General features: G+C 65.7%; 47 protein-coding genes and 1 pseudogene (1 of these 48 running past the window's edge). 30 read left to right on the top strand and 18 right to left on the bottom strand.

Annotated elements, in window-relative coordinates:
• Both RMQ73_RS07405 and RMQ73_RS07400 read left to right on the top strand, forming a co-directional pair.
• Positions 1-1181: the 3' portion of a VacB/RNase II family 3'-5' exoribonuclease gene (locus RMQ73_RS07405; RefSeq protein ID WP_310497451.1), read on the top strand. It extends 1051 nt beyond the left edge of the window; 1181 of the gene's 2232 nt are visible here — the last part of the coding sequence; its start codon lies beyond the left edge, outside the window; it ends in the stop codon at positions 1179-1181.
• Between the two features lie 62 nt (positions 1182-1243).
• A complete protein-coding gene (locus RMQ73_RS07400) occupies positions 1244-2764 on the top strand; it encodes a peptidase S10 (protein ID WP_310497450.1) in 1521 nt (506 codons plus the stop codon).
• A gap of 15 nt (positions 2765-2779) precedes the next feature.
• Here the strand turns inward: RMQ73_RS07400 and RMQ73_RS07395 are convergent, their stop codons facing one another.
• The 5 genes from RMQ73_RS07395 to RMQ73_RS07375 form a co-directional block, all read right to left on the bottom strand.
• Complete coding sequence (locus RMQ73_RS07395; RefSeq protein WP_310497463.1) at positions 2780-3283, bottom strand: L,D-transpeptidase family protein; 504 nt, start codon at positions 3281-3283, stop codon at positions 2780-2782.
• Positions 3283-4359, bottom strand: a complete 1077-nt coding sequence (ribA, locus tag RMQ73_RS07390) for a GTP cyclohydrolase II (RefSeq protein WP_310497449.1) — start codon at positions 4357-4359, stop codon at positions 3283-3285. Before ribA ends, RMQ73_RS07395 begins: the two co-directional genes overlap by 1 nt.
• Positions 4356-5144: an exodeoxyribonuclease III gene (locus RMQ73_RS07385; protein ID WP_310497448.1), complete on the bottom strand. Its 789-nt coding sequence runs from the start codon at positions 5142-5144 to the stop codon at positions 4356-4358. The genes ribA and RMQ73_RS07385 overlap by 4 nt, the downstream gene beginning before the upstream one ends.
• 382 nt (positions 5145-5526) lie before the next feature.
• A complete protein-coding gene (locus RMQ73_RS07380; RefSeq protein ID WP_310497447.1) occupies positions 5527-6123 on the bottom strand; it encodes an outer membrane lipoprotein carrier protein LolA in 597 nt (198 codons plus the stop codon).
• Positions 6124-6169: 46 nt separating this feature from the next.
• Positions 6170-6940: a helix-turn-helix transcriptional regulator gene (locus tag RMQ73_RS07375; protein ID WP_310497446.1), complete on the bottom strand. Its 771-nt coding sequence runs from the start codon at positions 6938-6940 to the stop codon at positions 6170-6172.
• A 357-nt stretch (positions 6941-7297) separates the two neighbouring features.
• Between RMQ73_RS07375 and RMQ73_RS07370 the strand changes: the two genes are divergently transcribed.
• From RMQ73_RS07370 to RMQ73_RS07345, 6 genes are all read left to right on the top strand, one after another.
• Entirely contained in the window at positions 7298-8641 is a 1344-nt protein-coding gene (locus RMQ73_RS07370; RefSeq protein ID WP_310497445.1) for a multiheme c-type cytochrome, read from the top strand.
• Entirely contained in the window at positions 8638-10578 is a 1941-nt protein-coding gene (locus RMQ73_RS07365; RefSeq protein WP_310497444.1) for a heme-binding protein, read from the top strand. Before RMQ73_RS07370 ends, RMQ73_RS07365 begins: the two co-directional genes overlap by 4 nt.
• Entirely contained in the window at positions 10559-12412 is a 1854-nt protein-coding gene (locus RMQ73_RS07360; RefSeq protein ID WP_310497443.1) for a hypothetical protein, read from the top strand. Before RMQ73_RS07365 ends, RMQ73_RS07360 begins: the two co-directional genes overlap by 20 nt.
• Positions 12412-16521: a multiheme c-type cytochrome gene (locus RMQ73_RS07355; RefSeq protein ID WP_310497442.1), complete on the top strand. Its 4110-nt coding sequence runs from the start codon at positions 12412-12414 to the stop codon at positions 16519-16521. The genes RMQ73_RS07360 and RMQ73_RS07355 overlap by 1 nt, the downstream gene beginning before the upstream one ends.
• A 61-nt stretch (positions 16522-16582) precedes the next feature.
• A complete protein-coding gene (locus RMQ73_RS07350) occupies positions 16583-18106 on the top strand; it encodes a cryptochrome/photolyase family protein (protein WP_310497441.1) in 1524 nt (507 codons plus the stop codon).
• Positions 18107-18116: 10 nt separating this feature from the next.
• A complete protein-coding gene (locus RMQ73_RS07345; protein ID WP_310497440.1) occupies positions 18117-18305 on the top strand; it encodes a hypothetical protein in 189 nt (62 codons plus the stop codon).
• 94 nt (positions 18306-18399) lie between these two features.
• Here RMQ73_RS07345 and RMQ73_RS07340 read toward each other — a convergent pair whose 3' ends face one another.
• Together RMQ73_RS07340 and RMQ73_RS07335 are read right to left on the bottom strand one after the other, a co-directional pair.
• A complete protein-coding gene (locus tag RMQ73_RS07340) occupies positions 18400-21306 on the bottom strand; it encodes a TonB-dependent receptor domain-containing protein (RefSeq protein ID WP_310497439.1) in 2907 nt (968 codons plus the stop codon).
• 316 nt (positions 21307-21622) lie between these two features.
• Entirely contained in the window at positions 21623-23758 is a 2136-nt protein-coding gene (locus RMQ73_RS07335) for a sodium-translocating pyrophosphatase (RefSeq protein ID WP_310497437.1), read from the bottom strand.
• A 61-nt stretch (positions 23759-23819) separates the two neighbouring features.
• On the opposite strand from RMQ73_RS07335, the gene RMQ73_RS07330 reads away from it, so the two are divergent.
• Positions 23820-25169: an aminotransferase class V-fold PLP-dependent enzyme gene (locus RMQ73_RS07330; protein ID WP_310497435.1), complete on the top strand. Its 1350-nt coding sequence runs from the start codon at positions 23820-23822 to the stop codon at positions 25167-25169.
• Here the strand turns inward: RMQ73_RS07330 and thiL are convergent.
• On the bottom strand, positions 25166-26125 hold the full coding sequence (thiL, locus tag RMQ73_RS07325) for a thiamine-phosphate kinase (RefSeq protein ID WP_310497434.1): 960 nt from the start codon (positions 26123-26125) through the stop codon (positions 25166-25168). The genes RMQ73_RS07330 and thiL overlap by 4 nt on opposite strands.
• Positions 26126-26587, bottom strand: coding sequence for a transcription antitermination factor NusB (gene nusB, locus RMQ73_RS07320; protein ID WP_310497433.1), 462 nt, complete (start codon positions 26585-26587; stop codon positions 26126-26128).
• Positions 26588-26742: 155 nt separating this feature from the next.
• Here nusB and RMQ73_RS07315 point away from each other — a divergent pair.
• From RMQ73_RS07315 to RMQ73_RS07280, 8 genes and pseudogenes are all read left to right on the top strand, one after another.
• Positions 26743-28238: pseudogene (locus RMQ73_RS07315) on the top strand (replicative DNA helicase).
• An 83-nt stretch (positions 28239-28321) separates the two neighbouring features.
• A complete protein-coding gene (locus RMQ73_RS07310; protein ID WP_310497432.1) occupies positions 28322-28765 on the top strand; it encodes an ABA4-like family protein in 444 nt (147 codons plus the stop codon).
• Positions 28762-28962 carry a DUF1289 domain-containing protein gene (locus tag RMQ73_RS07305; protein WP_310497431.1) on the top strand — a complete coding sequence of 67 codons (201 nt, stop codon included), beginning with the start codon at positions 28762-28764 and terminating at the stop codon, positions 28960-28962. The genes RMQ73_RS07310 and RMQ73_RS07305 overlap by 4 nt, the downstream gene beginning before the upstream one ends.
• The gene (locus RMQ73_RS07300; protein WP_310497430.1) at positions 28956-29975 is read left to right on the top strand and encodes an LLM class flavin-dependent oxidoreductase; all 1020 of its coding nucleotides are present in this window, start codon (positions 28956-28958) and stop codon (positions 29973-29975) included. The genes RMQ73_RS07305 and RMQ73_RS07300 overlap by 7 nt, the downstream gene beginning before the upstream one ends.
• A gap of 51 nt (positions 29976-30026) precedes the next feature.
• Positions 30027-30473 carry a UDP-N-acetylglucosamine--LPS N-acetylglucosamine transferase gene (locus RMQ73_RS07295; protein ID WP_310497429.1) on the top strand — a complete coding sequence of 149 codons (447 nt, stop codon included), beginning with the start codon at positions 30027-30029 and terminating at the stop codon, positions 30471-30473.
• Positions 30470-30961, top strand: a complete 492-nt coding sequence (locus tag RMQ73_RS07290) for a glycosyltransferase (protein WP_310497428.1) — start codon at positions 30470-30472, stop codon at positions 30959-30961. The genes RMQ73_RS07295 and RMQ73_RS07290 overlap by 4 nt, the downstream gene beginning before the upstream one ends.
• Positions 30958-31755, top strand: a complete 798-nt coding sequence (locus RMQ73_RS07285; RefSeq protein ID WP_310497427.1) for an acyl-CoA thioesterase domain-containing protein — start codon at positions 30958-30960, stop codon at positions 31753-31755. Before RMQ73_RS07290 ends, RMQ73_RS07285 begins: the two co-directional genes overlap by 4 nt.
• 49 nt (positions 31756-31804) lie before the next feature.
• Positions 31805-33766, top strand: a complete 1962-nt coding sequence (locus RMQ73_RS07280; RefSeq protein ID WP_310497426.1) for an alkyl sulfatase dimerization domain-containing protein — start codon at positions 31805-31807, stop codon at positions 33764-33766.
• A gap of 31 nt (positions 33767-33797) precedes the next feature.
• Here the strand turns inward: RMQ73_RS07280 and RMQ73_RS07275 are convergent, their stop codons facing one another.
• Positions 33798-34937: an acyl-CoA dehydrogenase gene (locus RMQ73_RS07275; RefSeq protein ID WP_310497425.1), complete on the bottom strand. Its 1140-nt coding sequence runs from the start codon at positions 34935-34937 to the stop codon at positions 33798-33800.
• Positions 34938-34985: 48 nt separating this feature from the next.
• On the bottom strand, positions 34986-36194 hold the full coding sequence (locus tag RMQ73_RS07270) for an acyl-CoA dehydrogenase family protein (RefSeq protein WP_310497424.1): 1209 nt from the start codon (positions 36192-36194) through the stop codon (positions 34986-34988).
• A 113-nt stretch (positions 36195-36307) separates the two neighbouring features.
• On the opposite strand from RMQ73_RS07270, the gene RMQ73_RS07265 reads away from it, so the two are divergent.
• Entirely contained in the window at positions 36308-36529 is a 222-nt protein-coding gene (locus RMQ73_RS07265) for a hypothetical protein (protein WP_310497423.1), read from the top strand.
• Between the two features lie 50 nt (positions 36530-36579).
• Positions 36580-37569: an adenosine kinase gene (locus RMQ73_RS07260; RefSeq protein WP_310497422.1), complete on the top strand. Its 990-nt coding sequence runs from the start codon at positions 36580-36582 to the stop codon at positions 37567-37569.
• A gap of 78 nt (positions 37570-37647) precedes the next feature.
• Here RMQ73_RS07260 and RMQ73_RS07255 read toward each other — a convergent pair whose 3' ends face one another.
• Positions 37648-39123 (bottom strand): amino acid permease, encoded by a 1476-nt coding sequence (locus tag RMQ73_RS07255; protein ID WP_409049849.1) that lies wholly within the window; start codon positions 39121-39123, stop codon positions 37648-37650.
• A 299-nt stretch (positions 39124-39422) separates the two neighbouring features.
• Between RMQ73_RS07255 and RMQ73_RS07250 the strand changes: the two genes are divergently transcribed.
• From RMQ73_RS07250 to RMQ73_RS07230, 5 genes are all read left to right on the top strand, one after another.
• A complete protein-coding gene (locus RMQ73_RS07250) occupies positions 39423-40577 on the top strand; it encodes a hydrolase (protein ID WP_409049848.1) in 1155 nt (384 codons plus the stop codon).
• Positions 40574-41590, top strand: a complete 1017-nt coding sequence (locus RMQ73_RS07245; protein WP_310497418.1) for an arginine N-succinyltransferase — start codon at positions 40574-40576, stop codon at positions 41588-41590. Before RMQ73_RS07250 ends, RMQ73_RS07245 begins: the two co-directional genes overlap by 4 nt.
• Positions 41577-42989, top strand: coding sequence for a succinylglutamate-semialdehyde dehydrogenase (gene astD, locus RMQ73_RS07240; RefSeq protein ID WP_310497417.1), 1413 nt, complete (start codon positions 41577-41579; stop codon positions 42987-42989). The genes RMQ73_RS07245 and astD overlap by 14 nt, the downstream gene beginning before the upstream one ends.
• Positions 42986-44248, top strand: coding sequence for an N-succinylarginine dihydrolase (locus RMQ73_RS07235; RefSeq protein WP_310497416.1), 1263 nt, complete (start codon positions 42986-42988; stop codon positions 44246-44248). The genes astD and RMQ73_RS07235 overlap by 4 nt, the downstream gene beginning before the upstream one ends.
• A 62-nt stretch (positions 44249-44310) precedes the next feature.
• Positions 44311-45657 carry a M24 family metallopeptidase gene (locus tag RMQ73_RS07230; RefSeq protein ID WP_310497415.1) on the top strand — a complete coding sequence of 449 codons (1347 nt, stop codon included), beginning with the start codon at positions 44311-44313 and terminating at the stop codon, positions 45655-45657.
• 102 nt (positions 45658-45759) lie between these two features.
• On the opposite strand, the gene RMQ73_RS07225 is transcribed toward RMQ73_RS07230, so the two are convergent.
• Positions 45760-47202 carry an AMP nucleosidase gene (locus RMQ73_RS07225; RefSeq protein ID WP_310497414.1) on the bottom strand — a complete coding sequence of 481 codons (1443 nt, stop codon included), beginning with the start codon at positions 47200-47202 and terminating at the stop codon, positions 45760-45762.
• 90 nt (positions 47203-47292) lie between these two features.
• Between RMQ73_RS07225 and RMQ73_RS07220 the strand changes: the two genes are divergently transcribed.
• Positions 47293-48453 carry an acyl-CoA dehydrogenase family protein gene (locus tag RMQ73_RS07220; protein WP_310497413.1) on the top strand — a complete coding sequence of 387 codons (1161 nt, stop codon included), beginning with the start codon at positions 47293-47295 and terminating at the stop codon, positions 48451-48453.
• A complete protein-coding gene (locus RMQ73_RS07215; protein ID WP_310497412.1) occupies positions 48453-48833 on the top strand; it encodes a DUF423 domain-containing protein in 381 nt (126 codons plus the stop codon). Before RMQ73_RS07220 ends, RMQ73_RS07215 begins: the two co-directional genes overlap by 1 nt.
• Before the next feature lie 43 nt (positions 48834-48876).
• Here RMQ73_RS07215 and RMQ73_RS07210 read toward each other — a convergent pair whose 3' ends face one another.
• Together RMQ73_RS07210 and RMQ73_RS07205 are read right to left on the bottom strand one after the other, a co-directional pair.
• Positions 48877-49656 carry a class II aldolase/adducin family protein gene (locus RMQ73_RS07210; RefSeq protein ID WP_310497411.1) on the bottom strand — a complete coding sequence of 260 codons (780 nt, stop codon included), beginning with the start codon at positions 49654-49656 and terminating at the stop codon, positions 48877-48879.
• 26 nt (positions 49657-49682) lie between these two features.
• Entirely contained in the window at positions 49683-49853 is a 171-nt protein-coding gene (locus RMQ73_RS07205) for a DUF2256 domain-containing protein (RefSeq protein WP_310497410.1), read from the bottom strand.
• Positions 49854-49922: 69 nt separating this feature from the next.
• On the opposite strand from RMQ73_RS07205, the gene RMQ73_RS07200 reads away from it, so the two are divergent.
• Together RMQ73_RS07200 and RMQ73_RS07195 are read left to right on the top strand one after the other, a co-directional pair.
• Positions 49923-51533: an alkaline phosphatase D family protein gene (locus RMQ73_RS07200; protein WP_310497409.1), complete on the top strand. Its 1611-nt coding sequence runs from the start codon at positions 49923-49925 to the stop codon at positions 51531-51533.
• A gap of 84 nt (positions 51534-51617) precedes the next feature.
• On the top strand, positions 51618-52538 hold the full coding sequence (locus RMQ73_RS07195; RefSeq protein ID WP_310497408.1) for a dienelactone hydrolase: 921 nt from the start codon (positions 51618-51620) through the stop codon (positions 52536-52538).
• A gap of 23 nt (positions 52539-52561) precedes the next feature.
• On the opposite strand, the gene aroB is transcribed toward RMQ73_RS07195, so the two are convergent.
• Together aroB and RMQ73_RS07185 are read right to left on the bottom strand one after the other, a co-directional pair.
• Positions 52562-53662, bottom strand: a complete 1101-nt coding sequence (gene aroB / locus RMQ73_RS07190) for a 3-dehydroquinate synthase (protein WP_310497462.1) — start codon at positions 53660-53662, stop codon at positions 52562-52564.
• Positions 53656-54231: a shikimate kinase gene (locus RMQ73_RS07185; protein WP_310497461.1), complete on the bottom strand. Its 576-nt coding sequence runs from the start codon at positions 54229-54231 to the stop codon at positions 53656-53658. The genes aroB and RMQ73_RS07185 overlap by 7 nt, the downstream gene beginning before the upstream one ends.
• Positions 54232-54294: 63 nt before the next feature.
• Here RMQ73_RS07185 and RMQ73_RS07180 point away from each other — a divergent pair, with 63 nt between their 5' ends.
• Together RMQ73_RS07180 and RMQ73_RS07175 are read left to right on the top strand one after the other, a co-directional pair.
• On the top strand, positions 54295-56133 hold the full coding sequence (locus RMQ73_RS07180) for a hypothetical protein (protein ID WP_310497407.1): 1839 nt from the start codon (positions 54295-54297) through the stop codon (positions 56131-56133).
• Entirely contained in the window at positions 56130-57038 is a 909-nt protein-coding gene (locus RMQ73_RS07175) for a tyrosine recombinase (RefSeq protein WP_310497406.1), read from the top strand. Before RMQ73_RS07180 ends, RMQ73_RS07175 begins: the two co-directional genes overlap by 4 nt.
• 36 nt (positions 57039-57074) lie before the next feature.
• On the opposite strand, the gene folE is transcribed toward RMQ73_RS07175, so the two are convergent.
• A complete protein-coding gene (folE, locus tag RMQ73_RS07170) occupies positions 57075-57662 on the bottom strand; it encodes a GTP cyclohydrolase I FolE (protein WP_310497460.1) in 588 nt (195 codons plus the stop codon).
• Between the last annotated feature and the right edge of the window lie 9 nt (positions 57663-57671).

The raw sequence follows: 57671 nt of genomic DNA, 5'->3' as shown, positions 1-57671 counted from the left end.
TCGAAATCGACCCGCACGGCAAGGTGACGCGCCAGCATTTCACCCGCGCCGTCATCCGCTGCGTCACCAATATCGCCTATGAGGAGGCACAGCGCACGTTCAATGAACAGTCCGGTGAATGGCTGGGCGTGCTGGCGCCGCTATGGGAGACATGGGGCGCGTTGGCACGCGCACGCGACCACCGCGAGCCGCTGGCGCTCAATTTGCCGGAACGCCGCGTCGTGCTGGACGAGGCCGGGCGCATCGCCGGCATTTCGCTGCGCGAGCAACTGGCCGCGCACCGGCTGATCGAGGATTTCATGATCGCCGCCAATGTTGCAGCAGCCAAGGCGCTGGAGGCCAAAAAGGCGCCGTGCATCTACCGCGACCATGAGGTGCCGAGCCGTGAGAAGATCGTCGCGCTACGCGATTATCTGGAATCGCTGGGCCAGAATTTCGCCATGGGGCAAGTGATGAAACCCGCCAATTTCAATCGCATCCTTGAGCGGGTGAAGGGCGAAAGCTATGCGGAACAGGTGATGGAGCAGGTGCTGCGCACGCAGACCCAAGCCTATTACAGTGCGGCCAATATGGGGCATTTCGGGCTGTCACTGGGCAGCTACGCGCATTTCACATCGCCCATCCGCCGCTATGCCGATCTGGTCGTGCACCGGTCGCTGGTGGAGGCATGGCGGCTGGGCGAAGGTGGCCTGCACCCCGAGGAAGCCAAGGGCCTGCCGCGCACAGCCGACCATATCAGCATGACCGAACGCCGCGCCATGGAGGCGGAACGCGATACGACTGACCGTTATGTCGCAGCCTATCTTTCGGAGAAGGTTGGCGAAATCATGCCGACGCGCATCACCGGCGTTGCCAAGTTCGGGTTCTTTGCGCAGGTGGTGGGCCTGGGCGGCGACGGGTTGGTGCCGGTCAGCACACTGGGCGCCGAGCGGTTCCTGTTCGACGAGGATTCGCGTGTGCTGGAAGGCATCGAGACGGGCACCCGTTATACGGTCGGGCAACGGCTGGACCTGAGGCTTGCCGAAGCCAATCCGATTACTGGTGCGCTGCGGTTCGAGATCCCATGGGAGGAAGGCGAGGCGCCGCCGCCCGGAGATCATCGCCGCAAGGACAGGGTGCGCACTGGCAAGCGAGCGGGGCAATCGCGCATTCCGCCGGGCATCAGGCGGGGCCGGCGCTGAGGCAGTTGCCAGCAGGCAGGGGGCCGTGCCATCACGGCAGCAGGGACATATTCGGGGGACACATGCGCACCATTCTGGCTGGCCTCATGCTGCTTGCGCTGCCTGCGCAAGCGCAAGACAAGAAACCCGGCCTCAAGGACGCCATGGTGGCCGAAGCCGAAGCCGCCGCAGCAAAGGCGCCGGTGGAGGAACAGGCCGCCGTTTCCAAGGGCAGCGTCACCGTTGCCGGCAAGGCCATGGCCTACACCGCCACGGCGGGCACGCTGACCATCCGCGACGACGCCGGCAAGCCCACAGCTTCGATGTTCTACACGGCCTATGTGGCGCCCGGCGCGAACCGCCCGGTGACTTTCTTCTACAATGGCGGGCCGGGATCGGCGACGATCTGGCTGCACATGGGCAGCTTTGCCCCGGTGCGCGTCGTCACCGACAACCCCGAGGCGCCGCCGCCGGCGCCCTATGCCGCCGGGCCGAACCCCTGGACGCTGATCGACAAGACCGATCTGGTGTTCATCGATGCTGTCGGGGCCGGCTGGTCACGGCCTTTGGGTGACAAGACCGGCAAGGATTTCAACGGCGTCGATCAGGACGCCGATGCCTTTGCGCGCGGCATCATGCGCTATGTCGCAAGGAACAACCGCTGGCAGAGCCCGAAAGTCCTGCTCGGCGAAAGCTATGGCACGCTGCGGTCCGGCGCGGTGGCGGCGCTGCTGGAAAATCGTGGGCTGAGCCTGAATGGGGTCGTGCTGCTGTCCACCATCATGAATTACGGCGTGCGCCAGAGCGGCTATGACCAGAATTCGCAGGTGCTGCTGCCCGGTTTTGCCGCGACGGCCTGGTATCACAATCGGCTGGCCAATCGCCCGGCCAGCCTAGAGGCGTTCCTGAAGGACGTGCGGGCCTTTGTTGCCGGGCCATATGCCTCGGCGCTGGCCAAGGGGTCGGCGATCAGCGAAGCGGAGGCCGACAGCACCGCGCAGCAGCTGGCGGCTTACACGGGCCTTTCGGTGCCATTCATCCGCCGTGCCAATCTGCGCATATCGCTGGCGCATTTCCAGACCGAGCTGCTGCGCGACCAGGGTGTCACCATCGGCCGGCTCGACACGCGCTACAAGATCCGTGCCGCCGATGCCAATGCCGATTCGCCCGAGGAAGATCCCGCCGGCGCGGTCATCACCGGTGCTTATTTCGCGGCGTTCCAGGACCATGCGGCGCGCACCTTGGGGTATCGCACTGACCTGCCCTATGCCTTGTCGGCGCGCGGGCCGGGCTTTGACTGGGATTGGCGGCACCGGCCGCAGGGCATAGGGGTGCAGACAACGCCCAACACCGCCATCGACCTGGCCCAGACCATGCGGCTCAACCCGCATATGAAGGTGTTGTTCCTGAACGGTTATTACGACATGGCGACGCCGTTTTATGGCGCCGAATTCGATGTCGATCACATGCTGCTGCCGCCCGAACTGCGCGCCAATATCGCGTTCAAATATTATGAAAGCGGCCATATGATCTATCTGTCGCAGGCGGCGCTGGCGCGGCTGCGTGCCGACATGGCGGCGTGGTACGACGCGATGGCGCGCTAGCGGGCGAAGGGTGCGTCAGCCGGCGATGGCCACCGCGTCGCCGGGCGCCAGCCGACCGAGCCAGCGCAGCAGCACGTCGCAGTCCACCGCGACACAGCCTTCGGTTGGCCGGGCGTCGGGTTGGCGGCAATGCCAGAATATGGCGCTGCCCAACGGGCTGACCGGCGGGCTGTCGTTGTGGCCTAGCACCAGGATAACATCATAGGCGCCGTCGCCGCGCCACAGGCTTTCGGCGCTGTGCGCGTGCGGCAGTCGCACCGGGCGGTTGTAGGCCGGGTCGGCCACGCCGTCGCTCCAGCCATCTGTGGCCCGCAGCCAGCGCCACGGCAGCGCTGTCGCCGGCGCTGCCACTCGGTCCGGCCGCAGCAGCGCGGCACGGATCGGCCACAGGCCGAGCGGCGACTTGCCATCGCCTTCGCGCTTGTCTGCCGCTGCACACCAACCGCCCTTGCCAAAGCTGGCCGGGACAGTTTCACCAAAGGCGGAGACGGTGCCGGCTGCGGGATTGGCGACGACGATCACGGCATATGGCCCTGGCGGTCGCGCTTGGTGCCAAGATAGGCGGCATTATGGGGGTTGGGCGGCATGTGATGCGCCACGCGCGTCACGGTCAGGCCATGTGCCGCCAGCCCGTCCACCTTCAATGGATTGTTGGTCATCAGCGTGACATCGCCGACTCCGAGCGCCTTCAGCATGGCCGCCGCCAGCGTGAAATCGCGCTCGTCCGGCTCAAAGCCCAGCCGCGTATTGGCATCGACGGTATCAAAGCCCTGATCCTGCAACGCATAGGCCCGCAGCTTGTTGAGCAGGCCGATGCCGCGCCCTTCCTGTTGCAAATACAACAGGATACCGCCGCCGGGATTGGCCGCGATGGCGGCAATGGCGGCGTGAAGCTGCGGCCCGCAATCGCATTTCAGGCTGGCCAGCACATCGCCGGTCAAGCACGCGGAATGCAGCCGCGCCAGCACCGGCTGGTCACGGCGCGGATCGCCGATGACCAACGCCAGATGTTCGGGCCCGCCGTCATCGGGGCGAAAGGCGACAACCTCGGTGTTTTCCGCCGCCGCCAGCGGCAGCCGCGCCCGGCTGGAAATCTTCACGCGCGCCATGGCCGGCGGCAGTAGCATCACTGTTTCGGCCGGCACGGTCAGCACCGGGTCGGGGCCGGCAATCGCCGCCGCATACAGCGCCGGCAACAACGCGCCATGCTTGGCCAGCGCGATGGCGGCGCGGGCGGACGCGGCATCCTCGCCCAGCGCGCGGCTGCGAAACGGCCCCTTGAAGGGCGTCGCCAGATCGAGCACCGGGTCGGCAATGCCCCGGCTGCCGGCCATGTCCAGCCAGTCGGGGCGTTCCACCCACACCGGCTCCGCATCGCCCACCGCGGCGGCGCGCTGGTTGGCCAGGCTCAGCACGGCGGCCCGGCGGGCGGTGATGATCATGCCGGCGCGCGTGCCGCCCGATTCAAGCGCCGCCAGCGATTCTGCGTCGGCGAGTTCGGCAGACAATATGGCCAGCGTGCCGATACCGACCACGCGCCCTCGCCGCAGCGCGTCACTGGCTGCCTCAGCCAGAAAGGCCGGCGCGATGCTCACAAGTCGAACGTCGCGATCTGCGGTACATGATCCGATGGCTTTCCCCAGTCGCGGGCGTCCTCCAGCACTTCGAACGCGGTTGCGGCGCGGGCGGCGGCCGGGCTGGCCCAGATATGATCGAGCCGGCGCCCCCGGTCCGACAGCCGCCAGTCGGCCGCGCGATAGCTCCACCAGGTGAACAGGCGCTCGGGCGGCGGCACGAAATGCCGGCCCAGGTCCACCCAGTCATGGCTTTGCTGCAACGCCGCCAGCGCCGCGACCTCGACCGGCGTGTGGCTGACGACATCCAGCAGCGCCTTGTGGTTCCAGACATCGCATTCCAGCGGCGCGATGTTGAAATCACCGACGATCACCGTGTCGTCGGATAAGGATTCCGACCAGCGGGTCATGCGTTCGACAAAGGCCAGTTTCTGGCCGAATTTGGGGTTCACGGTCGCGTCGGGCGTGTCGCCGCCGGCTGGCACATAGACATTCTCGATGCGCAGACCGTTGGGCAGGCGGGCGCCGACATGCCGGGCCTCGCCATTGTCCTGCCAGTCGTGACGATTGTCCTCGATCAGCGGGATTTTCGACAAGGTGGCGACACCGTGATGCATCCGCTGACCGTTGATAACGCTGTAATGATAACCGTGATCCGCAAAGATCGCGTGCGGAAAGGCATCATCCATCACCTTGGTTTCCTGCAGGCACAGTACATCGGGCGCGTGATGCATGAGCAGCCGCTCGACAATGTCGATGCGGAACCGCACCGAGTTGATGTTCCAGGTGGCGATGGTCAGAGACATGGGAAATCGATGTAGGCGAAGGTCGCCGGGGCGTCACCCCGCAATCGCGCCAGCACTGGTCGAAGTGGGTGCGCTGCACACAATCAGACCCCGCTCCGGGGGCGACATAATTAGGCCCCCGCTCCGGGGGCATGGAGCGGGGGCCCTTTATGCGCTCGTCACGCAGCGGCAGGTCAATTTCGCAGCCATCGGACAACAGGGGGCAAATCCGAAGGCGGCAACCAACCGCGGGTTCGTTATGGGCCGGGTGACATTGACCCTTCATGAACGAAATTCATGAACCACGTTCGGCGACAAAAAAGAATTGTCAATTGGGCCAATGCTGATTGACCCCGCGTCGAATTGGCAGGTTTCGCGCAACAATATTGCGTGTTCGCCGCAATCAATGGCTGATGTTGATGCGTGGATCGCGAAAACCAAAACTGATCCGCGACAGGTCGGCATTGTATCGCTGGCCCGACAACCGCACCTCGCTTTGCCCGCCCTGGGCATCGCGGGTGGTCCAGCCGACCAGCGCCAATCCGGCTGGCGCACCGGCTTCGCGGGCAAAACTGATCGACAATGTGCCGAACTCGGGCCGCTTCGGGTCGCGCGCCTCGACCAGCACGCCGGCGGGCGTTTCTGCTACGATCCGTGCCACCGGCGCCAGATTCGGCTCGGCCGACAGCAGGATTTGCAGCGGCGTCTTGCGCACCGGCCATTGCGATACCTGGTTGACCTCGTAATCGACAAAGCTGAGCAGTCGGCCATTGGCAACGATCAACAGCTTGGCCTTGTCATACTGGAACCGCACCTTGCCGGGCCGGGCGAGGTAGAATTTGCCTGTCAACACCCGTCCATCGGCGCCGACCTGCGTGAAATCGGCCGACAGGCTGGTCATCGCCCTGAGCGACGCCGCGACATCATCAAGCGTTGCGGCATCACGGGCAGCAGCAGCCGGCGCGGCCGTCAGCAGCAAGGCAAGGAACAGGACTTTCATGACCGTTGGCCTGACACGTTGCGCTTGAGCGGCGGATGAACAGGCCTCAGGCAGCGGCGCCCAGATAACCCAATTGTGCCGCCTTGAAGATAGTCTGGCTACGGTTGACGGCGTCGAGTTTTTCGCCGGCATTCTGGATGTGGAAACGCACCGTGGCGTGGCTGCGCGCCAGGATCATGCTGATTTCCTTGTCGGTCTTGCCGATCGAGGCCCAGCGAAGGCATTCCACCTCGCGCTTGGTCAACTGGCAATCGACGGGCAGCCAGCGCCGCGTGCGGTGCGCCTTGGCATAGCCGGCAATGAAGCGGTGCGAGAGCAGCGCCAGCAAATCGGCGTGCGCTTCATATTCTGCCGACAGCTCGGTGCGCTCAGGGTCGCGCGACAGGAAGCAGACAGCGCCGATCTGGCCGAATGGCAAATGCACCGGCACGACGATGGCGACGCGGGTCAGTGCGCGCTTTTCGAAATTGTCGAGGTTGAGCTCGTCGAGATAGGGGTTGGGCTGGCGGGTGTTGAAGCCCTGAGCGTTGACCCAGAATACCTCGGATTCGTACCGGCAGGCGCGCGGCAGTGGCGAGGACAAAGCGAGGCGCGAGTCCTTCCACCAATGCTCGCTATCGCCGGTCCAGCCGAACACATCGGCGGCGAGCACCGTGCCATCGGCATCGACCATCGGATGTTTGGAAGCGATATTGTCGACGGCAACGACGTGCAGGTCGCACCAGCTGAGTGCAATATCACGCAGCGCCTCTGCGGCGCGGTGAACATCGGCCATGCTGCGCACTGATACAGCAGCCAGACAAGCGGCGAGATCCATGGCAAACCCTTTTCCCAAAGCAACGCTGTCTCTGATGGACGGCGAGAGTGCACGGTCTTGTCGCCGCATCACATGACCCTCACATTAGTCACAGCGATGCCAGCCGGCAAGGCCAGCACGGGTACGGCACAGGTACGGGGCGGCCGCAGGACGGCGGCGGCGGTGGCGGCGCTCGCGTGCAGAGCCAACTATCTGAATTTCCTTAAATATCCTTGAGATTTCAAGACGGCCGCGTGTCAACGCTTCTTGCATAAGGTGACGGGGCTGCTAGTTTGACACAGTGGGCAGGCGTAGTCGGGAGCCGGGATGCCAGGGCGAGGTGCGAATCAGACAGGGGGGCGCACGGCAGGCGGCCTTATGCAGGCTGCGGCACGGTTGCTGCGTCTTGCCTTGCTCGCGCCCTGTGCCGTGCTGCTCATCGGCTCCGCACCAGCTGATACCCGTCAGCACGAAGGCGTTGCCAGTTGTGCCAGTTCGACCTGCCATGGCCGGCAGGAAGCCACCGGCCCGCGCGTCCGCCAGAATGAAGTGCTGACCTGGCAGGACCCGGCCAGCCTGACCGGCGCCCACAGCCGCGCCTGGTCGGTGCTGGCGCAGCCGCGCGGACAGGCGATCGGGCGGCGGCTGGGCATCGCAAATGTGCAGGCCAGCGCCGAATGCATCCTGTGCCACGGCGATCCGGCGATTGCGCGTGAACCGGCCAAGGGTCCGGGCTGGCAGCAATCCGATGGTGTCGGCTGCGAGGCCTGCCACGGCGGGGCGACGCGCTGGCTGGCCAGCCATGCCGCCGTTGGCGCCACACACGCACAAAATGTCGCGCGCGGCATGACGGCGATCGACCGACCATCGGTACGGGCGGGGGTATGCCTTGACTGCCATTGGGGGTCCAGCCGCCCCGGCCAGTTCGTGCCGCACCGGGTCATGGCCGCCGGCCATCCGCGCCTGACCTTCGAGCTGGACTTGTTCACAGCCCTGCAATCGCACCATGACGAGGATGCCGATTATGCGGCGCGCAAGGGCGTTGCCGGCGGCATCAAGGTCTGGGCGGTCGGGCAGGCGATGGCGGTGGAGCGGGCGCTGGCGGTCTGGCCGGTGCGCGCTGGCGGCAGCTTTCCGGAGTTCGGTTTTTTCGATTGCCGGTCGTGCCACCGCAGCTTCAGCGACGATCCCGCAGTCGCCCTGACGGCGCGCATCAATGCGGCGCGGCCGATCCCGCCCGGCCAGCCGGTGTGGAATGATGAAAACATGCTGATGCTGTCGGCGGCAGCAAAGGTGGCCGCACCGGCGCAGGGCAAGCGTTTCGACGCTGCGGCGCGGGCATTCCATACCGCCAATGGCGGCGACCGGGCCGGCGCCATCAAGGCTGCTGCCGTGATGCGCGCCGCCGCCGCCGATCTGGCGGTCACATTGGAACAAGCAGCATTCAGCCGCACGCAGGGCTTTGCCATGATCGATGCCGTGCTGGTCGGGAGTGCCGGCGTCTATACCGACTATCAGGGCGGCGCCCAGGCGGTGATGGCGGCGGATACCCTGTTGTCGGCCATGGTCGCCAGCCGGGCGGTGGACCGCGATGCAGCGCTGGCACTGCGCCCCGAGTTCGACCGCGCCTATGCTCAGGCGCGCGACGCCAATAGCTGGCGGCCGGAACCGCTGCGCGCCGCGCTGGCCCGCATCGCGGCGCGCATAAGAGCGCTGCAATGAAGCGACTGGGGAGGCCGCTGGTTCTCGTCACCGCGCTTTTGCTGGCCGGCTGCGGCGGCGACAACATCGCGCCGCCAGCCGATGATGGCGTCAATCCACCCACTGGCCCGCCCATCAGCGTATTTGCACGGCCCGCTGCTGAATCGCTGAGCACCGTCGATGTCGAGACCATCATTGCACGCGCCGCCGCCGAAGCCGGTGCGCGCGGCCTGCCCGCCGTCATCGCCGTGGTGGACCGGGTCGGCAATGTGCTGGCGGTGTATCGCATGGCCGGCGCGCGGGCGACGGCCATGACTCGCGCCGGTGCAGCGGGCAACCTCGATGCGCAGGGCGTGACTTTCCCGGCCGAACTGGGCGCCATCGCCAAGGCCATCACTGGCGCCTATCTGTCGTCGGGCGGCAACGCCTTTTCCACGCGCACCGCCTCGATGATCGTGCAGCAGCATTTTCCGCCATCGGCAAATGCCGTCGGGCTGGAATCCGGGCCATTGTCAGGTGTGCAATTTTCGCAACTGCCCTGTTCCGATCTGGTCAGCCGGCTGGGCATAGGCGCTGCGATGATCGGTCCGAAACGCTCGCCGCTGGGGCTGGCTGCCGATCCGGGCGGCTTTCCGCTTTATAAGAACGGCGTGGTTGTCGGCGGGGTCGGCGTGATGGCCGATGGCGATTACGGCTTTGACCCCGAAGTGGTCGATGTCGATGCCGATGCCGAGGAATTCATCGCTCTGGCGGGCGCTGCCGGCAATGACGCGCCCGCCGCCATTCGGGCGGAGCGCGTCAGCGTCGATGGCACATTGCTGCGCTTTTCCGATGCGGCAGCAGCAGCGCTGCGCAGCAACCCGGCCAACCCGCCGGCGCTGGCGTCCGTCGCCGGCACCATGGTGGCGGTTCCCGGCTTTTTCGGTGGCACGGTGCTGCCCGGCGCCGTTTATGGCAGCGAGGCGAGCGGCGTGCGGCCAGCGACTGCCGCCGAATTCAGCCACCCCGACGCCTATGTGCTGTCCGACGGTGCCGGCACGCCGCGTTATCCGGTGCGCGGCGCCAGCGATGCCGGTGATGTCGCAGGCCCGCTCAGCGCCGCCGAAGTGCGCGCCATACTGGATGAAGCCTTTGCCGTCATGGCCCGCGCCCGCGCCCAGATTCGCCAGCCGCTGGACAGTCGCGCGCAGGTGTCGATTGCCGTTGTCGATACACGCGGCGCGGCGCTGGGCATCGTGCGTTCCCCCGATGCGCCGATTTTCGGCATCGATGTGTCACTGCAAAAGGCGCGATCTGCGGCGTTTTTCTCGGGCGGGCGCGCTGGCGCCGATCTGGGCGGGACGGTCACTGCCGCGGGCGGGGCCGACTCGAATGTTCGCGATTTCGCGGCCCGCACCAATGCGTTTTTCGGCAGCGCCGATGTGCTGTCGGGGCGCGTGGCCATGACGGGCCGTGCCATCGGCAATATCGCCCGGCCATATTTTCCCGATGGCGAGGTGGCGCAGCCGCCGGGGGGCTTGTCGCGCCCCATCAGCGGATGGTCGCCGTTTTCCACGGGCCTGCAATCGGCGCTGATTGTCCAGAATCTGGTGCAGGTGCTGGGCGGCGGCGACCCCCAAGTCTGCACGTTCCTGCCGGCGGTTCCCGGCGGCAGCAACCGGCTGGCCAACGGCTTGCAGATATTCCCCGGCGCGGTGCCGATCTATCGCGGCAATGTCATGGTCGGCGCCATCGGCGTGTCGGGCGACGGCATCGACCAGGACGACATGATCAGCTTTTTGGGCCTTTACAATGCCGGGTTGCGAGTGGGCGGCATCGGGCTGCCGCCAGCTGCCATCCGGTCCGATCAGGTGCTGGTGCGGCTGGCAAATGGCCGCGATGCCCGGCTGCGGTTTGTCGGCTGCCCATTCGCGCCCTTCCTCGACACGGCCCAGAATAATGTCTGCCAGGGGCTTTAGTCTGGCCGGCCTGTTGCTGCTTGGCGCCGCACCGGCGCAGGCCGGGCCGTTTTCGCGGTGGTTCGATTGCTACGCAAAACTGGAATCGCCAAAAGGCGCGCTGCCCGCCGCCGATACGCCGCCACCGCAAGACCCGGCGCTGGCGCCCATCGCAGGGCGGCGCACGCCCGGCTTCGGAAAGACGACATGGGACCCGGTGGTGCAGGCCAATGCCGGTGCCGTGTCGCCGCCCGTGTCAGGTGATTTTCCCACCGACCATCTGCCGGTGCCCGACCGCTGGCGGCTGGTCGAAACGCTGGGCCTGGTCAAATCCAACTGGAAAGACCCCTATAACCAGAACACGTTGAAGGGTGATCGCCCCTTGTGCGGCACCGACGATCTGTTCCTGCAATTGACGGCAATTTCCGACACGGTGGCGGAACCGCGCAGCTTTCCGACCCCCGTGGGTGTGCAGACCACCGAGCGGCCCGGCAGCAACGATGTCTTTGGCCGGCCGCATTCCACGGTGTTCGCGCAGACGTTTATCCTGGGCGCGGCGTTGACCAAGGGTTCAACCGCCTTCAAGCCGCCGGAGTATGAGCTGCGCGCGGCAATTGCGTTCAATTTCAACCATGTCGATGTGTCGGAAAGGCGCGTGCTGAGCGTCGAAAGTTCGCGTCGGTCATTCCGTTCCGATGCCTTTGTCGGCGTGCAGGAACTGTTCCTCGACTATCATCTGCGCAACACATCGGACCGCTATGATTTCGATTCCGTCCGTGTCGGCATCCAGCCATTTTCGAGCGATTTTCGCGGTTTCCTGTTTCAGGACAACCAGCTTGGCATCCGGCTGTTCGGCAACCGCGACAACAACCGCTTCCAGTATAATCTGGCGGCGTTCTGGCGGCTGGAGAAGGACAGCAATTCCGGCCTGAATGCCGTGCTGCGCAGCCCGCGCAAGGATCTGGTGCTGGTCGCCAACCTGTATCGGCAGGATTTCCCGGTGCCCGGCCTGACGTCACAAGTCTCGGTGCTGTATAATCGCAACCGCGAGAAGAACGACGTGCAGATCGACACCAACGGCTTTCCGGTGCGCCCGGCGCTGCTCGGCAGCTTGCGCGGCCGCAATTATGATGTCGCCTACCTGTCCTACAATGCCGATGGCCGCATCGGCCGGCTCAACCTGACGGTCTCCGGCAGCTATGCGCTGGGCACCAACAGCGGCAATATCTTCACCGACCGGCGCGCGAAAATCCGCAGTTTCTTCCTCGCTGCCGAGCCGAGCTATGACCGGGGCTGGGTACGGTTTCGCGGATCAGTGCTCTATGCGTCGGGCGATTCCAACCCTTTTGACGACACTGACCGGGGCTATGCCGCCGTGTTCGAAAACCCGCAATTTGCCGGCGCCGACACCAGCTACTGGATCCGCCAGGCCATTCCCTTTGCCGGCGGCGGGCGGGCCATCACCGTCAACAGCCGCAACGGCATTTTGAACGATTTGCGGTCCTCGAAGGACCAGGGCCAGAGCAATTTCAGCAATCCCGGCACGGTCTTGCTCGGGGTCGGCGCCGATCTCGATCTGCTACCCGAACTGCGATTGTCAGCCAGCGCCAATCATCTGTGGTTTGCGCACACCGCCGTGCTGGAGGCGCTGCGCAGCGAAGGCAGCGTCCCGTCCGATATCGGCTTCGATCTGTCGGCGGCGGCGACATATCGCCCGCATTTCAACCAGAATCTGGTGTTCCGCCTGTCGGGCGCCGTGTTGCTACCGGGCGCGGGCTTCCGCGACCTTTTCGCCAACGCGCCGCGCGCCAGCCGCTATTATTCGGTGCTGTTCAACGCCGTGCTGGCCTATTGATGATGCGCCGCGCAGTCCTTCTCATCCTTGCCGCCGTCGCCGGCGTGTCCGCCATCGCGTCGGAAGGCGAAAAGCCGGTGGCGCGTGATTATACCCGCGTCCATGCCGCGCCCGCGCCGAAATCGCAGACGCAAAGCGAGGCCGACGCCAAAAGCGCCGGCTGCCTCACCTGCCACAGCGCCACCGACGAGTGGACGATGCACAAGCCCAGATCGGTGGTGCTGGGCTGCACTGATTGCCATGGCGGCGACGCGGGCGTGCTGGCCCCCGCCGCTCTGGCGCGCAGTGACGGCGCCTATGGCCGGCTGATGGAACAGGCGCATGTGCTGCCGCGCTACCCCATCGCCTGGCATTATCCGTCGTCCGCCAATCCCAAGCGCAGCTATACGCTACTCAACCGCGAGGCGCCGGAGTTTGTCCGGTTCGTCAATCCGTCCGATTACCGCGTGACGCGCGATGCCTGCGGGGCTTGCCATCTTGAGACGATCGAGGCGGCCGAACGGTCTTTGATGGCAACGGGCGCCATGCTGTTTGGCGGCGCCAGTTATAACAACGGCATATTACCCTACAAAAACTATGTGCTGGGGGAGGCCTATGCCCGCCCCGCCGCCGCGCCCGGTCATGGCGCACTGCTGCACGATGACCATGGCGCGGCGTCCAAGCCCGCGATGATCTTTGCGCCCGGCACACAGGGGCGCGGTTTCGGCGTGCTGTCGGACGCCGAAAAGGCACGCGGCGCGCTGCCGTTCCTGGCGCCGCTGCCGGCGTGGCAGGTCATCCCGCCCGGCGATATCTTCCGGGTGTTCGAACGCGGCGGCCGCAACATCAATCCGATATTTCCCGAAATCGGCCTGCCCGGCAGCCTTGGCGCCATCCAGCGGCTGGAGGAACCGGGCCGCCCCGACATTCGCCAGTCCAATCGCGGCCCCGGCACCGGGCTGCGCATTGCCGTGCCGGTCATCAACATCCACAAGACGCGGCTGAATGACCCGTTCACCTGGTTCTTGGGCACCAATGACCAGCCCGGCGACTATCGCACCTCGGGCTGCGGGTCGTGCCACATCGTCTATGCCAATGACCGGGAACCGCGGCATTCGTCGATCTATGCCAGCGCGGGGCGCGACGGACAGAGCCAGACCGTGGACCCCACCATTTCCAAGGCCGAAAGCGGCCACCCGATCCGCCATGAATTCACCCGCGCCATGCCATCGTCGCTGTGCATGAACTGCCACATGCATCAGCCCAACATGTTCCTGAACACCTATTACGGCACCACGATGTGGGATTATGAATCCGATGCGCCGCGCATGTGGCCCGGCCCGGAAAACACCCTGCCCCGCCCCGAGGGCATGTCGGAGGCCGACTATCAGCGCACCTACAAGCAGCAATTCTATCCCACAGCCGCGCAGGTGCGCGAGACGAACGAGCGCAATCCCGAAGCAGCCGCTGCGCGCGGCCTGTGGCGCAACACGGATTTCCTGAGCACGGTGAATGACCGCAACCCGTTGATGAAGGACACGCAATTCGCCGATTACCACGGCCATGGCTGGAATTTTCGTGCTGTGTTCAAGCGCGACCGGATGGGCAATCTGCTCGATGCCGGCGGCAACATGGCGACCTGGGGCACCGACACCGCGCATATCATCGGTAATGACGACCCGGAAAAATGGCGCAAGACCGGCAACGCCCAGTTCGTCGAACCCGCCGCCACCCCCGGCCCCGGCCAGCCCGGCAAGGCAGTGCACATGATGAGCATCCATGCCGAGGTCGGCATGCAATGCGGAGATTGCCATTTCGCGCAGGACGGCCATGGCAATGGCATGATCCACGGCGAGGTCGCCAATGCCGTCGAGATCGGCTGCAAGGATTGCCATGGCACCGCCGACGCGCTGCCGACGCTGCGCACATCCAATCTGGCGGCGTCGCCTGCCGGCAAGGACCTGTCGCTGATCCGCAACCCTGATGGCCGGCGGCGGTTTGAATGGGTGGAGGAAAACGGCCAGCGCGTGCTGCTCCAGCGTTCCGCGAGCAATCCGAAACTCGAATGGCACATGAGCCTGGTGAAAAACAGCGTCACGCTGGGTCATCCTGATTTCAATGCCAAGGCGGCGCGGGCCAAGTTGATGGGGCGCGGGCCGTCGATGGCGTTCGGGGCGGGGGTGGCGCCGGAAAATCGCGCGCACGGCGACGACAACATGGCGTGCTTCGCCTGCCACACCAGCTGGACCACAAGTTGTGGCGGCTGCCATCTGCCGATCGAAGCGAACTGGAAAACCAGCACAAACAAATACGAAGACCAGGAAACCCGCAATTTTGCGACATACAACCCGCAGGTGGCGCGCGACGACATGTTCCAGCTTGGCCGCCACCAGACCAGCAAGGGCAATATCATCGCCCCGGTGCGGTCATCATCGGCGCTGATCCTGACCAGCACCAACATCAACCGCGAGCGCATCTATGTGCAGCAGCCGCCCATTGCCGCCTCGGGGTTTTCGTCACAGGCGTTTGCACCGCATTACGCACACACCGAACGCAAGGAGGAAACCAAGACCTGCACCGATTGCCATGCCGCCAAGACGCAGGACAACAATGCCATTCTGGCGCAGCTAACCTTGCAGGGCACCAATTTCGTCAATTTCCTGGGCATGCATGCTTTCGTCGGGCTGGACGGCGGCGTCGAGGCAGTGCGCGTCACCGAATTCGGCGAACCGCAGGCGGTGCTCGGCAGCTATCTGCACCGCTATGCCTGGCCCGACTATTGGCGCCAGCATGTCGAGCGGAACGGGCGCGAATTGCTGAACTGGGTGCGCGGCAGGATTTTCGACAAAAAGGCGTCGGGCGAAACCGACCCCACCGAGGAATTCCGCAATGTCCACCAGTCGGTCGGCGGCGCGGCACGCTGTTTGCAGAATCGCGGCGAATATCTGTTTGTCGCGCAGGGGCGCGCCGGCTTTGCGGTGCACGACATCGCCAATCTGTCGAACAGAGGCGTGTCGGAAAAGATCGTTGCTGCGCCGTTTTCGCCGCTGGGCCATGACACGCGTATCCGCAGCCGCAACGCTACTTGCATGGCGATTGCCACCACCCAGCCGATTGCAATGGGCCGTAACGACAAGATGATCGCCGAGCAGACGGCGCGGGCGAAAGGCGAACCGCTTGCCGACCCGCTGGCGGGGTACAACCAGGAACAGAAAATGCACGAGATCTACCGTTATGCGGTGATCACGGACGCCGACGAGGGCCTGATCCTGACCAACATCGACACGTTGAGCGACGGCGAGCCGCGCAACAACTTTCTGCGGCGCGCGGTGCTGAATGGCGGCAAGACAGCGTGGAACCCGGACGGCGTCCTGACCGGCGCCCGCCATATCGTGCTGGGCGGCCATATCGCCTTTGTGACCACGCCGCGCGCCGTGGTGGTGGTCGATCTGAACAATCCGCTGGACCCCCGCCTGTCGGCAGTGGTGCCAATGGACGATCCGCGCGCCACCGCGCTGCAATTGCGCTATCTGTGGGTGACGACGGCACGAGGGCTTGAAGTGCTCGATGCCAGTCGGCTGGAGGTGCCGGTGCCGGTTCCCGGCGCGCTGGTGCCGATGCAGGACGCGCGGCGGCTGTATGTCGCGCGCACCTATGCCTATGTCGCCGCCGGCGCCGAGGGACTGGTCATCGTCGATGTGAAGAACCCCGCCCGCCCAGGCGCCGTGCAGCGCTTCACCGCTGGCGGCGCATTGAACGACGCGCAAGACGTTGTGGTGGCCACCACCAACGCCAGCCTGTTCGCCTATGTCGCCGATGGGCGGAACGGCCTGAAGGTGCTGCAACTCACCAGCCCCGCCAGTCAGCCCAATTTCTATGGCTTCTCGCCGCGCCCGGTGCCCGAATTGATTGCCTTTGCCCGCACGAAGCAGCCGGCGCTGGCGATTGCCAAGGGCCTCGACCGCGACCGCGCAGTGGATGAAACCGGCCATCAGATTGCCGTCATGGGCCGGCTGGGTTCAAGGCCGTTCACGCGCGCCGAAACGCAGCGATTGTTCATCGGCGAGAACGGCCAGCCTTATGAGGTGAGCGACACTGCCAGCATGGCGGACTGGTCGCCGCGTCGCTGACGCCTGCCCGCGTCACTGGCCCGCATTGCGCCCCGCACCCGCGCCGACGACACGAGCCGCGATGACCATCCTCATTCCTTTGCTCGGCGACCAGTTGTACCATGGACTGGCCTCGCTGGCGGGCGTGGACCGTGCCAATGCGGCCGTGCTGATGGCCGAAGTGATGGCCGAGGCGACCTATGTGCCGCATCATCCCAAAAAAATTGCCTTCATCTTGTCGGCCATGCGGCATTTTGCAGACGAATTGCGCGCGGCGGGCTGGCGGGTGGACTATGTGGCGCTGGACGATCCTGCGAACACGCAGAGTTTTGATGGCGAGGTGGCGCGGGCCGCGCTTCGCCATGGCGCAAGCGAAATCCGCACAGTCGAGGCGGGCGAATGGCGGGTGATCGCCATGCAGAACGGCTGGGCGGCGCTGACCGGCCTGCCTTGCACCATCCTGCCCGACACGCGTTTCATCGACACGCGCGCCGATTTTGCCGATTGGGCATCGCAGCGCAAACGACTGGTGATGGAGGATTACTACCGCCTGCTGCGCAAGCGCACGGGTGTTTTGATGGACGGTGACAAGCCTGCCGGGGGCGCCTGGAACTTCGATGCCGACAATCGCAAACCGCCGAAAAAGGGCCTCGCGTATCCGCCGCATCCGCATTTTGTCGCCGACGACATCACGCAGCAGGTGCTGACATTGGTGGCAGCGCGTTTTTCGGGCAACTTCGGCGATCTGTTGCCCTTTGGCTATGCCGTCACGCGCGCCGACGCGCTGCTGGCGCTGGCAGATTTCATGGCGCGGCGCCTGCCGCAGTTCGGCGACTATCAAGACGCGATGGTCACCGGCGAGGACCATATGTTCCACAGCGAATTGTCATCGCTGATCAACATCGGGCTGTTGACCCCGATGGAAGTATGTGTCGCTGCCGAAGCCGCATACCGCGCCGGCACCGTACCGATCAACGCCGCCGAAGGGTTCATCCGCCAGATTTTGGGCTGGCGCGAATATGTGCGCGGTATCCACTGGATTGCCGGGCCGCAGTACAACGACAGCAATCATCTGGGTGCGACGCGCGACTTGCCTGCGTTTTACTGGAGCGGTGAGACCGATCTCAACTGCCTGAAACAAGCGATCGGCAGCACCCGCCGCAACGCCCATGCCCATCACATCCAGCGGCTGATGGTGCTGGGCAACTTCGCCATGCTGATCGGCACGGCACCGGCACAGATCCATGAATGGTTCCTCGCCGTCTATGACGACGCCTATGAATGGGTGGAGGCGCCCAATGTCATCGGCATGAGCCAGTTTGCCGATGGCGGGCTGATGGGATCGAAACCCTATGCCGGCGGCGGCGCGTACATCAACCGGATGAGCGATTACTGCAAGGGCTGCCGGTATGACGTCAAGCAGCGCACCGGCCCGGACGCCTGCCCGTTCAACAGCCTGTATTGGGATTTTCTGGCGCGGCACGAAGAGGCTCTCAAGGGCAACCAGCGCTTGTGGCGCATGTACGACGGCTGGCGGCGTTTTTCCGGCGAAGAACAGTTACGAATCAGAGCGCAAGCGGCTGATTTCATGGCCAGTATCGCCTGAACGCGCCGCCATGCCCAAACGCACCTCCCCCCAAGACGCTGCGGACATCACCGAGGCCGACGATCTGCAACATGTGGTGCAAGACAAGCGCGAGGGCTGGCGCGCAAACCCCGCCAAAGCCCGCCGCCGCCAACGCCGCTACACCGGCCTGCTGACGCGTGAATTGCTGAAGCAAGGCGGAGTGCTAGAAGAAGAGTAGAGTGGGCCTTTGGCGGGCCGGGTTGCAACAACTGTCCCGCTTGCCGTGTTGCGGAGCGCCGCGCGGCAGGACCAGCCCGCCGCGCGGTGCCCGATCAGAAGCCGGCGCGGACCCCGAAGCGGAAAATACGCCCGAACGGGTTGCCGATGAACGGATCATAGCTGACTTCGAGCCGCGATGCGGGCGGATCGGCGTTGGTGAAATTCTCGATCCCGAATTGCAACTGGGCCTTTACGGAATCGATCGGCAGATCATAGCTGAAGGTGATGTCGTGCTGGGTGAACGAACCCACGGTGGCGCCGAAATTGGTCGGGCCGAACGAGGTGCTGGCGCAATTGGCCAGACCCACACAGCGGTCGTCCTTGACCCCGTCGACATAGCGGACCTGGTAACGCGCATTCAGGCCGGAGATGGCATAGTTGACATAGGCGGTGGCGCGCAGTTTCGAGATCGTGCCCGGATCGCGGAAATAGTTGGTGAAGCCGCGCGCCTTGTAACCGGCCTGCACCAATTGGCCACGGAAGATGAAATTGCCGAACGTGTAGTCAAGCACATAGCTGGCCTGCACGCCGGTCGAGAACCGGCCCGGCCCCAGATCGGTCCTGTAGTCCAGCGCGACGTCGATGCCCCGCGTCTTGACCCTTGGACCGTTCACCCAGTCGGTCCGCACCCGCGAGATATCGAACCCGGTGGTGACGCCCTGGACGCAGCCGCCCTGGAAGGTCACGAGGTCGGCAAACACGTTGCTGCAATTGGCAAAACGCGTGCCGTTGGGCGACACGGCGCCGCTTGCTACTGCCGAGGCGATTGCCTGCACCGGCGTGGTGGTGATGCGATCCTTGAAGTCGAAGCTCCAATAATCGATCGAGGCGGTCAGGCCCGACACGCTGACAACCGCGCCGATATTGTAGGTCAGGGCCCGTTCAGGACCCAAATCGGTGGGGTTGCCGAAAATGTCCTGCGACTTGAAGTTGTTTGCTGCCGCCTGGATGCCGGCAAGCGCCGTCACGAAGTTCGTCGACACCTGTGTGGCCAGCGGTGCCTTGAACGTGGTCCCGACCGAGCCGCGCAGCACCAGCCAGTCGAACGGATTCCACCGCACCGACCCCTTGGGATTGAACGTCGAGCCGATGGGGTTGCCGTAATTTTCGAACCGCGCCGCGCCGGTCACTTCGAGGTTCTCGGTGATCGGCACCTTTACTTCGGCGAACAGTGCATAGACGTTCTGGCTTTGCCGGTCGCGCCGCGAGCCGCCCAGAAAGATGAACGGCCCGACCCCCTCGGTCGGCGTGCCGACGCAGGACAGGTCGCCCTCGCGGAAGCACGGATTGAGGGCAAGGTCGCCGATCGTGTTCAATGGCCGGCTGGTATAAAGATTGCTGCGATATTGCGCGCCAAAGGCATAGCCGATCGCGCCGCCGCCCAGATCGATGTTGGTTTCACCCGAAAACACCAGGTCGGCGACAAACTGCTCTTCGACCTGGCGCGTGCCGACCGGCACCTGGATGAACCTGACAAGGCCGGGCTTGTTTTCGGCTCCTGGCACATACAGCGGGTTGGCAATGCCCAGCGCCGGGTTGCTTGGACCGGCGTTGACGAAGGGGTTGAACCATTGGCAGCCGCCGGCACCGGGCGTGCCGGTCGCGGGGTTGCAGTCCGGACCGCCCAGTCCGTTCAGCGCATTTTGCAGGCGTGAACTGACCATGTCAGGGGCGAACGCCTCCCGCTCCGACCGCCAATAGGTGCCATAGAACTGGACCTGCAATTTATCATTCAGTTCATATTCCAGCCCGCCCGAAAACCGCCATGCCTTGTTGTTGGCGGCGCCGCGCCCCGATCCCTTGACGGGGTCGAGCGGGTTGCCGAGCCAGCCCAGCGGCCGCCAGAACACCGCGGTGATGGCCGCCAGCGGCCGTTCGGGTGTGCTGGGCAACAGGCCGTTCTGGGCCAGGAACGCCGGGACGCCGGGGTTGTTCGGCGATACGGTAAAGGCATTGGCCGAGCCTGATCCGCGTGGGCCCTGCGTGGGCGGGAAGGACGGGGAATAGCCGAGCGAATCGAGGTCGGTCTGGGAATACATGCCCTCGGCATGGAAGTGCAGCCGATCCGACAGGTCGATATCGGCCTGCAGATAGGCCTGATAGCGGTCTTCCTCCTCGATCAGATTGTCGAACGGCACAAAGCTGAACCGGCACAGCGAACCATCCTGGACGCCGCCAACACCAGCGCAGCCTGCCTCTGGCCGCACCGTTGTCGCTGGCACGCCATTTTGCAGATAGGTCGCGGCAAACAGCCCCGGCGTGCCCAGCGCCGACCAGCCCGATGGGTTCTGCTGATAGGTCGTGCGCGTGAATTTGCGCGCGGTGGTGCCCAGTTCCGACCGGTGCTGCCAGCCAAAGCCCGCCAGGATATTGAGCTTGCCGAAGTTGTGACCGGCGAGGACCGATGCCGTCCAATTGCCGTTCGATCCATCGATCAGTTCATAATCGCCTTGGACGACGACACCTTCATAGTCGCGCTGCGTGATGAAGTTGGCCACGCCGGCGATGGCGTCGGACCCATAGGTTGCCGCTGCGCCGTCCTTGAGGATTTCGATCTGCGACAGCGCGAAAAAGGGGATGAGATTGGTATCGGTAAAGCCGTCACCCGGTGCCTGGATCGTGCGCCGGCCGTTGAACAGCACCAGCGTGCGGGTTGGCCCAAGGCCGCGCAAGTTGATCGAGCCATTGCCCTGGAAGCCCTGGCTGGCAGTCGAGAACTGGTTGGAATCACCCAGCACGGCGCCCACCGAGGGCAATTGCTTGATGAATTCCAGCGGCGATGAAATGCCCTGTTTGATGAGCTCGTCGGACTTGAAGACATCCACCGGCACCGCCGCGTCTTCACGGCTGCCCCGGATGAAGCTGCCGGTGACGATGATTTCGGCTGCATCTGCTTCGGTGTCTGCGGTTTGCACCGATTGCGCGCTGGCGGCCGTGGCGCCAAGATATGCTGTGGCCACCAATGCGCCGGCTGCGCAGCTGTGGAAAAGACGCGATTTGCCCATCGTCAGAATCTCCCCGTTTTGCTGCGTGCCTGATCTTTTTTAGCCGGCATATTCAGCTGGGGAGATTGTGATGGGAGAAATATCCACAGGTCAAGCGTGGCCGTGCAGCGAACGCTGGATTCGGCACCTGCCCCTTACGCCCCGGTGACGGGCGCCAGGCGTTTAACCATTGGAATCTTGCAAGAATCAATCCTGGCGGCAGATGCAACAAAGTTGTCACACTGCGCCAGGATTCGACCGAAGCGATGGTCCCGCAAGCCGGGACAGGGAATCAGACCCCCGCGAGTGCCGCCAGCAGCAACAGCGCCACGATGTTGGTGATCTTGATCATCGGATTGACGGCAGGGCCGGCGGTGTCCTTGTACGGGTCGCCGACGGTGTCGCCGGTCACTGCCGCCTGATGCGCCGGTGACCCCTTGCCGCCATAGGCGCCCTGTTCGATGACCTTTTTGGCATTGTCCCACGCGCCGCCGCCCGATGTCATCGAGATGGCGACGAACAGCCCCGAGATGATGACGCCCATCAGCAATGCGCCCAGCGCGGCAAAGCCATTGCCCTGGCCAGCCAGGGCGGTGATGGCGAAATACACCACGATCGGCGCCAGCACCGGCAGCAGCGACGGCACGATCATTTCCTTGATGGCGCCAGCCGTGACCAGACCGACGGTGCGGGCATAGTCGGGCTTTACTTCGCGGGTGGCGATGCCGGGGTTTTCACGGAACTGGGCACGAATGTCCTGCGCCACGGCCTGCGCCGTGCGGCCAACCGCCGTCATCGCCATGCCGCCGAACAGGTTGGGCAGCAAGGCACCGATCAGCAGCCCGACGACGACATAGGGGTTGGACAGCGAGAAATCGACGGTCACAGTGCTGAAGAACTGCGACAGATCCTCGGTGTAGGTCGCGAACAGCACCAGCGCGGCAAGGCCGGCCGAGCCGATGGCATAGCCCTTGGTGACGGCCTTGGTGGTGTTGCCCACGGCATCGAGCGCATCGGTGCGCTGGCGCACTTCGCCATCGAGACCGGCCATTTCGGCAATGCCGCCGGCATTGTCGGTGACAGGCCCATAGGCATCAAGCGCCACGATCATGCCGGCCAGTGCCAGCATGGCAGTGGCGGCAAAGGCGATGCCGATCAGCCCGCCCAGCTTGTAGGTGGCGATGATGCCGCCAACGATCACCAGCGTCGGCAGCGCGGTCGATTCCATCGACACGGCAAGACCCTGGATGACGTTGGTGCCATGGCCCGAATCCGACGCCTTGGCGATCGACTGCACCGGGCGGTACTCGGTGCCAGTGTAATATTCGGTGATCCAGACGATCAGCGCGGTGACCAACAGGCCGACGAGCATGCAGTAGAACAGCTCACGCCCCGTGAAGCCTCCGATGACGCCGGCAACCGTGACGGCACTCCGGCCCTGCGCTGCGACAGTGGCAGCATCAGCGCCGATGACGGCGTTCATGTCGGGGAAGATCGCGGCCGTGGCGAACCAGAGCGCCGGCACCGACAACAGCCCGGTGACGAGCAAGCCCTTGTAGAGCGCGCCCATGATCGAACCGCCGCCGAGGCGGACGAAATAGGTGCCGATGATCGAGGTGATGATGCACACGCCGCATGCGAGCAGCGGCAAGGTCATCAACTTGGCAGCATCGGCGCCGGCAATCAGCAGGGCGACCAGCACCATGGTCGCACCGATGGTCACCACATAGGTTTCGAACAGATCGGCCGCCATGCCAGCGCAATCGCCGACATTGTCACCGACGTTGTCGGCAATGACACCAGGGTTGCGGTCATCATCTTCGTCAAAGCCCAGTTCGTTCTTGCCGACCATGTCGGCGCCGACGTCGGCAGCCTTGGTGAAGATGCCGCCGCCAAGGCGGGCAAAGATCGAGATCAGCGAGGCACCGAACGACAAGGCGACAAGTGCGTTGATGACCTGCCGGTCCGTCGGCGCGAGGCCGGAGGACAGCAGCGCATAGAACAGACCGGCGATGGCGAGCAGCGCAAGGCCGGCAACAAGCATGCCGGTGACGGCGCCCGAGCGGAACGCCATGGTCAAGCCGGCCTGCAAAGACTGGCGCGCAGCCTCGGCGGTGCGGACGTTGGCGCGCACGGAAATGTTCATGCCTATGAAGCCAGTGGCGCCCGAAAGCACGGCACCAAGCACGAAAGCCACGGCGGGGATGACCCCAAGGAACACCGCAACCAGAACCGCAACGATGACGCCGACGATGCCGATGGCCGTGTACTGCTTGTTGAGATAGGCATTGGCGCCGATCTGGATGGCATGCGCGATTTCCTGCATGCGGGCATTGCCCGGCGACGCAGCCAACACCTGACGCGAGGTGACGATGCCGTACGCAACGGCAGCCAGACCGCACAGGATGGCGATCAAAACGATATCCATCTTTTTCCTTCCCTGTTGTGCCGGCTCTCTGTTGACCCCATGATTTGCCCGGAGCCGGTCAATGCGCCGCACCATGGCGAGGCATCCGGCACAAGGCAAGGCGATTGGTGGCATCGCCACGCACATACAGGAGGCGATGGTGACGGAACTCGACAGGCGAATGGTGTTTTTGGGCACGGCGGTGATGGCCGGCGCGGCAAAAGCGGCCGGAATGCCCACCATGCCGCCAGCGCCCGATGACGAAGTCGGCTGGGCGCACATTGCTGCGCTGTATCCGGTCACCCGGGCCATCACCCAGCTTGAAAATGGCTATTGGGGCAACATGGCCAGCCCGGTGCGTGATGCGCACAGGGCCATTCTCGAACGGCTGAACCGCGATTCCAGCTGGTACGCCCGCCGCGCCATGGTCAAGGACCAGGCCATCGTCCGCGACCGCGCCGCCGCCGCCATGGGCGTGCTGCCGGAGGAAATCGGCATGTGCCGCAATGCCGCCGAAGGCCTGTCGGCGCTGATCAGCCAGTTCCGCGACGTGGGTGCCGGTGACCGCATTTTGTATTCCGACACCGATTATGAAGCGATGCAGGGCTGCATGGTGAATCTCGCGCGCAGCCGGGGCGCGCTGGCCATCAAGATCAGCCTGCCGCGCGCGCCCACGCACGAAACCGCCATCGCGGCCTATGAACAGGCCTTTGCTGCCAACCCCGGCCTCAAACTCGTGCTGCTGACGCATATCAGCCACCGCAGCGGCCTGGTGCTGCCAGTGGCCGAGATAGCTGCATTGGCCAAGGCGCGCGGCATCGCGGTCATCGTCGATGCGGCACAAAGCTTTTACCAGCTGCCGTTCGCGATTCCCGAGTTCGGTGCCGATTTCGTCGGCATGAACTTTCACAAATGGGTCGGCGCGCCGCTGGGCGCCGCTGCCATCTGGATCCGCAAGGGCCGCACCGACGCGATTGCGCCATCGCCGGCCGAGCCGGACGCCAGGCCCGACGACACCCAGGCCCGCGTCCATCAGGGCACGGTGGATTATTCGGCGCAGCTGACGATTCCGGCGGCGCTGGATTTTCAGGCTGGCCTGCCGCGCGCCGCCAAGCTGGCGCGGTTGCAGTATCTGCGGAACCGCTGGGTAGAGCCGTTGCGGGGGCTGCCGGGGCTGGAGATTCTGCTGCCCGATGACGCGCGCCTGCACGGTGCCATCACCTCGTTTCGTATCGGTGGGCGCACCAGCACGGCGGACAATATCGCAATCACCGACGCGCTGCTGGACCGGTTCGGCATCATGACCGTGCACCGGGCCGGGCTGGCGGACGGCACCTGTGTGCGGGTGACACCGTCGCTGTTCACGACTCCTGCCGAAGTGGACGGGTTGGTGCCCGCGCTGCGCACGCTGGTGGCGGAACTGGTGCGCTAATGCTCCCAGCCCAGCCGGGCGGGCAAGGCGATCGGCCCGGCCTGGCCGGTCAGATGCAAGCCCATGCCTGCTGACACCGTGCCGATGCGCGTCACCGCAACCTTGCCGGACAGCGCGGCGGCATCGGCATCGAACCCCGGCGGGGCGGTGAACAGGAGCTCATAATCATCACCGCTGGTCGCCAGCCGCAACCGCCCAGCGTCGTCATCGCCGGCAATGCGCCGCGCCGCATCCGATACCGGCATGGCGGCAAGGTCGATTTCGATGGCCACGCCGCTCGCCGCCGCCAGTCGCTGCGCGTCTATGAGCAGTCCGTCGGACACATCCATGCAGGCCGTGGCGCAGCCGGCCAGCACCCGCCCCAAAGCAACGCGCGGCATCGGCAGGCGGTAGCGTTTGAGCAGCGCCGTCTCGGCCTTCAGTGTGCCTTGCGCCATTGCCAGTCCCAGCCCGGCGTCGCCGATGGTGCCCGACACATACAGGCCGTCGCCCGGCCGCGCCCCGTCCCGGCCCGTCGCCGCGCCCGGCAGCAGCGTCCCGATCGCCGTCAGGCCGATGACTGCGCGGTCCAGCCCCGTCACCGTGTCGCCGCCCCATAGCGCCACGCCGAAATGCACCAGCGCCCGGCCCAGCCCAGCGGCAAAATCCGCACGCCACGCCTCGTCCTGCGCCGCCGAAAGCCCCAGACCCATCAGCACGCCGACCGGCTGCGCGGCCATCGCGGCCAGATCGGACAGGTTCACCGCCAGCAGTTTCCAGGCGATGTCGCCGGGGGGATCCTGCCCAAGAAAATGCACGCCGGCGGCCAGCACGTCATGCGTGAACACCAGATCGCGGCCCAATGGCGGTGTCCAGACGGCTGCATCGTCGGTCAAGCCGCGCGCGACCGGGTCGGAGGCAAGGGGGGCCAGAACATCGGCGATGAAGCCGCGTTCAAAGCCCCGAGCACCCGCCATTCAGCCGCGCACCTTGCGCGCCACGGCGTCGAGCAGGCCATTGGCGAAGCGCGCTTCCTTTTCCGCGTGAAAGGCATGGGCGACATCGACATATTCATTGATGACGGTCGCGGCCGGCACATCGGCGCGGGCGACAAGTTCGTAACAGGCCGCGCGCAGGATCGCCCGCATCGGCCGATCGAGCCGGTCCAGCGCCCAGCCAGCGGCCAGCGCGCCCGAAATGAGCGCATCGAGTTCATCCTGGCGCGCGGCAACGCCGGTCACCAGATCATCGAAGAACGGCTGGTCGGCATCGGCATAATCGGCGCCCTCGATTTCCTGACCCAGCCGGTGACGGTGGAATTCGGTCAGCAGCTTGGGCACGGCATCGCCGCCCATTTCGCGCTGGTACAGCGCCTGCACGGCAGCGAGGCGCGCGGCCGAACGGGCCTGGTTCGATTGGGGGCGGTCGGGGCTGTTCACGGGCGCGGCTTAGCGGTGGCAGCGGCAATTGTCACGGCCTGACTGGCCGCAACCGCTGCGTCCGCAATTCATCCCGGACATATGCACAGACTTGCCCCGATGCTTTTTCGCTGGTCCGGCTTGCCCCGGCGGCGCGCCCGCGCGATGACAGCGCGATGGCTTCCAATCCCTCCTTGCGCGTCATCGAAACGCCCGCCGTGCCCTTTGTCCTGCCGCAGAACATCGAAGCCGAAGCCGCGTTGCTCGGCGCGCTGATGATCGACAACCGGCTGGTCGAGGATGTGATGATGCGGCTCGGCCCGCAGCATTTCTCGCAGGACCTGCATGGCCGCATCTATGAAGCGATATTGAAACTGTCGGACCGGCGCATGGCGGCGACGCCAGTGACACTGAAACCGATGTTCGACGCCGATCCCGCCATGCTCGAATTGGGCGGCCCGGCCTATCTGGCGACGCTGACGCAAAACAGCGCGGCGTTGCTGGCGGCGCGCGATTTTGCCCAGCAGATCTATGACCTGGCGCTGCTGCGCGAGTTGATCAAGGTCGGCCGCGACATGGCCAGCAACGCGGCCGACACCAGCGAAGATGTCTCGCCGCTGACCCAGATCGAGACGGCCGAAATGGCGCTGTATAAAGTGGCCGAGGCCGGCGAAGTGTCAGGCAGTGTCAAAACCTTTGGCCAAGCGACGCGCGAGGCCATCGACATGGCCGACCGCGCCATGAAATCGGGCGGGCATTTGTCGGGATACACCACCGGCCTGACCGCGCTGAACGAAAAGATCGGCGGCTTGCACAAATCCGATCTCATCATCCTTGCCGGGCGCCCGGCGATGGGCAAGACCGCGCTGGCGACCAACATCGCCTTTGCCTGCGCCATGCGCCATGTCCAGGACGTGGCACGCGGCGTCGATCCCGAAAAAACCAGCGGCGCGCCGGTGGCGTTTTTCAGCCTGGAAATGTCGTCGGACCAGCTCGCCACCCGTGTGCTGGCGGAACAGTCCAATGTCAGTTCCGAGGCGCTGCGCATGGGCAAGATCAGCCATGACGAATTCCAGCGCCTGGCCCGCGCCGCCGGCGATCTGTCGGGGCTGCCGCTGTTCATCGACGACACGCCGGGCATTTCCATCGCCGCGCTGCGTACCCGCGCGCGCCGGCTGAAGCGTCAGCACAAGATTGGCCTCATCGTGGTCGATTACCTGCAATTGCTGACGGGCAGCCGCGCCGGCGGATCTGAAAACCGCGTGCAGGAAATTTCGGAAATCACTCGGGGTCTCAAGACCTTGGCCAAGGAATTGCAGGTGCCGGTGCTGGCGCTTTCGCAGCTCAGCCGTGCTGTCGAAGCACGCGAGGACAAGCGGCCGCAATTGTCGACTTGCGCGAATCCGGCACCATCGAGCAGGATTCCGATATCGTCATGTTCGTGTATCGCGAGGAATATTATCACTCGCTGAAACAGCCCGACCCGGAGGAAGCCGACAAGCATCTGAAATGGCGCGAAAAGGCCGAAAAGGTCTTTGGCCTGGCAGAACTGATCATCGCCAAGCAGCGCCATGGCTCGACCGGAACGGTGGCGCTGACCTTCCACAAGACCATCACCAAGTTCGTCGACCGCGCCGAAGGCGAGTATATGCCGGAACGCGACCGGGAGTGATCACGCACTGCGGCGCTTGACTCGGGCCGCGACGCGCACTGCGGCGCTTGACTCATGACGCGCCGCGCACCAGCGTCAGGCACATGGATTTCCCCCTGGATCCCGAACGCCTGTTTTCGCTGGCCAGCGCCTTTGTGCTGCCGGGCTGGCTACTGCTGGTGCTGGCGCCGCTCAACCGCCGGCTGTGCGTGCTGCTGGCGCGGCTGGTCGCAGCCACGCTGGCCGGACTGTATGTCAGTTTGCTGGTGGCCGGGCTGGCCGGCGAAGGACCGCCCGCAGGTGCCGGGTTCTCCACGCTCGAAGGCGTGCGGCTGCTGCTCTCAAGCCCGCAGGCGCTGCTCGCAGGCTGGGTGCATTACCTGGTGTTCGACCTGTTCGTCGGCACCTGGGAGACGGAGAATGCCGATGCGGCGCGGGTGCCGCATCTGGCGCTGCTGCCATGCCTGGCGCTGACGTTCGTGGCCGGGCCGACGGGGCTGTTGCTCTATCTCGTCATCCGCGCCGGCTGGGGGCGCCAGATTCCATGATTCTGGACGATCAGCCCGTTCGCTCGCCGTGCATCAATGTCTGCAACATCGACGCCCGCAGCGGCTGGTGCGAAGGCTGCCGCCGCACCATCGACGAAATCATGCACTGGCCGCTGGCCACCGAGGCCGAGCGCCGCGCCATTATCGGCGTGCTGCCGTCGCGGCAAATCCGCAAGCGGCTGCGCCTGCCATGGTGATGCTGACGCTGTCGGTGCTCGACCAGACGCCGATCGCTGTGGGCATGACGCCGGCGCAGGCGCTCGCCAATTCGCTCGATCTTGCCCGCCACTGCGAAGCGCTTGGCTATCACCGCTACTGGCTTGCCGAACATCATGCCTCGCCGGCGCTGGCTGGCAGCGCGCCTGAAATCCTCATCGCAGCGGTGGCGGCCGCCACACGGACCATGCGGATCGGGTCGGGCGGGGTCATGCTGCCGCATTATTCGCCCCTGAAAGTCGCCGAACAGTTCAGCCAGCTAGCCGGGCTGTATCCCGGCCGCATCGATCTGGGGCTGGGCCGGGCGCCGGGCAGTGACCAGCGCACCGCCATCGCGTTGCAGCAGGACCGGCGCCAGCACGCCCCCAATGTGTTTCCCCAGCAGCTGGCCGAATTGCTGGGCTATCTCGAAAACACACTGCCCGCCGGGCATCCGTTTGCGGCCCTTTCCGCCACTTTGCCCGGCCTGCCGCACGCGCCCGAACCATGGGTGCTGGGGTCGTCGCCCGATTCCGCCACCGTCGCTTGCGACCTTGGCCTGCCATATTGCTTTGCCGATTTCATCAGTGCGCGCGGCGGCGACATTGCTGCGGCCTATCGCAGCCAGTTTCAGCCGCGCCGTGCCGGCGATGCACCGCAGGTCATGGCGGCAATCTGGACGGTATGTGCCGAAACCGATGCGGCAGCCGAGCGGCTGGCGGCGCCGGCACGCATGATGTTCGCGCATCTGATGACGGGCCAGTCCATCGCAGTGCCCGATCCGGACACGGCCATTGCCTGGCTCGCCGACAGGCCGGAACTGGAACGGCTGCGGGCGGGCCGCCGCGTTGTCGCCGGCAGCCCGGAGACGGTGCGCGCCGGGCTGACGCAGGCGGCGGCCGAATACGGGGCAGGCGAAATCATGCTGGTCAACATCTTGCACGGCCATGACGACCGGCGCCGCAGCTATGCGCTGGCCATGGAGGCAATGTCCGGTTTGGCTGCTGCGGCTTGACGGGCAGCACGGAGCGCGGCCAAGAGACGCGCGGGCCATGGAGTATCGGATTTGCCAAAACGCGTTCTTGCCATCGCGTCGGGGGGTGGCCATTTCGTCCAGTTGCTACGCCTGCGCGCCGCTTGGGCCGGCCATGACGTCAGCTATGCCACCGTCGATCCCAGCGTGGCGGTCGATGTCGAAGGCGCGGCATTCCACACCTTCCGCGATGTGTCGCGCGCCGATTGGTGGCGCATCCCGCTGACGGCGTTCGATCTGGCGCGCATCCTGCTCAAGGTCCGCCCGCATGTCATCATCACCACTGGCGCACTGCCGCCGCTGATCGCCTGCCTGCTGGCCCGGCCCTTTGGTGTCAAATCGTTGTGGGTGGACAGCATCGCCAATTCCGAAGTGCTGTCAGGATCGGGCGCGCAGGCCGGGCGCATCGTCACCCAGGTGGTGACACAATGGCCGCATCTGGCATCTGGCCCCGTCGAACATTGGGGCAGCGTGCTGTGAACGGCGTTTTCGTCTCGGTCGGATCGATGATGCCGTTCGACCGGCTGTGCCGCGCCATGGATGATTGGGCGGCGGCCAACCCCGACATGCCGGTGGAAATCCAGATCGGGCGCGGCAGTTATGAACCGCGCCATGCGACATTCGTGCGCAAGCTGCCGCTGTCCGAATATCGCGCCCACGTGGCCGGCGCCAGGCTGTTCGTCGCGCATTGCGGCATGGGGTCGATCATTTCGGCCATCGAGGCCGGCAAGCCCATCCTGATGCTGCCGCGCCTCAAAAGCCATGGCGAGCACAACACCGACCACCAATTGGCCACGGCCCGCCACATCGGCACGCGGCCGGGCCTGTTCGTGGCGGACAGTGCCGATGATCTGATGGCCCGCGTGTCGGCCCTGCTCGCCGATGTCGCAGCGCCGCCGGCACCAATTTCCGCGTCTGCCGATCCGGCCTTCACGGATCGCATCCGGGCCTTTATCGACGCCGCATGATCCCGATCGTTGCCGGCGGTGCGCCGGGCCATTTCCGCCTTTCCCTGACCAAGGACCTGTGTGTCGGGCGAATCGGCGACCTGTTCATGTTCGGCGGCGTCGGCCTTGCCAGCGCCCTGGCTGCCGTCGAGGCTGCCACCGGACGCACAACCATCTGGGCGGCGGCGCAGTATCTGTCCTATGCCCGGCCGGGGTCGGTGCTCGACCTGCATGTCACCGTGCCGGTAACCGGCAAATACAACAGCCAGGCGCGCGTCATCACCCGGCTTGGCGACCAGGAAATCATCACGGTCAATGCGGCGCTGGGCTCGCGGCCGGATTCGCCGGCGGCGCAATGGTCGGTGATGCCCGATGTGCCGCCGCCAGCCGATTGCCCGGAAATGCTGCTGCGCTGGGCGCGCGATCCGGACGACCTCAACAGCCTTTTCGAACGGCGCGTGGCGCATGGCAGTTTCGGCAATGACCGCGGCACCGCCGGGCCCAGCCCGGACGGCATCGGGCAGCTATGGGTCCGCCACCGCGACCCCGGCGTGCCCATCGACCGGCAATTGCTGGCGGTGATGGCGGATTTCCTGCCGTCGGGCGTCGGCAATGCGCTGGGGGCCAACGCCGGCGGCAACAGCCTCGACAACACCATCCGCTTTGTCCGTATCGTGCCCACCGATTGGGTGCTGGCCGATATCCGCATCCATGCCACATTCGATGGTTTCGCCCATGGCCGGCTGCATCTGTTCGCGCAGGACGGCACGCTGATGGCCACCGCCAGCCAGAGCCTGATCGTGCGCATGCACTGACGGATTTGCGCAGGTGACAGGCGCGCCGCGATGGGCGTAGCCTTAAGGCATGATGACACGCACCCTGCCGCTTTTCCTGCTGCTTGCAGCGCCGGCGCTTGCGGCTCCGCCGCCAACCAAAAACGCGGCGGCTCCGCCGTTGGCCAGCCCAGCCGTCAAGGCCGACAACGCCGCATTGTCGGCGACGCTGAACTGGGGCGACACTCAGGATTTCGACTTTGCCGCGCGCGGTTTTGTCGGCACGCTTGCCGACCCGCTGATCCGCGACGCCGCCGGCACGGTGGTGCGCGACCTGTCCGAAGACGCACAGTTCAACGGCCCGGCGCCGGACACAGTCAACCCCAGCCTGTGGCGCAATGCGACGCTGCTGGCGCGGCACGGCCTGTTCAAGGTACGCGATGGCATCTGGCAGGTGCGCGGATTCGACCTGTCAAACATGACGGTGATTGCCGGCACCACCGGCTGGATCATCATCGACCCGTTGACCACCGCCGAAGCGGCGCGCGCCGCAATGCAGCTTGTCACCGAAAAACTTGGCCGGCGCCCGGTGATGGCCGTGATCTACACCCATAGCCACGCCGATCATTTCGGCGGCGCGCCGGGCGTTGTGAGTGCAGCAGACGTGGCCAGCGGCAAGGTGCGCGTCATCGCGCCCGAGGGTTTCATGGACCATGCGGTGTCGGAAAATGTCATCGCCGGGCCAGCCATGCTCCGCCGCGCCACCTATATGTTCGGCGCGCTGCTGCCGCGCGGGCCGTTGGGGCATGTGTCGGCAGGGCTTGGCCCGGCACGCACCGCCGGCCAGATCGGCCTGTTGCCGCCGAACGACAGCATCACCGCGACGGGCGACACGCGCACTATCGATGGCGTGCGCATGGTGTTCCAGTTGACGCCAAACACCGAGGCGCCGGCGGAAATGAACCTGTTCCTGCCCGACATGAACGCGCTTTGCATGGCCGAAAACGCCAATGGCGCCATGCATAACCTGCTGACCCCGCGCGGCGCGCTGGTGCGCGATGCCAAGGGCTGGGCCGAGTATTTGTTGCAGGCGCGGCGGCTGTATGGCGGGCAGACGGATGTGGTGTTCACCTCGCATTTCTGGCCGCGCTGGGGCCGGGGCGAAGTGTCAGACTATTTGTTCAAGCACGCGCAGGCCTATACGTTCGTGCACAACGAAAGCGTGCGGATGATGAACCAGGGCATGAATGCCGTGGAGATCGGCGAGGCCATTCGCTTGCCGCAGCCCTTGGCCCGCGCCTGGTTCAACCGGCCCAATTACGGCAGCCTGAAATTCAACGCGCGCGCAGTCTATCAGCGTTATCTGGGCGCATTCGACGGTGATCCGGTCATGCTCGATCCGCTGCCGCGCGGCGATGCGGCGGTGCGATATGTGGCTGCGATGGGCGGCGGCAAGAAAGTGCTGCGGCTGGCGCGCGCTGCTGCCGCCAAGGGTGATGACCGTTGGGCCGTGACCTTGCTGGGGCATCTGGTGCGGTCGCAGCCGGACAATGCGGCCGCCAAGGCGCAATTGGCACAGGGGCTGGAGCAACTGGCGTTTCGTGCCGAAGCCGCACCGTGGCGGGATTTTTACCTGAGCGGCGCGCTTGAATTGCGCTCAGGCGTCAAGCCGGGCGTTGGCGGCAGCAGCGCGGGCGGCATCGCCGCCAACCTCACCGTATCCAACCTGCTCGATTCGATGAGCGTGCGTGTCCTGCCCGAAAAGGCACTGGCGCCGATGACCATCGCTTTCGTCATTCCCGACGTGAACGAGCGCCATCTCGTGACCATAGGCAATGGCGTGATGTTGCACGAACTCGGTGTCAGCGATGCAGCGAATGCGACGATGACCCTGCCGCGCCGCGCGCTGCTGGGGATGATCGGCGGCCAGGTCAAGGCCATCGACCTCATCACGGCAGGCACGCTCAAGATCGAAGGCGATATCGCCGTGCTTCAGCGGTTCATGACGCTGTTCCAGCCGCCAAAGGCCGATTTCCCGCTGGTGACGCCGTGAAGGGGGCGGGCCGGACAGCCCGCCCCGCAGCTTACATCGTCAGGGCTTCATAGCGCGCCAGATGATGGTCGGCGCTGCCGAACTGGTTTTCCAACAGGGTCGCCCGCTTGAAGAAATGGCCGACGGCCAGTTCCTGGGTGATGCCGATGCCGCCATGGATCTGGACGGCGTTCTGGCCGACGAAACGCGCGCCCTTGCTGACCTTGGCCTTGGCCATGGACACCGCAGCAGCACGTTCGGCAGTATCGAGTTTCAGCGTCGCCATCAGCGTGATCGACACCGACTGTTCGACTTCCATGAACATGTCCACCAACCGGTGCTGGATGACCTGGAAATCGCCGATGGCCTTGCCGAACTGCTTGCGCTGCTTGGCATAGTCCAGCGTGGTGGCGTGCATGACGCGCAACACGCCGCAGGCCTCGGCACAGGCGGCAGCCGTGGCTTCGTCCACGACCTGGTCGACGATCGCGAGGCCGGCATCGGCAGCGCCGAGCACATGGTCGGCGCCGATGGCGACATTCTCGAAATACACTTCCGACGCGCTGCTGCCATGGACGGTCAGATAGTCGCGGCGGGTGATGCCGGGCAGATCGGCCGGGATGAGCAGCAACGTCACGCCGCCGGCATCGCGCTGGCCGCCGCTGCTGCGTGCCGTGACGAGCAGGTGCGTGGCATGGGCCGCGCCCTCGACCACGGCCTTCTGGCCATTCAGCACGCCGCCCTTGAGCGTTGTCGTCAGGTCATGCAGCGCCCAGCGGCTCTGGGGTTCATAGGCGGCAAGCGCGATGCGCGTCGTGCCGGCGATGATGCCGGGGATATGGGCATCGGCCACTGCGCCGCCGACCGCCTTGAGCGCGCCGCCGCCGATGACGACCGTGGACAGATAGGGTTCGAGCACGATGGCGCGGCCCATTTCTTCCATGACAATCATGTTCTCGACGGCGCCGCCGCCAAGACCGCCATGGTCCTCGCTGAAAGGTGCGCCCAGAATGCCGAGTTCTTCGGCAAAGGCCTGCCACACGGCCGGATTCCAGCCCTTGCCGGTGGCAACGGCCTTCTGGCGCGTGTCGAAATTGTACGTGTCAGCCAGGTAGCGCGAAAGCGTGTCGCGCAGCATGGTCTGCACTTCGGTGTAGTTGAAATCCATCGTCCGTCCCCAATTCAGGCGCATGGCCCCGGCGCCAGCCCGAAAGCCGGCGCCGGTGCCATGATTATCGTGTCAAAGACCCAGCACCATCTTTGCGATGATGTTGCGCTGGATTTCGTTGGACCCGCCATAGATGCTGGTCTTGCGCATGTTGAAATACACCGGTGCCGTGCGGCGCGCGCTTTCCGGGCCGACGGCAAAGGCATTGTCGCCCTCGCCGAAGCTGCGGAAATAGGGCGCGCCATAGACACCGGCGGCCTCAAGCGCGAGTTCCGTCAGCCGCTGCTGGATTTCGGTGCCCTTGATCTTGAGCAAGGACGATTCCGGACCCGGACCCTTGCCGGAGCTTTCGCCGGCCAGCGTGCGCAGTTCGGTATATTCCAGCGCCGCCAGATCAACCTCAAGCTCGGAAATCTTGCGCTTGAAGAACGGGTTGGCCATCAGTGCGGTTTCGCCATCGGCAGTGGCGCGGGCGACATCCTTGATACGCTCGACGCCGCGTTTGGAGGCGGCGACGCCGGCGATGCCGGTGCGTTCATGCGCAAGCAGGAACTTGGCGCAGGTCCAGCCCTTGTTTTCCTCGAAGATACGCTGATCGACGGGGACGATGACGTCTTCCAGCCAGACTTCGTTGACTTCATGCTCGCCGCCCAGCGTGATGATCGGGCGCACGGTGATACCGGGCGACTTCATGTCGATGAGCAGGAACGAGATGCCTTCCTGCGCCTTGACGGTCGTGTCGGTGCGGACGAGGAAAAAGCCCCAATCGGCGTGCTGCGCCATGGTCGTCCACGTCTTCTGGCCGTTGACGCGGTAATATTCCTTGCCGTCATCGCCGGTGAAACGCTCGGCGCGGGTGCGCAGCGAGGCCAGATCCGAACCCGAACCCGGCTCCGAATAGCCCTGGCACCACCAATCCTCGCCGGACAGGATGCGCGGCAGGAAGCGCGATTTCTGCTCGGGCGTGCCAAAGGTGTAGATGACCGGGCCGACCATCGACAGGCCGAACGGCATCAGGCGCACGCAATCGGCACGGGCGGTTTCTTCGGACCAGATGTAACGCTGCACGGGGGTCCAGCCGGTGCCGCCATAGGCAACGGGCCATGCGGGCACGATCCAGCCCTTGGCGTGGAGCACCTTGTGCCAGGACAGGAAATCTTCCTTGGCCATTTCCTCGCCCTCATGAATCTTTTCGTTCAGATAGGCCGGATAATGATCGTTGATGAACGTGCGCACTTCGTCACGAAAGGCAACATCTTCGGGGCTGAAATTCAGATCCATGCGACTCTCCCTGCAATGGTTGACGTTTACGTAAACCGGATTGTGCGCCCTCGCAAGCCGGATTCCCGGCCGCTCCCTCTTGTCGCAGCTTCGGCCATGCCCATATCCATCCCATGTTGAACATCTTCTCGCTGCTCATCGGCCTTGGCGCGCTGTTTCTCGGCGTCTTTGCATTCCTGCCCTTCTTGGGCTGGGCGAACTGGGTGATCATCCCGATGGCCATGGTCGGGCTGGGCCTTGGCGCGATGTCGAGCAGCAATGGCGGGCGCAACCTCAATCTGGCAGTCATTGCCATCGGCGCCTTTCGCCTGATGATGGGCGGCGGCATATTGTAACGCCGCGGGTGACAGCCTAACAGGCGCCATCTTTCCCGTCAGGAACCAGCATGGCCCAGCGTTTTGATATTCTTGCCATCGGCAACGCCATTGTCGATGTCATCACCACCGAAACACCCGAATTCCTGTCGGGTCGCGGCATCGAAAAGGGCTGCATGCGGCTCATCGGCTCCGACGAGGCCGATGCCCTTTATGCGGCCATGGGCCCCGGCCGCGAAATCAGCGGCGGGTCGGCCGCCAACACCGTGGTCGGCATGGCGGCACTGGGCGCGCGCACGGCCTTTGTCGGGCGCGTGGCCGGCGACCAGCTTGGCGGGGTCTTTACCCACGACATCCGCGCCGCCGGGGTGGCGTTCGACACTGCCGCCTCCACGGCCGGCGCGCCGACGGGCCGCTGCCTGATTGTCGTGACGCCCGATGGCGACCGCACGATGAACACCTATCTTGGCGCCTGCCAGGAACTGTCGCAGGCCGATCTCGACCCCGCGATGGTCGCAGACGCCGGCATCCTGTATCTCGAAGGCTATCTTTGGGATCCCGCCGCGCCGCGCGCCGCCATGCGCCGCGCCATCGAAGTGGCCCGCGCGCGCGGCAACAAGGTCGCCATGACATTGTCCGATGTGTTCTGTGTCGAGGGGCACCGCGCCGATTTCCAGGCGTTGCTGGCCGGCCATGTCGATCTGATGTTCGGCAACGAGCATGAGGTGAAGGCGCTGTACCAGACCGACGACCTTGAAATCGCCATGGCCGAACTGGCAAAGCACAGCTGCATCACCGTCGTTACGCGCTCGGAAAAGGGCGCCATCGTCATTGCCAAGGACCTGCGCGCCGAAGTGCCGGGCGAAGTTGTTGCCCGCGTCGTTGACAGCACCGGCGCCGGCGACATGTTCGCCGGCGGCTTCATGGCGGCGATGGTCGAGGGCCGGCCGCTGGACGATTGCGCCCGCATCGGCTGCATAGCGGCCGCCGAAGTCATCAGCCATTACGGCGCCCGGCCAGAAGCCGACCTGAAGGCGCTGGTCAGGGCGCGGCTCGGCTAAGCTCGGCCAGTCATCTGGGCGCATTAAAAAGGCCCGGTCACCGCGTGGTGACCGGGCCTTTTGTTTGCGTTGTTCCGATTATTCGGTGCCGGGCGCCTTCACGACATCGATGAGATCGCTGATGCCGCGCGCTTCGTTGGACCGCGTGCGGCCGTAGAAGAAGTAGAACACCAGGCCCAGCGCCGCCCAGCCGAAGAACACCGCCTGTGCCACCCAGCTCAGGAAGCCGAACAGCAGCAGGCAGCCGGCAGCAGCAAGCGGCGCCACGACCCAGACGGCCGGCGTGCGGAAGCTGCGGGCGCGGGCAGGGTCGGTGCGGCGCAGCACCATGATCGCCAGGCTGACGAAGAAGAAAGCGCACAAGGTCCCGCCGTTGGACACCGAAGCCAGCTGGCCGACCGGGAAGAACGCCGCCGAAATCGCCACGCCGGCACCGGTCATCATGGTGACGATATGCGGCGTCTTGTACTTGGGATGGACCTTGGACAGCACGGCCGGCAGCAGGCCGTCGCGGCTCATGACGAAGAACACCCGCGTTTGGGCGAACATCATCATCAGCACCACCGACGGCAGGGCAAAGCCGGCAGCAAGGCCAAGCACGTTGCCGACGCCGGGATGGCCGATGGCACGCAGCACATGGGCCAGCGCCTCGTTGGAGCAGACGACCGGCAGGGTCGCCTCGGCAAAGGTCTTGCACTGGGCGGCCAGTTCGGATGAGCCCGGCGCCAGAGCTTCACCACCCGGACCGAACACCGGCTGGGCGCCGTAGCTGCCGATGACACCGGCACCGACAAGCATGTAGAACACGGTGCAGATTGCCAGGCTGGCAATCAGCCCGATCGGGATGTTGCGCTGCGGGTCCTTGGTTTCTTCGGCGGCGGTAGACACCGCGTCAAATCCGACAAACGCAAAGAAAATGATCGAGGCCGCGCCAATGGCGCCCGTTGCGCCCAGCGGCAGGAACGGCGTGAAGTTTTCGGCTGTCGCCGCAGGCACCGCCAGCGCGACGAACGCGGCAAGCGCCGACACCTTGACGACGACCAGCACCGAATTGACCGTGGCGCTCTCCTTCGTGCCGACCACGAGCAACCAGGTCACGCCCAGCGCAATCAGCACGGCTGGCAGGTTGATGATGCCGCCGGCATAAGGCCCGGACACCAGCGCAGCCGGCAGTTCGATACCAGCAAAATTGTCAAGAACACCGACGATGTAGCCGGACCAGCCGACCGCAACCGCCGAGGCCGCAACGGCATATTCGAGTACCAGCGCCCAGCCGACGATCCAGGCCAGCACTTCGCCGAAGGTCGCGTAGCTATAGGTGTAGGCAGAGCCGGAGACCGGCACCATCGCGGCCAGTTCGGCATAGCAGAGCGCGGCAAGGCCGCAGACCAGCGCCGACAGCACAAAGCTGATCAGCATGCCCGGCCCGGCGAGCTGCGCAGCTTCGGCGGTCAGCACGAAAATGCCGGTGCCGATGATGCCGCCGATGCCCAGCATCGTGAGCTGGAACGCACCCAGCGACCGGGTCAGCGATTTTTTTCCCGCCGTTGCCATGATGGCATCGAGCGACTTCACACGCCACTTGCTCAAGAAAAATTCCCCTTCAGCTTTCGCGGACAGGTTTACCCGCCCTGCAATACCACTGTCATGTCCACGAACTGGCCCATCGGTCAAGGCGCGAAAGCTGCAAGTGTGACATCTCACATTTTGTCAGCGAATGTGCGGAGGCGCACAAAATAGCCTTGGCGCCGCGTGGCCGCCTCGGTTATGGCTGATGCGTGGTCCCGGTTTCCTCATCCTTGTCGGCTGCCGAAGCCGCCGCTCTCGCGCCCATCACGGGCCGCCGCGCCGCCATGACCGATCAGATCCTGGCCTGGAGCGCCGTGAACAGCGGCAGCCGCAATCTGGACGGCCTTGGCGCCATGGCCGACACGTTGATGCAGGCATTTGCACCGCTTGGCGGCAGCGCGCGACTGGCAGAGCCGGCATCGGCCACCGTCATTGCCGCCGACGGGCAGGAAATTGCGCTGCGCCACGGCCATAACCTGCACATCGTCAAACGCCCCGACGCCGCTGTGCGCGTGCTGCTGACCGGGCATATGGACACGGTGTTCGCCGCCGATCATCCGTTCCAGACTTGCCGCTGGCTGAATGCCGACACGCTGAACGGCCCCGGCACTGCCGACATGAAAGGCGGCATTTCCGTCATGCTGGCGGCGCTGACGGCTTTTGAGGCTTCGCCCTTTGCGGCGCAGCTCGGCTGGGAGGTCGTGCTGAACAGCGACGAGGAAGTGTCCTCTCTGGGATCGGCGCCGCTGCTGGCACAGGCCGCCACACGCTGCCACCTCGGCCTGACCTATGAGCCGGCGCTGCCCGACGGCACGCTGGCGGGCGGGCGGCCCGGATCGGGCAATTTTTCCGCCATCATCACCGGCCGCGCCGCCCATGCCGGGCGCGAACCCGAAAAGGGCCGCAACGCCATCCTCGCCGCCGCCGATCTGGCACTGCGGCTGGCGGCGCTGGTCGCCGACGATCTGACCGTCAATCCGGCGCGGATCGAGGGCGGCGGGCCGAACAACATCGTGCCGGACCATGCCGTGCTGCGCTGGAACATGCGGCCGCGCACGCCCGGGGCCGAAGCGCGTGCCCGCGCCGATGTTGCGACGATCATCGCGGCCATTGCAGCAGCGCATGATGTCGGCATCCATCTTCATGGCGGCTTTGCCCGGCCATCCAAGCCGATGGACGATCACCAACGGCGGCTGTTCGAACTGGTCAAGGATTGCGGCGCCGCGATCGGGCTCGATATTGCCTGGCGAGACACCGGCGGCGTCTGCGACGGCAACAATCTGGCTGCCACCGGCTTGTCGGTTGTCGACACACTCGGCCCGCGCGGCGGCGCCATTCATTCGGAGCACGAATTTCTGTGCGCCGATTCGCTTGAGGAACGCGCCCGGCTGTCGGCGCTTTTGTTGATGCGCATTGCGCAGAACGGCTGGACACGATGAGCTGGCGCATCCGGCCCGCGCGCGGCAGCGACCTCGATGCCGTATCGGCATTGGCCGACATGACCGGCGGCGGTTTCACCAACCTGCCGCAAAACCGCGAGGCGCTGGCGCAGCGCCTGGCCCGGTCGGACGCCAGCTTTGCGCGGGCTGATGGCCTGCCGCCCGAGGACGAGCTTTATATCCTGCTGCTCGAAGAGGTCGGCAGTGGCCGCATCGGCGGCTGCGGCATGGTGTTCAGCCGCATCGGATCAGAATGGCCATTTTTTTCCTACAAGCTCGGCACCCTGTCGCAGACCAGCAAGAAATTGGGCCGCAGCTTTGCCATCCAGTTTCTCAGCCTGACGACCGACCATGACGGCGCCAGCGAAGTCGGCGGGCTGTTCCTGCATCCCGACCTGCGCACGGGCGGGCTGGGGCGGCTGCTGGCCCGCGCACGCTATCTGTTCATTGCCCAGCACCGCGCGCGTTTCGGCGACAAGTTGCTGGCCGAATTGCGCGGCGTGCTGGACGAGGCCGGCGATTCGCCGTTCTGGAATGCGCTGGGCCGGCAGTTCTTCGGCATGGGCTTTCCCGAGGCCGACCGGTTCAACGCCTGCCACGGCAACCAGTTCATTGCCGATCTGATGCCCAAGCACCCGATTTATACCGCGCTGCTGCCCGAAGCGGCGCGCAGTGTCATCGGCCAGCCGCACCCCAGCGGCCGCGCCGCGCTGGCCATGCTGATGACCGAAGGCTTCAGCTATGACAATTATGTCGACATCTTTGACGGCGGGCCGACCGTGACCGCCCGCACCGACCAGGTCCGCAGCATCCGCGATTCGCGGCTCGTGGCCATCGAGCGCCTCGAAGACGCGCCGGCCAGCCCGCAGCGCGCGTTGATCGCCAGCGGCGCGCTGACCGATTTCCAGACATTCATCGGGCATGTTTGCGATGATGGCCGTGTGTTGGCGCGCGGCGAGGCCGAAGTCATGGGCCTCAAACCGGGGGATATGATCCGTCATGTCGCATTTTGAACTCGTCTCCACGGACCCCTGCACAGGCGAAGTGATCTGGACCGGCGCGCCCGGCGATGTCGGCGCCGCTGTGGCCGCCGCACGTGCCGCCCTGCCCGGCTGGGCGCACACGCCGCTGGATGCGCGCATTGCCGTGGTGCGCGCCTTCAAGGACGCTGTGCTGGGCAGGGCGGAGGATTTTGCCGCGCTCATCGCCCGCGAAACCGGCAAGCCGCTGTGGGAAACCCGCACCGAAGTCGCCAGCGTGGCCGCCAAGGTCGATATCTCGATCGTCGCCCAGGCCGAACGCGCCGGATCGCGCAGCGGCGAAGCAGCGGGCGTGCGGCAGGTACTGCGCCACAAGCCGCACGGCGTGCTGGCGGTGCTTGGCCCGTATAATTTTCCGGCGCACCTGCCCAACGGTCATATCGTGCCGGCCCTGCTGGCGGGCAACACCATCGTCTTCAAGCCATCGGAATTGACGCCCGCGGTGGCCGATTTCATGGCGGATTGCTGGCGCGCCGCCGGCCTGCCGGACGGCGTGCTGACGCTGGTGCACGGCGGCGGCGACACGGGCCGCGATCTTGCTGCTGCAGATATCGACGGACTGTTGTTCACGGGATCGGCGCATGTCGGCGCGGCGCTGGCGCGGCAGTTTGCCGACACGCCAGGCAAGATTCTCGCGCTGGAAATGGGCGGCAACAACCCGCTGATCGTCTGGGATGTGGCGGATGATGCGCTGGATGCTGCCGCCGCGCTGATCGTGCAATCGGGCTATCTTTCGGCAGGCCAACGCTGCACCTGCGCGCGCCGGCTGATCGTGCAGGACGGCGCCGAGGGGCCTTTGCTTGAACGCGTCACGGCGCTGATCGACCGGATCATCGTCGGCGCGCCGCTCGATGCGCCGCAGCCGTTCATGGGGCCGGTGATCGCCAACCGCGCAGCAGACGGCCTGGTGGCCGGCGTCGAAACGCTGCGGGCGCGGGGCGCGCGCACCATCCGGCCCCTCACCCGCCGCGTTGCCGACCGGCCGTTCCTGCTGCCGGCGCTGTATGATGTCACCGGCATAGGCGCCCTGCCCGATAGCGAGTTGTTCGGGCCGGTGCTGCAACTGACGCGCGTGGCCGATTGGGACAGCGCCATCGCAGCGGCCAACGCCACCCGCTTCGGGCTTTCGGCGGGCCTGATCGGCGGCGATGCCGCACTGTACGACCGATTCTGGGCGGCCAGCCGCGCCGGCGTTGTCAACTGGAACCGGCCGACCAATGGCGCGGCTTCCAACGCGCCGTTCGGCGGTATCGGCCTGTCCGGCAACCACCGCCCCAGCGCCTATTACGCTGCCGATTACGCCGCATGGCCGGTGGCCAGCCTTGAGGCCGACCGCCCGGAAGGCAGCATCACGACAGGGCTCTCGGCATGATTCGCGAAATCAACTTCGATGGCTTGATCGGCCCGACGCACAATTATGCCGCGCTCAGCTTCGGCAATCTTGCCAGCCAGTCCAATGCCGGCGCCGTCAGCCGCCCGCGCGATGCGGCGCTGCAGGGGCTGGCCAAGATGCGCTTTGCCATGTCGCTTGGCCTGACACAGGGATTTTTGCTGCCGCTGGAGCGCCCGAACACGGCCTGGCTGCGCGAACTCGGCTTTGCCGGCAGCGATGCGCAAGTCTGTGCAGCCGCGCATGGCGCCGACCCGCGCTTGTTTGCCCAGGCGTGTTCGGCATCATCCATGTGGACGGCCAATGCTGCCACGGTGTCGCCCGCGTCCGATTGCGCCGATGGCCGCGCGCACCTGTCGGTCGCTAACCTGTCGCGCATGACGCATCGCAGCACCGAACACCCGGACACTGAGGCGCAGTTGCGCATCGCGTTTGCGCACCCTGCGTTCGCAGTCCACGCCGCCGTGCCGGCCACGTTCGGTGATGAAGGCGCTGCCAACCACATGCGGTTGACGGGCGGGCACGGAGAGGCGGGCGTGGAAATCTTCGTCTATGGTGAAGAGGGCGGCAAATTCCCCGCCCGGCAGAACCGCCGCGCCAGCGAAGCCGTCGCCCGCCGCCACGGCCTTGCACCGATTCGCACGTTGTTCGTCGCGCAAAGCCAGACCGCCATCGATGCCGGCGCCTTTCACAATGACGTGGTCGCGGTCGCCAATGAACATGTGCTGTTCGCGCACGAACACGCCTTTGCCGATCTGGACGGTCTGAAGGCCGATCTGGCGCGGATGATGCCGCAGGCCGTCGTCGTCGAGGTGCCGGCCAGCGCCGTGAGCCTTTCCGACGCCATCCGATCCTATCTGTTCAATTCGCAGTTGGTCACCGTCCCGGACGGCTCCATGGCGCTGATCCTGCCGATGGAAGCGCACGACTGCGCCCCGGTGAAGGCGTATCTGGACACGCTTGTGGCAGGAAACGGCCCGATCCGCGCCGTGCATTATGTCCAGGTGCGCGAATCGATGCGCAACGGCGGCGGCCCGGCCTGCCTGCGGCTGCGCGTCGTTGCCGACCCCGCCACCATCGATCCGCGCTTCCTGCTCGATGCCGCCAAGGCAGATGCGCTGGAGGCACTGATCGCCGCGCAATGGCCAGAAGCCATCGGGCCGGATGACCTCGGCAACCCGGATTTGTGGGCGCAGGCCTGGGCGGCACGCAAGGCGCTGCTGGCGGAGTTGGCGTTCTAGGCAGGCCCGATCTCGCTTCCCTGCCGGGCATTTCTCCTTATGCTGGCCCAAAAGGGGAACCCATGATCCTGACGATTGCAGCGCTGCTTGCTACCTCCCAGCTTTGCCAGACCGAACTCACCGATCCGGGCATGCCGGCCGTGCTGCCGTTGCGGCAGCGCGCGGCGCTGGAGGACCGCTGGCTGAAGGAGCGGCTGGATACCATCGTGCCGGCGCTGATGCGCGAAAACGGCGTCGATATGTGGGTGCTGGTGGCGCGCGAATATCTGGAGGACCCGGTGGTCGCCACGATGCTGGACGGCGAATCCATGCATGCGCGGCGGCGGACCATTTTGGTGTTCCATGACCGGGGCGGCCAAATGGGTGTGGAGCGCCTCACTGTCAGCCGTTACGGTCTGGGCGGCCTGTTCGCGCCGGCCTGGGACCCGGATGCCGAGCCTGACCAGTGGCAGCGGCTCGCCGCCATCATCGCGGCACGCAATCCGAAGAAGATCGCGCTGAATGTGTCGGGCCTGCACAGCTTTGCCGATGGCTTGACCGCCAGCCAGAATGACGACCTGCGGGCTGCGCTGCCGGCGAAATTGCGGGGGCGCATCGTGCCGGCCGATGCGCTGGCAATCGGCTGGCTGGAGACGCGCATTCCCGCCGAAATGGCAGTCTATCCCGACATCGTGCGCAATGCCCATGCCATCATCGCCGAAGGGTTGTCGGACAGGGTCATCACGCCGGGGCTGACCACCACGAAGGACGTCGTCTGGTGGTACCGCGAGCGCATTGCGGGGCTGAAACTCGGCACCTGGTTCCAGCCATCGGTGAACATCACCCGCATGGGGGCCGACAAGACGCTGGACGGTGATACGGTCATCCAGCCGGGCGATTTGCTGTGGACCGATTTCGGCATCAGCTATCTGGGCCTCAACACCGATACCCAGCACATGGCCTATGTCCTCAAACCCGGCGAAACCGATGCGCCGGCGGGCCTGAAGGCCGGGCTGGCGGCGGCAAACGGCGTGCAGGACGCGCTGACGTCATCGTTCAAGGTCGGCGCGCCGGGCAATGACGTGCTGGCGGCGGCGCGGGCCAAGGCGATTGCCGCCGGGCTGGAGCCGACAATCTATTCCCATCCCATCGGATACCATGGCCATGCGGCCGGCACGCCCATCGGCATGTGGGACAATCAGGGCCCGCGCGAGGAAGGCAAATGGCCGATGCGGGCCAATACCGCCTGGTCGATCGAGCTGGCGGCCCGCGCCAAGGTGCCGGAATGGGGCGGGCAAAGCGTGTCGTTCCGGCTGGAAGAAGATGCGTATTTCGATGGCAATACGGTGCGTTACATCGATGGCCGGCAGACGCGGTTCCATCTGCTGCCGCGCAGCGGGGACAGCGTGACGGCTTGCGAGGCGAAGTGAAAGGGCTTGGGCAAAGCCCAAGCTGACGTCAGCCGGGTTCGGCACGCAGGTGCGCGCCGCCTCGCTGGCTGGCTTTGCGCGAGTCCGCGCGCTGGCCGCGCTTCACCGGAACGGCGGCTCGTCGAACGCCCTGAGCTTGCGCGAATGCAGCGCCTGCCCTTCGCCCCTCAGCAACATCATCGCCTCGATGCCGATCTGCAAATGTTCGGAAATCGCGCCTTCGTAAAAACGGTTGGCCTGGCCCGGCAGCTTGATCTCGCCGTGCAGCGGCTTGTCGGACACGCACAGCAACGTGCCATAGGGCACGCGAAACCGATAACCCTGCGCCGCCACCGTCGCCGATTCCATGTCGATGGCCACGGCACGCGACTGGTTGAAGCGCAGTGCCGAACGCGAAAAGCGCAGTTCCCAGTTGCGGTCATCGGTCGTCACCACCGTGCCGGTGCGCAAACGGGGCTTCAGTGCGGCGCCGCTGGCGCCCGTCACCATTTCGGTCGCAGCCTGCAACGCCTTTTGCACTTCGGACAGCGCCGGCACCGGAATTTCGGGCGGCAGCACATCGTCGAGCACATGGTCATCGCGCAGATAGGCATGGGCCAGCACATAATCGCCGATGGCCTGTGATGGCCGCAGGCCGCCGCAATGGCCGATCATCAACCACGCCTCGGGCCGCAGCACGGCAAGGTGATCGCAGATCGTCTTGGCATTGGCCGGGCCGACCCCGATGTTGACCAACGTGATGCCGGTGCGATTGGGGCCGATGAGGTGCCAGGCCGGCATCTGGTTCTTGCGCCAGGCAAAGTCCGCAGCCGCTTTGTCGGCGGCCGGATCGTCGGCAAAGATGTCCAGTCCGCCGGGGCAGGCCAGGCGGTCATAACCGTCCGTGCCCAATTTGGTGCAGGCCCAGCGCACGAATTCGTCGACATAGCGGTGATAGTTGGTGAGCAGGATATAGTGCTGGAAATCCGCCGGCTCGGTGCCGGTGTAATGCTTGAGCCGCGCCAGTGAAAAATCGGTGCGCGGGCCGTCGAACAGCGCCAGCGGGCGTTCGTTGGCCAGCCCGTCATCCCACAGCCCATCGGCGAGTTCATCGCCGATCACCGACAATTCGGTGGTCGGGAACAGCCGCGCCAGATCGGTCGCCGCGACATTGTCGAGCCGAAGCTCGGCCGCCCCGTCCAGCACATAGGGATATGGGATTTCGACCGAGGACCGCCCGACGCTGACGGTTACTTCGTAATCGGCCATCAGCAATTCGAGCTGCTCGATGAGATAGGCGCGGTATAGCGCCGGCCGCGTGATGGTGCTGGCATAGCTGCCTTGCCGTGTCAGCCGGGCAAAGGCGCGAATCGGCCGGTCGGTGCTGGCGATACCGTCATATTGCAGGCGCAATTCCGGATAGGCCCAGTCGCCGCTGACCCGGACATTGGGATCAGGCTCGGTGCCGTCGTCGATATAGGCCTTGAGCGCGGCGCGCAGCGAGGCCGTCGCTTGCGCATGGATGGTGACCAACTGGTCGACAATGTCGTGGAGAGTCTGCGTCATCTTGAGCCTTTGCCCCAAACACGTCCCAATTGCCAGACTTTGGCGTCAGTTATGCTTCACCCCGCTGCATTTGCGTCTTATGGCAGGTGCATGAGCCAGTTTGACCTGAACGACGACCAGCGTGCCATCCAGGAGGCCGCACGGCGATTCACCGCCGAGCAGATCACGCCGTTTGCAGCGGAGTGGGATGAAAAGCATCACTACCCCAAGGCCACGGTACAGGCCGCAGCCGCGCTGGGTTTCGGCGCCATTTATGTCTCCGAGGCGTCGGGCGGCATCGGTCTGGGCCGGCTGGAGGCCGCGCTGATCATGGAGGCGATGGCGCACGGCTGCCCATCGACCAGCGCGTTCATCTCCATCCACAACATGGCGGCATGGATGATCGACTGCTTTGGCGACGATGCGCTGAAGGCGAAATATCTGCCCGGCCTTGTCACCATGGACAAGATTGCCAGCTATTGCCTGACCGAGCCGGGGTCGGGGTCCGATGCTGCTGCGCTCAAGACCCGCGCCGTCCGGGCCAGTGATTCGCGGGGGGACCATTATGTCGTCAGCGGGTCCAAGGCATTCATTTCCGGCGCCGGTGTCAACGACCTTTACGTCACCATGGTGCGCACCGGAGTCGATGGCCCCAAGGGCATTTCCTGCCTGGTGATCGAAAAGGACATGCCCGGCGTGTCGTTCGGCGCGCCCGAACGCAAGATGGGCTGGCGCTCGCAACCCACGGCACAGGTCAATTTCGACGAGGTGCGCGTGCCGGTCGGCAATCTGGTCGGCGCCGAGGGCCAGGGCTTTGCCATCGCCATGTCGGGACTGGACGGCGGCCGGCTCAATATCGGCGCCTGTTCGCTGGGCGGCGGCCAGCGCGCGCTGGACGAGGCCATGGCCTATACCCGCCAGCGCCAGCAGTTCGGCAAGGCGATATCGGATTTTCAGGCCACCCAGTTCACGCTTGCCGACATGGCGACCGAGCTGGCTGCGGCACGGGCGCTGCTCTATCAGGCCGCCATCAAGGTCAGCGAGGGCGCCGCCGACAAGACGCAATTCGCCGCCATGGCCAAGCGCTTTGCCACCGATACCGGCATGGCGATTGCCGACCGGGCGCTGCAACTGCACGGCGGCTATGGCTATCTCATGGATTATCCGGTGGAACGCATCTTCCGCGACTTGCGCGTCCACCAGATCCTCGAAGGCACCAACCAGATCATGCGCGTGATCACGGCGCGTGAAATGCTGCGGAGCACCAACTGATGCCCAGCCCGCGCTATCTGCCGGTGTTTGCCGCGCTCAATGCCGTCACGGCGCTGACGTTCGGCACGTTCGCGGCCCATGGCATTGATGATGCACAAGCGCGCGACTGGATCATGACCGGGGTGATGTTCCAGTTGCCCCATGTCGCCGCCGTGTTCGCGCTGCTGGCGTGGCGCTCGTCGCGCGTTGCGCAGACCGGCGCCTGGATGGTGTCGGCCGGCAGTTTCATCTTTGCCATGGACCTCAACCTGCTGGCGATGGGCGCACCGCGCTGGGTCGCGGCCCTGGCCCCGGCGGGCGGCACGCTGATGCTGTTCGGCTGGCTGTGGATTGCAGTGATTGCCTGGGCGGGCGACTCGCTCGCCCGCTTCGACGACTAGGCCGGGCGACGCTCTCGCCCGGTTTGATGACCGACGCGCCGCGTCAATCCCGGAAGCTTGGGTCGATCCGGTCGAGCTTGCGGAGCAGCGCCGGCCAGGCCAGCATGTTTCCCACCACTTTCAGGCCATTTCGGCCCTGACCGGCGGCTTTTTCCGGTGTGCCCTGCGGCGGATGGTTGATAAGCTCGGCGCCGCCCGACAGCGCCAGGCATTGCGCCTCGCAGGCGCGTTCGAGGAAATACATCTTGATGAAGGCCTCGCCCACCGTCTCGCCGACGGTCAGCGTGCCATGGTTGCGCAGGATCATCGCGGTCTTGGTCGGGCCAAGGTCTTCGACCAGACGTTCGCGCTCATCAAGGTCGGTCGCGACGCCTTCATAGTGATGATAAGTCAGCTCGTCTCGGATCAGCATGGCGGTCTGTGTCAGCGGCATCAGCCCTTCGGCCTGCGCACTCACGGCCTGGCCATGCGGGGTGTGCAGGTGGATGACGGCATGGGCGTCGTCACGCGCCATATGGATGGCGCTGTGAATGGTGAAGCCGGCCGGATTGGTCAGATAGGGCGTTTCGATGACCGGATGGCCCTCGACATCGATCTTGACCAGGCTCGACGCCGTGATTTCCTCGAACATCAGATTATAGGGGTTGATGAGGAAGTGATGCTCCGGCCCCGGCACCCGCACCGACAAATGGGTGAAGATGAGATCATCCCAGCCATGATGCGCGACCAGCCGATAGGCGGCAGCCAGATCGACGCGCAGCGCCCATTCCTCGGGCGTGACCTGATCCTTGACGGACGGGGCGGATTTCATCTGCGTGGCCATGATAGTCTCTCCGGATGGGCGTGCAATCAGTCTGCCCCATTTGCGCGGGCGCGGGAATAGGCGCCGGTTCGGCAGGCATCCGAACAATAGAGCACGTTTTCCCAGTCGCGCGCCCATTTCTTTCGCCAGGCAAACGGGCGCCCACAGGCCTGGCAATCCTTGGTCGGCAGATCGGACTTGCGGCGCATGGGCGGCATGGCAAACTTTCCTTTTCCTGTCACATTGCGCGTCTATCGAACATCGACTCACTAGGGGATTTTGCGTCCATGCGCTCTGCCATCGATCGTCGCGCCTTTCTTGCCGCCACTGGCGCCGGCTTGTTGCTTCCCGCCCGTCCGGCGCTGGCACGGCTCTGGGCCGGCAGCGGCTTCACGCACGGCGTGGCGTCGGGGGATCCCGGCCCCGGCAGCATCAAACTCTGGACACGCTATGCCCGGGCCGATGGCGCAGCAACCGTGCTGAAGGTCGAAATGGCCGAAACACCGGATTTTGCGCAGATCATCGCCCGGGCCGAGGCGCTGGCCGGCGCCGAGACATGGGGCACGGCACAGGCCCGAATGACCGGCCTGCCCGATGGCCGCTGGCTCTGGTACCGGTTTGTTGCGCCCGATGGCACCATGTCGCCGCCGGGGCGCACCCGCACCTTGCCGCAGGGCGCGCTCAGCCGTTTCAACATTGCGGTGTTCAGCTGTTCGAACCGGCCGTTCGGGCATTTCAACGCCTATGCGCATGCCGCTGCCCGCGCCGATGTCGATCTGGTCGTGCATCTGGGCGATTACATCTACGAATATCAGATGGGGTCCTATCCCGAGGCGCCGATGCCGGGCCGCGAGATGCTGCCGGTCGACGAAATCATCGCCATCGATGATTATCGCCAGCGCTATGCCAGCTACCGTGTCGATCCGGGCTTGCAGGAACTGCACCGCCTGTTCCCGATGATCGCCATCTGGGATGACCATGAATTCGCCAACGACACCTATAATGGCGGCGCCCAGAACCATCAGGAAGGTGAAGGCGCCTGGAACATGCGCAAGGCCGCCGCGCTCAAGGCGCACGCCGAATGGCTGCCCGGCCCCGACCGGCCCTGGCAGCGGTACGACATCGGCGATCTGGTTTCGGTGATCACGCTCGATACGCGCATGACCGGCCGCGACAAGCAGCTCGATCTGGGTGCTGCGATGAAGGGCGGCACCACCGGCCTCAAGGATTTCCGTGACGGCGTGTTGAACGCGCCGCAGCGCACCATATTGGGCGCCGAGCAGGAAGCGTTCGTCGCCGATGCACTGGCTGGCTCCGTCAAGTCGGGCCGCAAATGGCAGTTCCTCGCGCAGCAGGTGGTGATGGGCGATGTCTTCACGCCCAAGGACGCGATGTCATGGCTGGCGCCGGATGCCGACCGCCGCGCCAAGGGCTATATCCAGGGCGGGCTTGCCGCGGCCGCGCTGGGCATTCCGGGCAGCATGGACATGTGGTCCGGCTATCCGCAGGCACGGCGCCGACTGCTCCAGTCCGCCGCAAGTGCCGGGTCCGACCTGATCGTCGTGGCCGGGGACAGTCACAATGCCTGGGCGTTCAACCACAGCCTTGATGGCAAGCCGGTGGCGGCCGAATTCGGCGTCCAGTCGGTGACCTCGCCGGGCTATGAGACGGCGCTTGCCGCCGATCCTGCCGTGGTGCGCGCCGGGCTGATCGGCAGCAGCCCCGGCCTGCAATGGTGCGACACCAGCCGGCGCGGTTACATGACGGTCGCCTTCACACCCGGAGAAACGCGCTGCGACTGGGTGTTCATGAACTCGATTCGCGCTGTCGATCTCGGCACCGGCGCCGGGCAATCGGCGGTGGTCAGACGCGGCAAGAAACGCATGACACTGGTCTGATCGCACGCGCCATGGCTAGATGGGGGTATGGTCCGCCCTACCCCCATCTTTCTGGCCCCAATCTTTCTGGCCTCTATCCTGCTGATGGCCGGAACCGCGCTTTTCACGCAGCCGGCACAGGCCGCTGCGCCGTGCGATAGCATCTGGCGCGACCCGCTGCGCGGCCGGGATATTCCGGTGCGAATCCGCTTGCCAGCCGGTAAGGGCAAGGCGGCAGCCGTGCTCTGGTCGCCTGGTCTGGGCGGCAACAGCAATGGCGGCGAGGCCTGGGCTTCGGCCTGGGCCGCGGCGGGCATGGCGGTCATCCAGTTGCAGCATCCCGGCAGCGACAGCGCGGTCTATGCCGGCGCAGCGACGCCGGAAGACCGCGCAAGACACGTGATGGCCGGCGCCAGTGCGGCTCAGCTGGTGCAGCGCACCACCGACGTGACCTTTATTGCCGACGAGCTGGAACGCGGCCCAAGGGCCACCGCCTGCGACACGGCCCGCATCGATACCGACCGATTGGGCCTTGCCGGCCATTCGATGGGCGCCTGGACCGTGCAGGCCATCGCCGGGCAGCGCCTTGGCCCCGGCTTTGTCTTTGCCGACCGGCGATTCCGCGCCTTCATTGCCTTCAGCCCCAATGCCCGGCCCGGCAGCGAGGCGCAGTTTGCCGATATCGGCCGGCCGTTCCTGTCAGTGACAGGGACAATGGACGGCGCGCCGCTGTCCGCCGATCCTGCCCGCCGCGCATCGGCATTGGCGGACCGCATCGGCGTGTTCAAGGCGCTGCCCGCCGATGGCCGCAAGGCGCTGCTGGTGTTTGGCGGCGCCGACCACATGATGTTCGCCGGCAACCCCGGCCGCGCCCGCAGCGATGCAGCCGCAGCGCGCGTGCACGCGGCCAGCGCGGCTGTCACTACGGCATGGTGGCAATATTGGCTGCTGAACGAAAAGGCCGCAGCCGAACCGGTGCTTAAAAAACCGCCGCTGGCGCCGGGCGATGATTGGGAGCGTAAATAGCCCCCGTATTGGGGCAAGACGCCTCAAAGCCAGCCTTGCAGAAACGCCTCCACCCGCGCGAGCGGCACATCATGGGCGACGAATGCGCGTCCGATGCCGCGCATCAGGATGAACGGCAGGCTCCCGGCGCGCATCTTCTTGTCCTGCCGCATGTGGTGGATGAGCTGTGCCGGGCTGGCACCGATCCCGAATGCCGCCGGGTCCAGTGCAAACCCCATGGCCGTCAGATGCGCGCGCAGCCGGGCGGCATCGGCGGCCGGGCACAGTCCGAGCGCCGCTGACAGATCATGCGCCGCCATCATGCCGATGGCCACGGCCTCTCCGTGCAGCAGCCGGTCCGAAAAGCCGGCCTCGGCCTCGAAGGCATGGCCAAAGGTGTGACCGAGATTGAGCAGGGCGCGGACATCGTTTGTCTCGCGCTCGTCGGCCACCACGATTGCGGTCTTGGCCCGGCACGAGGCAGCAATGGCCATGCCCTGTGCTTCGGCGTCGCCCGCCAGGATTGCCGGGCCATTGGCCTCGCACCAATCAAAAAATGCCGGGTCGCCCAACAGGCCATATTTGACCACCTCGGCATAGCCGGCACGCAATTCGCGAACCGGCAGCGTCGCCAGCACCTGCGGATCGATCAGCACGGCCACCGGCTGGTGAAAGGCGCCGACAAGGTTCTTGCCAGCTGCCGCATTGATCGCGGTCTTGCCGCCGACCGAGCTGTCGACCTGCGACAGCAGAGTCGTCGGAATCTGCACGAAACGGCAGCCGCGCCGCAGTATGGACGCGGCAAAACCGGTCAGGTCGCCGATGACACCGCCGCCCAGCGCCACGACCGCATCGCCGCGTTCGACGCCCAGCGTCAGCAGGCGCTCCACGACCAGTTCCAGCGACTGCCAGTTCTTGGTGGCCTCTCCGGGCGGCAGCACTATGCTTTCGAAAGTCATGCCCGCCGCCGTCAACGCGGCTGCGAGCGCCGGCAGATGCAGCGCCGCAACCGTTTCGTCGGTGATCACCGCGATGCGCCCACGCCCCGCCAACGGCGCCAGCAACACGCCGGCATCGGCCATCAGCCCGGCGCGGATATGGATGGGATAGGCGCGGGCACCCAGCGGCACGTCGACAATCACGATTTTTCGGCTCCGTTGGCGGCGATCAACGCCGTGATGATCGACGACACCGTTTCCTGGTGCGGCGCCGCGCGGCTGGGAATGCGGATCGGCGCCAGCGCATAAATGGGCGCTCGCACCCGCGCCAGTTCGGTCAGCACTTCGCCGGGGTCGCGTCCCATGAGCAGCGGTCGGTTTTCGCGGCGGCGCACGCGTTCCACCAGCGTCGGGATATCAGCGTCCAGCCAGACCGCCAGCGTCCGTTCGAGGATCAACGCGCGCGTGTCATCGTTCATGAAGGCACCGCCGCCGGTCGCAATCACCTTGGGCACGCCATCGATCAACCGGGCTATGACCCGGCGTTCCCCGTCACGAAAATGCGCCTCGCCAAAGCGTTCGAATATCTCGGAAACCGTCAAACCGCTCGCCGTCTCGATTTCGGCATCGGCATCGACGAATGGCAGCGACAGCCGGGCCGCCAACCGGCGCCCGACCGTGGTCTTGCCGGCGCCCATCAGCCCGATCAAGGTCACGGGGCGGGCTGCCGCCAGTCGCAGAGCGGCCTCATCGGGGATTTTGCTGTCGCAAGCCATCACCGCCATGGCTATACACGGACGGCGCCACTGGCAAAGTGGCATGATGATATCGGGATGAACGTGCGACCAGCTTTTGGCATCGGAATGGCAATGGCGGCGCTGGCAGCGCTGGCAGTGCCCGTCGGCGGGCAGGATCGGAGCTTGCCCGTCGGCGGGCAGGATCGCACTTTGCCCGCAAGCGGGCAGGATCGCGACACGCCCAAATCACTGCTACCCGAAGGGTTCGACACGCCGGCTGCTGCGCCTGCGCAGCAAGTCGTGCTGCCGGGCGCCATAAGTGCGCCGGTGTCCGATGATGCATTGCCCGCCGACCCCCTGGCAGAAGCGGCGGCGCAGCCTGATCCTTTTGCCGAAGCGGCGAGCGGGCGCGATATCAGCGGCTTGGGGCTTTTGACGCCCGCTGCCGGCGGCTATGGCCCGGCCATTTTTGCTGGCGCCGATGGCCGCTTCCTTGCCGGGCTGGCGCGGCGGATTGCGGCGCCGGGGGCATCGCGCTGGGCCGCCATCGTGCTGCGCCGGGCGCTGCTGTCACAGGCGCAGGCGCCTTCCGGTATCACGCCCGGCGACTGGGTGGCGGCAAGGGCCGGGCTGCTGCTGCGCATCGGCGAGATCGACGGCGCCCACCGATTGGCCGGCGCCGTGCCGGTCGATCGCTACACGCCGGCGCTGTACCGGGTTGCAGCCCAGACGGCACTGGCCGCCGGAGACATCGCCGGGCTGTGCCCGATTGCCGAAACCGGCCGCGCCCTTTGGCCCGAGGCGGAATGGGACCTTGGCTATGGCATGTGCGCGGCCATTGCCGGCGATGACATCACGGCCGCCAGCGTGTTCGATGCGTTGCGCCGCGACCGGCGGATAAACCGCTTCGACCTGCGGCTGGCCGAACGAGTTTCGACGCTGGCGGGCGGCGCGGGCCGTGCGTCGGGCATAAACTGGAACGAAGTCGATGGTCTGACACTGTATCGGTTCGGGGTCGCCAGCGCCGCCGGGCTGACGGTACCGCCCGAGCGATTGGCCGCGCTTGGCCCGGCACGCGCCGGCTGGCTGGTCCGGAACGATGGCATTGCGCCGGACGTGCGGCTGTCATTTCTTCGCGCCGCAGCCGCCATCGGCACCCTGTCCACCGCCGAACTGGTCGGCGGCGTATCGGCGCTCAGCCCGGTCGATGCCGCCGGCGGCTATGCCGACGACAGCCGCGCCGGCCGGCTGCGCGCGGCGTTTGACGGCGGCGACGCCCGGCGGCGCAGCGCGGCCATGGCGCGGGTGCGCGCCGATGTGGCGGCGGGGGGCGATGGCTATGGCGCGCTGCTGGAGACCGCGGCGGCGGCGGCCCGGCTGCCGGTCACGCCGGATCTTGCCGAGGCAAGCCCCGATATCATCGCGGCGCTGCTGGCGGCGGGCGACAGTGCAGCGGCGCGGCGCTGGTGGCCGGTATCGCAGCTGGCCGGCAGTGCCGCCCGCGCCCGTGCCTGGGCCTTGCTGGCAACCGGCTCCGGCGGCGTTCCAGTGACACCGGACGCCTTTGACGATTGGAAAGGCGCGACCGGCGCCTCGGACCGCAGCGCCGCCATTCTGCTCGCCGGCCTGGCCGGTCTGGGCGCGGCCCGCGGCAGTGACTGGCAGGCATTGCTGGATCAATATCTGCCGCGCCCGGCCAACAGCTGGACACGGGCGATCGATGCAGCCGGGCGTACTGGCCGCATCGGCGATGTCGCCATATTGGCAGCCACCGGCCTGCAAGGCGCCTGGCGCGATGTACCGGCGGCGCATCTGTTCCACATCATCGCCAATCTGGCCCGCAGCGGCCGCCAGGCCGAGGCACGACTTGTTGCCGCTGAAGCCGTCAGCCGCGCGACGGCGCCATCAGCAAGCGCGACAACGCCAACGAAAAGCGCGTGAGCGCCAGCGATCATCAGTTGATCGCGCTGTTCCTCGACATGCTTGCTGCCGAACGCGGCGCCGCACGCAACACCCTGCTGGCCTATGGCCGCGACCTTGCGCAGGCGAGCGAATGGCTGGACGGCGGGCTGGGCCGCGCCGATGCCGCAGCCTTGGCACAGTTGGCGGCACACTGGGCCGGCATGGCGCGGGCCAGCGGCGCCCGCAAGGCGTCGGCGGTGCGGCAGTTTCTGGCGTTTTTGCTTTCCGAGGGCGTGCGCGCCGACGATCCCGGCCGCGAACTGGCCCTGCCGGCCGCAAATCGGCCTTTGCCCAAGACATTGGGGCCGCGCGATGTGGACGCGCTGTTCATGGCGCTTGAGACGCAGCGGACGGCCCGGCCCGATGACCCGCGCCTGCTCAGATTGATGGCGCTGGTCGAGCTGCTGTATGGCTCGGGACTCAGGGCAAGCGAGCTTGTCGGCTTGCCGCGCCATGCGCTGCGGGCCGGGCGCGGTTTCCTGATTGTCACGGGCAAGGGCGGCAAGGAACGGTTGGTGCCGGTGGGCAGCCGCGCCGAGGTGGCAGTGGCCGCGCATGCCGCGCATGTGCCCGGCAGCAGCCGCTGGCTGTTTCCTTCGCGTAGCCACGGCGGCGCGGAAACTCATCTGACCCGGCTACGGCTCTGGCAGTTGCTCAAGGAACTGGCCGTGGCCGCCGGCCTGCCGCCGGAGCGCATATCACCGCATGTGCTTCGTCATGCCTTTGCCACGCACCTGCTCGAAGGCGGCGCCGATTTGCGCGTGCTTCAGACGCTTCTGGGCCATGCCGATATTGCGACAACCCAGATTTACACCCATGTCGCCGCGTCTGCCCTGGTGACGCTGGTCAACGAGCGCCACCCGCTTGCAGACAAAACTGGCTGACAGGCGCACCGGGCGGCTGGGTCAGCCCCAGCGCGCTCAGCCTTTCCCCATCAGGCTGAGCACTTCCTTGCGGCTGCGATCATCGTCGCGAAAGGCGCCGATCATGCGGCTGGTCGTCATGCTGACACCGGCGGTCATCACGCCGCGCGCGCTCATGCAGGCATGGCTGGCCTCGATGACCACGGCGACACCGTGCGGGTCGAGATGCTGCTGGATGCAGTCGGCGACCTCAGCGGTCAAACGCTCCTGAACCTGGAGCCGCTTGGCAAAGCCCTGGAGCACGCGCGCCAGCTTGGAAATGCCGACAACCCGGTCACGGGGCAGATACGCGATATGCGCCTTGCCGATGATCGGCGCCATGTGATGCTCGCAATGCGACTGGAACGGAATATCGCGCAGCAACACGATTTCATCATAGCCGCCGACTTCGCCAAAGGTGCGGCTGAGATGCACGCCGGGGTCTTCGCGATAGCCCTTGAAATATTCCAGATAGGCCCGAGTGACGCGAGCAGGCGTGTCGAGCAGGCCTTCGCGGTCCGGATCATCGCCGGCCCAGCGGATCAGGGCGCGCACCGCCGCTTCGGCTTCGGCCCGTGGGATTGCTGCGGGAAGCGCGGCGGCCACTGGCTCCGC

This window comes from Sandarakinorhabdus sp., assembly GCF_031430775.1.
Lineage (GTDB): Bacteria > Pseudomonadota > Alphaproteobacteria > Sphingomonadales > Sphingomonadaceae > Sandarakinorhabdus.
This window is presented reverse-complemented; position numbering and strand designations above follow the sequence as displayed.

Coding starts and splice junctions, on each gene's coding strand:
- RMQ73_RS07400 (WP_310497450.1), top strand. CDS start 1,244: ATGCGCACCATTCTGGCTGGCCTCATGCTGCTTGCGCTGCCTGCGCAA.
- RMQ73_RS07385 (WP_310497448.1), bottom strand. CDS start 5,144: ATGTCTCTGACCATCGCCACCTGGAACATCAACTCGGTGCGGTTCCGC.
- RMQ73_RS07380 (WP_310497447.1), bottom strand. CDS start 6,123: ATGAAAGTCCTGTTCCTTGCCTTGCTGCTGACGGCCGCGCCGGCTGCT.
- RMQ73_RS07375 (WP_310497446.1), bottom strand. CDS start 6,940: ATGGATCTCGCCGCTTGTCTGGCTGCTGTATCAGTGCGCAGCATGGCC.
- RMQ73_RS07370 (WP_310497445.1), top strand. CDS start 7,298: ATGCAGGCTGCGGCACGGTTGCTGCGTCTTGCCTTGCTCGCGCCCTGT.
- RMQ73_RS07365 (WP_310497444.1), top strand. CDS start 8,638: ATGAAGCGACTGGGGAGGCCGCTGGTTCTCGTCACCGCGCTTTTGCTG.
- RMQ73_RS07360 (WP_310497443.1), top strand. CDS start 10,559: ATGTCTGCCAGGGGCTTTAGTCTGGCCGGCCTGTTGCTGCTTGGCGCC.
- RMQ73_RS07355 (WP_310497442.1), top strand. CDS start 12,412: ATGATGCGCCGCGCAGTCCTTCTCATCCTTGCCGCCGTCGCCGGCGTG.
- RMQ73_RS07350 (WP_310497441.1), top strand. CDS start 16,583: ATGACCATCCTCATTCCTTTGCTCGGCGACCAGTTGTACCATGGACTG.
- RMQ73_RS07345 (WP_310497440.1), top strand. CDS start 18,117: ATGCCCAAACGCACCTCCCCCCAAGACGCTGCGGACATCACCGAGGCC.
- RMQ73_RS07335 (WP_310497437.1), bottom strand. CDS start 23,758: ATGGATATCGTTTTGATCGCCATCCTGTGCGGTCTGGCTGCCGTTGCG.
- RMQ73_RS07330 (WP_310497435.1), top strand. CDS start 23,820: ATGCGCCGCACCATGGCGAGGCATCCGGCACAAGGCAAGGCGATTGGT.
- thiL (WP_310497434.1), bottom strand. CDS start 26,125: ATGGCGGGTGCTCGGGGCTTTGAACGCGGCTTCATCGCCGATGTTCTG.
- RMQ73_RS07310 (WP_310497432.1), top strand. CDS start 28,322: ATGGATTTCCCCCTGGATCCCGAACGCCTGTTTTCGCTGGCCAGCGCC.
- RMQ73_RS07305 (WP_310497431.1), top strand. CDS start 28,762: ATGATTCTGGACGATCAGCCCGTTCGCTCGCCGTGCATCAATGTCTGC.
- RMQ73_RS07300 (WP_310497430.1), top strand. CDS start 28,956: ATGGTGATGCTGACGCTGTCGGTGCTCGACCAGACGCCGATCGCTGTG.
- RMQ73_RS07285 (WP_310497427.1), top strand. CDS start 30,958: ATGATCCCGATCGTTGCCGGCGGTGCGCCGGGCCATTTCCGCCTTTCC.
- RMQ73_RS07280 (WP_310497426.1), top strand. CDS start 31,805: ATGATGACACGCACCCTGCCGCTTTTCCTGCTGCTTGCAGCGCCGGCG.
- RMQ73_RS07275 (WP_310497425.1), bottom strand. CDS start 34,937: ATGCGCCTGAATTGGGGACGGACGATGGATTTCAACTACACCGAAGTG.
- RMQ73_RS07270 (WP_310497424.1), bottom strand. CDS start 36,194: ATGGATCTGAATTTCAGCCCCGAAGATGTTGCCTTTCGTGACGAAGTG.
- RMQ73_RS07265 (WP_310497423.1), top strand. CDS start 36,308: ATGTTGAACATCTTCTCGCTGCTCATCGGCCTTGGCGCGCTGTTTCTC.
- RMQ73_RS07260 (WP_310497422.1), top strand. CDS start 36,580: ATGGCCCAGCGTTTTGATATTCTTGCCATCGGCAACGCCATTGTCGAT.
- RMQ73_RS07255 (WP_409049849.1), bottom strand. CDS start 39,123: ATGGCAACGGCGGGAAAAAAATCGCTGACCCGGTCGCTGGGTGCGTTC.
- RMQ73_RS07250 (WP_409049848.1), top strand. CDS start 39,423: ATGACCGATCAGATCCTGGCCTGGAGCGCCGTGAACAGCGGCAGCCGC.
- RMQ73_RS07245 (WP_310497418.1), top strand. CDS start 40,574: ATGAGCTGGCGCATCCGGCCCGCGCGCGGCAGCGACCTCGATGCCGTA.
- astD (WP_310497417.1), top strand. CDS start 41,577: ATGTCGCATTTTGAACTCGTCTCCACGGACCCCTGCACAGGCGAAGTG.
- RMQ73_RS07235 (WP_310497416.1), top strand. CDS start 42,986: ATGATTCGCGAAATCAACTTCGATGGCTTGATCGGCCCGACGCACAAT.
- RMQ73_RS07230 (WP_310497415.1), top strand. CDS start 44,311: ATGATCCTGACGATTGCAGCGCTGCTTGCTACCTCCCAGCTTTGCCAG.
- RMQ73_RS07225 (WP_310497414.1), bottom strand. CDS start 47,202: ATGACGCAGACTCTCCACGACATTGTCGACCAGTTGGTCACCATCCAT.
- RMQ73_RS07220 (WP_310497413.1), top strand. CDS start 47,293: ATGAGCCAGTTTGACCTGAACGACGACCAGCGTGCCATCCAGGAGGCC.
- RMQ73_RS07215 (WP_310497412.1), top strand. CDS start 48,453: ATGCCCAGCCCGCGCTATCTGCCGGTGTTTGCCGCGCTCAATGCCGTC.
- RMQ73_RS07210 (WP_310497411.1), bottom strand. CDS start 49,656: ATGGCCACGCAGATGAAATCCGCCCCGTCCGTCAAGGATCAGGTCACG.
- RMQ73_RS07205 (WP_310497410.1), bottom strand. CDS start 49,853: ATGCCGCCCATGCGCCGCAAGTCCGATCTGCCGACCAAGGATTGCCAG.
- RMQ73_RS07200 (WP_310497409.1), top strand. CDS start 49,923: ATGCGCTCTGCCATCGATCGTCGCGCCTTTCTTGCCGCCACTGGCGCC.
- RMQ73_RS07195 (WP_310497408.1), top strand. CDS start 51,618: ATGGCCGGAACCGCGCTTTTCACGCAGCCGGCACAGGCCGCTGCGCCG.
- RMQ73_RS07185 (WP_310497461.1), bottom strand. CDS start 54,231: ATGGCTTGCGACAGCAAAATCCCCGATGAGGCCGCTCTGCGACTGGCG.